The sequence below is a fragment of the Ruegeria sp. AJ12 genome (assembly GCF_056536245.1).
In genome coordinates, this window is record NZ_JBQFJJ010000001.1 from 56,525 (window position 1) to 109,559 (window position 53,035).

62 protein-coding genes (2 of these 62 cut by a window edge) are annotated in these 53,035 nt (G+C 59.5%); 23 read left to right on the forward strand and 39 right to left on the reverse strand.

The window, feature by feature from the left end; all coding sequences use genetic code 11:
- From ACR3E0_RS00305 to ACR3E0_RS00315, 3 genes are all read right to left on the reverse strand, one after another.
- Nucleotides 1-30: the start of an SDR family oxidoreductase gene (locus ACR3E0_RS00305; RefSeq protein WP_480475034.1), read on the reverse strand. 726 nt of this gene lie to the left of the window's left edge; only the first 30 of its 756 coding nucleotides appear in the window; it begins with the start codon at nucleotides 28-30; the stop codon falls past the left edge of the window.
- A gap of 168 nt (nucleotides 31-198) precedes the next feature.
- Complete coding sequence (locus ACR3E0_RS00310; RefSeq protein ID WP_480475036.1) at nucleotides 199-633, reverse strand: glyoxalase superfamily protein; 435 nt, start codon at nucleotides 631-633, stop codon at nucleotides 199-201.
- Between the two features lie 178 nt (nucleotides 634-811).
- A complete protein-coding gene (locus ACR3E0_RS00315; RefSeq protein WP_480475038.1) occupies nucleotides 812-1,663 on the reverse strand; it encodes a methylated-DNA--[protein]-cysteine S-methyltransferase in 852 nt (283 codons plus the stop codon).
- Between the two features lie 118 nt (nucleotides 1,664-1,781).
- Between ACR3E0_RS00315 and nth the strand changes: the two genes are divergently transcribed.
- Complete coding sequence (gene nth / locus ACR3E0_RS00320; protein WP_480475040.1) at nucleotides 1,782-2,426, forward strand: endonuclease III; 645 nt, start codon at nucleotides 1,782-1,784, stop codon at nucleotides 2,424-2,426.
- Nucleotides 2,423-3,412 carry an adenosine kinase gene (locus tag ACR3E0_RS00325; protein WP_480475042.1) on the forward strand — a complete coding sequence of 330 codons (990 nt, stop codon included), beginning with the start codon at nucleotides 2,423-2,425 and terminating at the stop codon, nucleotides 3,410-3,412. Before nth ends, ACR3E0_RS00325 begins: the two co-directional genes overlap by 4 nt.
- 14 nt (nucleotides 3,413-3,426) lie before the next feature.
- On the opposite strand, the gene ACR3E0_RS00330 is transcribed toward ACR3E0_RS00325, so the two are convergent.
- From ACR3E0_RS00330 to ACR3E0_RS00350, 5 genes are all read right to left on the reverse strand, one after another.
- Entirely contained in the window at nucleotides 3,427-3,888 is a 462-nt protein-coding gene (locus tag ACR3E0_RS00330) for a hypothetical protein (RefSeq protein ID WP_480475044.1), read from the reverse strand.
- Between the two features lie 9 nt (nucleotides 3,889-3,897).
- The gene (locus ACR3E0_RS00335) at nucleotides 3,898-4,197 is read right to left on the reverse strand and encodes a hypothetical protein (RefSeq protein ID WP_480475046.1); all 300 of its coding nucleotides are present in this window, start codon (nucleotides 4,195-4,197) and stop codon (nucleotides 3,898-3,900) included.
- Nucleotides 4,198-4,352: 155 nt separating this feature from the next.
- A complete protein-coding gene (locus ACR3E0_RS00340) occupies nucleotides 4,353-5,063 on the reverse strand; it encodes a glutathione S-transferase family protein (RefSeq protein ID WP_480475048.1) in 711 nt (236 codons plus the stop codon).
- Between the two features lie 65 nt (nucleotides 5,064-5,128).
- Nucleotides 5,129-5,668, reverse strand: a complete 540-nt coding sequence (gene sigZ / locus ACR3E0_RS00345; RefSeq protein ID WP_480475050.1) for an RNA polymerase sigma factor SigZ — start codon at nucleotides 5,666-5,668, stop codon at nucleotides 5,129-5,131.
- Nucleotides 5,669-5,674: 6 nt separating this feature from the next.
- On the reverse strand, nucleotides 5,675-6,160 hold the full coding sequence (locus tag ACR3E0_RS00350) for an RNA pyrophosphohydrolase (protein ID WP_480475052.1): 486 nt from the start codon (nucleotides 6,158-6,160) through the stop codon (nucleotides 5,675-5,677).
- A gap of 135 nt (nucleotides 6,161-6,295) precedes the next feature.
- On the opposite strand from ACR3E0_RS00350, the gene ACR3E0_RS00355 reads away from it, so the two are divergent.
- Nucleotides 6,296-8,323, forward strand: a complete 2,028-nt coding sequence (locus tag ACR3E0_RS00355; protein ID WP_480475054.1) for an FAD-dependent oxidoreductase — start codon at nucleotides 6,296-6,298, stop codon at nucleotides 8,321-8,323.
- A gap of 17 nt (nucleotides 8,324-8,340) precedes the next feature.
- Here ACR3E0_RS00355 and ACR3E0_RS00360 read toward each other — a convergent pair whose 3' ends face one another.
- A complete protein-coding gene (locus tag ACR3E0_RS00360) occupies nucleotides 8,341-8,949 on the reverse strand; it encodes a LysE family translocator (RefSeq protein ID WP_480475056.1) in 609 nt (202 codons plus the stop codon).
- A gap of 100 nt (nucleotides 8,950-9,049) precedes the next feature.
- A complete protein-coding gene (locus tag ACR3E0_RS00365) occupies nucleotides 9,050-9,490 on the reverse strand; it encodes a DUF4399 domain-containing protein (RefSeq protein ID WP_480475058.1) in 441 nt (146 codons plus the stop codon).
- Nucleotides 9,491-9,717: 227 nt separating this feature from the next.
- Between ACR3E0_RS00365 and ACR3E0_RS00370 the strand changes: the two genes are divergently transcribed.
- Complete coding sequence (locus ACR3E0_RS00370; protein WP_170428302.1) at nucleotides 9,718-10,623, forward strand: LysR family transcriptional regulator; 906 nt, start codon at nucleotides 9,718-9,720, stop codon at nucleotides 10,621-10,623.
- Nucleotides 10,624-10,693: 70 nt separating this feature from the next.
- Here ACR3E0_RS00370 and ACR3E0_RS00375 read toward each other — a convergent pair whose 3' ends face one another.
- The 6 genes from ACR3E0_RS00375 to ACR3E0_RS00400 all read right to left on the reverse strand — a co-directional run bounded on the left by ACR3E0_RS00375 (nucleotide 10,694) and on the right by ACR3E0_RS00400 (nucleotide 15,016).
- Nucleotides 10,694-11,413, reverse strand: coding sequence for an SDR family NAD(P)-dependent oxidoreductase (locus ACR3E0_RS00375; protein WP_480475060.1), 720 nt, complete (start codon nucleotides 11,411-11,413; stop codon nucleotides 10,694-10,696).
- Nucleotides 11,414-11,467: 54 nt separating this feature from the next.
- Nucleotides 11,468-12,370 (reverse strand): OmpA family protein, encoded by a 903-nt coding sequence (locus ACR3E0_RS00380; RefSeq protein ID WP_480475062.1) that lies wholly within the window; start codon nucleotides 12,368-12,370, stop codon nucleotides 11,468-11,470.
- Complete coding sequence (locus ACR3E0_RS00385; protein ID WP_480475064.1) at nucleotides 12,367-12,939, reverse strand: peroxidase-related enzyme; 573 nt, start codon at nucleotides 12,937-12,939, stop codon at nucleotides 12,367-12,369. Before ACR3E0_RS00385 ends, ACR3E0_RS00380 begins: the two co-directional genes overlap by 4 nt.
- A complete protein-coding gene (locus tag ACR3E0_RS00390) occupies nucleotides 12,936-13,664 on the reverse strand; it encodes a GNAT family N-acetyltransferase (RefSeq protein ID WP_480475067.1) in 729 nt (242 codons plus the stop codon). Before ACR3E0_RS00390 ends, ACR3E0_RS00385 begins: the two co-directional genes overlap by 4 nt.
- A complete protein-coding gene (locus ACR3E0_RS00395) occupies nucleotides 13,661-14,383 on the reverse strand; it encodes a competence/damage-inducible protein A (protein ID WP_480475069.1) in 723 nt (240 codons plus the stop codon). Before ACR3E0_RS00395 ends, ACR3E0_RS00390 begins: the two co-directional genes overlap by 4 nt.
- A gap of 69 nt (nucleotides 14,384-14,452) precedes the next feature.
- Nucleotides 14,453-15,016, reverse strand: coding sequence for a TetR/AcrR family transcriptional regulator (locus ACR3E0_RS00400; protein WP_480475071.1), 564 nt, complete (start codon nucleotides 15,014-15,016; stop codon nucleotides 14,453-14,455).
- A 100-nt stretch (nucleotides 15,017-15,116) separates the two neighbouring features.
- Here ACR3E0_RS00400 and ACR3E0_RS00405 point away from each other — a divergent pair, with 100 nt between their 5' ends.
- Both ACR3E0_RS00405 and sfsA read left to right on the forward strand, forming a co-directional pair.
- Entirely contained in the window at nucleotides 15,117-15,872 is a 756-nt protein-coding gene (locus tag ACR3E0_RS00405) for an SDR family NAD(P)-dependent oxidoreductase (RefSeq protein WP_480475073.1), read from the forward strand.
- 39 nt (nucleotides 15,873-15,911) lie between these two features.
- Nucleotides 15,912-16,616, forward strand: a complete 705-nt coding sequence (gene sfsA / locus ACR3E0_RS00410) for a DNA/RNA nuclease SfsA (RefSeq protein WP_480475075.1) — start codon at nucleotides 15,912-15,914, stop codon at nucleotides 16,614-16,616.
- Nucleotides 16,617-16,679: 63 nt separating this feature from the next.
- Here the strand turns inward: sfsA and ACR3E0_RS00415 are convergent, their stop codons facing one another.
- Nucleotides 16,680-18,200 carry a tetratricopeptide repeat-containing sulfotransferase family protein gene (locus ACR3E0_RS00415; protein WP_480475077.1) on the reverse strand — a complete coding sequence of 507 codons (1,521 nt, stop codon included), beginning with the start codon at nucleotides 18,198-18,200 and terminating at the stop codon, nucleotides 16,680-16,682.
- Nucleotides 18,201-18,536: 336 nt separating this feature from the next.
- On the opposite strand from ACR3E0_RS00415, the gene map reads away from it, so the two are divergent.
- On the forward strand, nucleotides 18,537-19,349 hold the full coding sequence (gene map / locus ACR3E0_RS00420) for a type I methionyl aminopeptidase (protein ID WP_480475079.1): 813 nt from the start codon (nucleotides 18,537-18,539) through the stop codon (nucleotides 19,347-19,349).
- Here map and ACR3E0_RS00425 read toward each other — a convergent pair.
- The 3 genes from ACR3E0_RS00425 to ACR3E0_RS00435 are packed head-to-tail and all read right to left on the reverse strand — an operon-like array spanning nucleotide 19,337 to nucleotide 21,386.
- Nucleotides 19,337-19,597 carry a hypothetical protein gene (locus ACR3E0_RS00425; protein WP_480475081.1) on the reverse strand — a complete coding sequence of 87 codons (261 nt, stop codon included), beginning with the start codon at nucleotides 19,595-19,597 and terminating at the stop codon, nucleotides 19,337-19,339. The two genes, map and ACR3E0_RS00425, sit on opposite strands and share 13 nt — an antisense overlap.
- A 20-nt stretch (nucleotides 19,598-19,617) precedes the next feature.
- Nucleotides 19,618-20,178: a 16S rRNA (guanine(966)-N(2))-methyltransferase RsmD gene (rsmD, locus tag ACR3E0_RS00430; protein ID WP_480475083.1), complete on the reverse strand. Its 561-nt coding sequence runs from the start codon at nucleotides 20,176-20,178 to the stop codon at nucleotides 19,618-19,620.
- Nucleotides 20,175-21,386, reverse strand: a complete 1,212-nt coding sequence (locus tag ACR3E0_RS00435) for an NAD(P)/FAD-dependent oxidoreductase (protein ID WP_480475085.1) — start codon at nucleotides 21,384-21,386, stop codon at nucleotides 20,175-20,177. The genes rsmD and ACR3E0_RS00435 overlap by 4 nt, the downstream gene beginning before the upstream one ends.
- Nucleotides 21,387-21,485: 99 nt before the next feature.
- Between ACR3E0_RS00435 and ACR3E0_RS00440 the strand changes: the two genes are divergently transcribed.
- The 4 genes from ACR3E0_RS00440 to ACR3E0_RS00455 all read left to right on the forward strand — a co-directional run bounded on the left by ACR3E0_RS00440 (nucleotide 21,486) and on the right by ACR3E0_RS00455 (nucleotide 23,015).
- Nucleotides 21,486-21,971, forward strand: a complete 486-nt coding sequence (locus tag ACR3E0_RS00440) for a redoxin family protein (protein WP_480475087.1) — start codon at nucleotides 21,486-21,488, stop codon at nucleotides 21,969-21,971.
- 104 nt (nucleotides 21,972-22,075) lie between these two features.
- Nucleotides 22,076-22,321, forward strand: coding sequence for a glycine zipper 2TM domain-containing protein (locus ACR3E0_RS00445; RefSeq protein WP_480475089.1), 246 nt, complete (start codon nucleotides 22,076-22,078; stop codon nucleotides 22,319-22,321).
- Nucleotides 22,322-22,332: 11 nt separating this feature from the next.
- Nucleotides 22,333-22,680, forward strand: coding sequence for an EF-hand domain-containing protein (locus ACR3E0_RS00450; RefSeq protein ID WP_480475091.1), 348 nt, complete (start codon nucleotides 22,333-22,335; stop codon nucleotides 22,678-22,680).
- Between the two features lie 23 nt (nucleotides 22,681-22,703).
- Nucleotides 22,704-23,015, forward strand: coding sequence for a hypothetical protein (locus ACR3E0_RS00455; protein ID WP_480475093.1), 312 nt, complete (start codon nucleotides 22,704-22,706; stop codon nucleotides 23,013-23,015).
- On the opposite strand, the gene ACR3E0_RS00460 is transcribed toward ACR3E0_RS00455, so the two are convergent.
- Genes ACR3E0_RS00460 through ACR3E0_RS00475 form a run of 4 tightly spaced genes read right to left on the reverse strand, consistent with a single transcriptional unit; the run spans nucleotide 23,012 to nucleotide 25,757 of the window.
- Entirely contained in the window at nucleotides 23,012-23,308 is a 297-nt protein-coding gene (locus ACR3E0_RS00460; RefSeq protein ID WP_480475095.1) for a 4a-hydroxytetrahydrobiopterin dehydratase, read from the reverse strand. The genes ACR3E0_RS00455 and ACR3E0_RS00460 overlap by 4 nt on opposite strands.
- Nucleotides 23,305-24,492 (reverse strand): GNAT family N-acetyltransferase, encoded by a 1,188-nt coding sequence (locus ACR3E0_RS00465; RefSeq protein ID WP_480475097.1) that lies wholly within the window; start codon nucleotides 24,490-24,492, stop codon nucleotides 23,305-23,307. The genes ACR3E0_RS00460 and ACR3E0_RS00465 overlap by 4 nt, the downstream gene beginning before the upstream one ends.
- 45 nt (nucleotides 24,493-24,537) lie before the next feature.
- Nucleotides 24,538-25,305: a glycerophosphodiester phosphodiesterase family protein gene (locus tag ACR3E0_RS00470; protein ID WP_480475099.1), complete on the reverse strand. Its 768-nt coding sequence runs from the start codon at nucleotides 25,303-25,305 to the stop codon at nucleotides 24,538-24,540.
- A complete protein-coding gene (locus ACR3E0_RS00475; RefSeq protein WP_480475101.1) occupies nucleotides 25,302-25,757 on the reverse strand; it encodes a RidA family protein in 456 nt (151 codons plus the stop codon). Before ACR3E0_RS00475 ends, ACR3E0_RS00470 begins: the two co-directional genes overlap by 4 nt.
- A 341-nt stretch (nucleotides 25,758-26,098) precedes the next feature.
- Here ACR3E0_RS00475 and ACR3E0_RS00480 point away from each other — a divergent pair, with 341 nt between their 5' ends.
- Both ACR3E0_RS00480 and ACR3E0_RS00485 read left to right on the forward strand, forming a co-directional pair.
- Nucleotides 26,099-26,869 carry an MlaA family lipoprotein gene (locus ACR3E0_RS00480; RefSeq protein WP_480475103.1) on the forward strand — a complete coding sequence of 257 codons (771 nt, stop codon included), beginning with the start codon at nucleotides 26,099-26,101 and terminating at the stop codon, nucleotides 26,867-26,869.
- Nucleotides 26,859-27,467: an MlaC/ttg2D family ABC transporter substrate-binding protein gene (locus ACR3E0_RS00485; RefSeq protein WP_480475105.1), complete on the forward strand. Its 609-nt coding sequence runs from the start codon at nucleotides 26,859-26,861 to the stop codon at nucleotides 27,465-27,467. Before ACR3E0_RS00480 ends, ACR3E0_RS00485 begins: the two co-directional genes overlap by 11 nt.
- 29 nt (nucleotides 27,468-27,496) lie before the next feature.
- On the opposite strand, the gene fliP is transcribed toward ACR3E0_RS00485, so the two are convergent.
- Genes fliP through fliF form a run of 4 tightly spaced genes read right to left on the reverse strand, consistent with a single transcriptional unit; the run spans nucleotide 27,497 to nucleotide 30,699 of the window.
- On the reverse strand, nucleotides 27,497-28,228 hold the full coding sequence (fliP, locus tag ACR3E0_RS00490; protein ID WP_480475107.1) for a flagellar type III secretion system pore protein FliP: 732 nt from the start codon (nucleotides 28,226-28,228) through the stop codon (nucleotides 27,497-27,499).
- A complete protein-coding gene (locus tag ACR3E0_RS00495) occupies nucleotides 28,228-28,515 on the reverse strand; it encodes a FliM/FliN family flagellar motor switch protein (RefSeq protein WP_480475109.1) in 288 nt (95 codons plus the stop codon). Before ACR3E0_RS00495 ends, fliP begins: the two co-directional genes overlap by 1 nt.
- Nucleotides 28,508-29,104: a FliH/SctL family protein gene (locus ACR3E0_RS00500; protein ID WP_480475111.1), complete on the reverse strand. Its 597-nt coding sequence runs from the start codon at nucleotides 29,102-29,104 to the stop codon at nucleotides 28,508-28,510. Before ACR3E0_RS00500 ends, ACR3E0_RS00495 begins: the two co-directional genes overlap by 8 nt.
- A complete protein-coding gene (gene fliF / locus ACR3E0_RS00505) occupies nucleotides 29,104-30,699 on the reverse strand; it encodes a flagellar basal-body MS-ring/collar protein FliF (protein ID WP_480475113.1) in 1,596 nt (531 codons plus the stop codon). The genes ACR3E0_RS00500 and fliF overlap by 1 nt, the downstream gene beginning before the upstream one ends.
- Nucleotides 30,700-30,785: 86 nt before the next feature.
- Here fliF and ACR3E0_RS00510 point away from each other — a divergent pair, with 86 nt between their 5' ends.
- From ACR3E0_RS00510 to ACR3E0_RS00530, 5 genes are read left to right on the forward strand one after another with little or no spacing between them, the layout of a single operon-like run.
- Nucleotides 30,786-31,316 (forward strand): flagellar basal body-associated FliL family protein, encoded by a 531-nt coding sequence (locus ACR3E0_RS00510; RefSeq protein WP_480475115.1) that lies wholly within the window; start codon nucleotides 30,786-30,788, stop codon nucleotides 31,314-31,316.
- Between the two features lie 9 nt (nucleotides 31,317-31,325).
- Nucleotides 31,326-31,820: a hypothetical protein gene (locus tag ACR3E0_RS00515; protein WP_480475117.1), complete on the forward strand. Its 495-nt coding sequence runs from the start codon at nucleotides 31,326-31,328 to the stop codon at nucleotides 31,818-31,820.
- Nucleotides 31,817-32,392 carry a MotE family protein gene (locus ACR3E0_RS00520; RefSeq protein WP_480475119.1) on the forward strand — a complete coding sequence of 192 codons (576 nt, stop codon included), beginning with the start codon at nucleotides 31,817-31,819 and terminating at the stop codon, nucleotides 32,390-32,392. Before ACR3E0_RS00515 ends, ACR3E0_RS00520 begins: the two co-directional genes overlap by 4 nt.
- Nucleotides 32,393-32,438: 46 nt before the next feature.
- Entirely contained in the window at nucleotides 32,439-33,308 is an 870-nt protein-coding gene (motA, locus tag ACR3E0_RS00525) for a flagellar motor stator protein MotA (RefSeq protein WP_480475121.1), read from the forward strand.
- A complete protein-coding gene (locus ACR3E0_RS00530; RefSeq protein WP_480475123.1) occupies nucleotides 33,305-35,446 on the forward strand; it encodes a hypothetical protein in 2,142 nt (713 codons plus the stop codon). The genes motA and ACR3E0_RS00530 overlap by 4 nt, the downstream gene beginning before the upstream one ends.
- A 93-nt stretch (nucleotides 35,447-35,539) precedes the next feature.
- On the opposite strand, the gene ACR3E0_RS00535 is transcribed toward ACR3E0_RS00530, so the two are convergent.
- The 3 genes from ACR3E0_RS00535 to betB all read right to left on the reverse strand — a co-directional run bounded on the left by ACR3E0_RS00535 (nucleotide 35,540) and on the right by betB (nucleotide 40,935).
- A complete protein-coding gene (locus ACR3E0_RS00535; protein WP_480475125.1) occupies nucleotides 35,540-36,892 on the reverse strand; it encodes an MmgE/PrpD family protein in 1,353 nt (450 codons plus the stop codon).
- Nucleotides 36,889-39,333 (reverse strand): GcvT family protein, encoded by a 2,445-nt coding sequence (locus tag ACR3E0_RS00540; RefSeq protein WP_480475127.1) that lies wholly within the window; start codon nucleotides 39,331-39,333, stop codon nucleotides 36,889-36,891. The genes ACR3E0_RS00535 and ACR3E0_RS00540 overlap by 4 nt, the downstream gene beginning before the upstream one ends.
- Nucleotides 39,334-39,480: 147 nt before the next feature.
- Nucleotides 39,481-40,935 (reverse strand): betaine-aldehyde dehydrogenase, encoded by a 1,455-nt coding sequence (betB, locus tag ACR3E0_RS00545; protein ID WP_480475129.1) that lies wholly within the window; start codon nucleotides 40,933-40,935, stop codon nucleotides 39,481-39,483.
- A 177-nt stretch (nucleotides 40,936-41,112) separates the two neighbouring features.
- Between betB and ACR3E0_RS00550 the strand changes: the two genes are divergently transcribed.
- Entirely contained in the window at nucleotides 41,113-41,442 is a 330-nt protein-coding gene (locus ACR3E0_RS00550; RefSeq protein ID WP_480475131.1) for a hypothetical protein, read from the forward strand.
- Here ACR3E0_RS00550 and ACR3E0_RS00555 read toward each other — a convergent pair whose 3' ends face one another.
- Together ACR3E0_RS00555 and trhO are read right to left on the reverse strand one after the other, a co-directional pair.
- On the reverse strand, nucleotides 41,443-41,946 hold the full coding sequence (locus tag ACR3E0_RS00555) for an ion channel (RefSeq protein ID WP_480475133.1): 504 nt from the start codon (nucleotides 41,944-41,946) through the stop codon (nucleotides 41,443-41,445).
- Between the two features lie 75 nt (nucleotides 41,947-42,021).
- On the reverse strand, nucleotides 42,022-42,927 hold the full coding sequence (trhO, locus tag ACR3E0_RS00560; RefSeq protein ID WP_480475135.1) for an oxygen-dependent tRNA uridine(34) hydroxylase TrhO: 906 nt from the start codon (nucleotides 42,925-42,927) through the stop codon (nucleotides 42,022-42,024).
- Nucleotides 42,928-43,022: 95 nt separating this feature from the next.
- Between trhO and pncA the strand changes: the two genes are divergently transcribed.
- Nucleotides 43,023-43,616 carry a bifunctional nicotinamidase/pyrazinamidase gene (gene pncA / locus ACR3E0_RS00565; protein WP_480475137.1) on the forward strand — a complete coding sequence of 198 codons (594 nt, stop codon included), beginning with the start codon at nucleotides 43,023-43,025 and terminating at the stop codon, nucleotides 43,614-43,616.
- Here pncA and ACR3E0_RS00570 read toward each other — a convergent pair.
- A complete protein-coding gene (locus tag ACR3E0_RS00570; RefSeq protein WP_480475139.1) occupies nucleotides 43,613-44,143 on the reverse strand; it encodes a hypothetical protein in 531 nt (176 codons plus the stop codon). The two genes, pncA and ACR3E0_RS00570, sit on opposite strands and share 4 nt — an antisense overlap.
- Before the next feature lie 165 nt (nucleotides 44,144-44,308).
- On the opposite strand from ACR3E0_RS00570, the gene pncB reads away from it, so the two are divergent.
- A complete protein-coding gene (gene pncB, locus ACR3E0_RS00575) occupies nucleotides 44,309-45,601 on the forward strand; it encodes a nicotinate phosphoribosyltransferase (protein WP_480475141.1) in 1,293 nt (430 codons plus the stop codon).
- 11 nt (nucleotides 45,602-45,612) lie between these two features.
- On the opposite strand, the gene ACR3E0_RS00580 is transcribed toward pncB, so the two are convergent.
- From ACR3E0_RS00580 to ACR3E0_RS00595, 4 genes are read right to left on the reverse strand one after another with little or no spacing between them, the layout of a single operon-like run.
- On the reverse strand, nucleotides 45,613-47,064 hold the full coding sequence (locus tag ACR3E0_RS00580; RefSeq protein ID WP_480475143.1) for an aldehyde dehydrogenase family protein: 1,452 nt from the start codon (nucleotides 47,062-47,064) through the stop codon (nucleotides 45,613-45,615).
- Nucleotides 47,065-47,110: 46 nt separating this feature from the next.
- A complete protein-coding gene (locus ACR3E0_RS00585) occupies nucleotides 47,111-48,709 on the reverse strand; it encodes an ABC transporter ATP-binding protein (RefSeq protein WP_480475145.1) in 1,599 nt (532 codons plus the stop codon).
- A complete protein-coding gene (locus ACR3E0_RS00590; RefSeq protein ID WP_480475147.1) occupies nucleotides 48,706-49,521 on the reverse strand; it encodes an ABC transporter permease in 816 nt (271 codons plus the stop codon). Before ACR3E0_RS00590 ends, ACR3E0_RS00585 begins: the two co-directional genes overlap by 4 nt.
- Entirely contained in the window at nucleotides 49,518-50,465 is a 948-nt protein-coding gene (locus ACR3E0_RS00595; RefSeq protein WP_480475149.1) for an ABC transporter permease, read from the reverse strand. The genes ACR3E0_RS00590 and ACR3E0_RS00595 overlap by 4 nt, the downstream gene beginning before the upstream one ends.
- Nucleotides 50,466-50,575: 110 nt before the next feature.
- Here ACR3E0_RS00595 and ACR3E0_RS00600 point away from each other — a divergent pair, with 110 nt between their 5' ends.
- Nucleotides 50,576-50,896 carry an SH3 domain-containing protein gene (locus ACR3E0_RS00600; protein WP_480475151.1) on the forward strand — a complete coding sequence of 107 codons (321 nt, stop codon included), beginning with the start codon at nucleotides 50,576-50,578 and terminating at the stop codon, nucleotides 50,894-50,896.
- 9 nt (nucleotides 50,897-50,905) lie between these two features.
- Here the strand turns inward: ACR3E0_RS00600 and ACR3E0_RS00605 are convergent, their stop codons facing one another.
- Complete coding sequence (locus ACR3E0_RS00605; RefSeq protein ID WP_480475153.1) at nucleotides 50,906-52,393, reverse strand: ABC transporter substrate-binding protein; 1,488 nt, start codon at nucleotides 52,391-52,393, stop codon at nucleotides 50,906-50,908.
- A gap of 169 nt (nucleotides 52,394-52,562) precedes the next feature.
- Here ACR3E0_RS00605 and panB point away from each other — a divergent pair, with 169 nt between their 5' ends.
- A protein-coding gene (gene panB / locus ACR3E0_RS00610) for a 3-methyl-2-oxobutanoate hydroxymethyltransferase (RefSeq protein ID WP_480475155.1) crosses the window boundary here: on the forward strand, nucleotides 52,563-53,035 show its 5' portion. The gene runs 367 nt beyond the window's last position; the window shows 473 of its 840 coding nt (coding positions 1-473); its start codon is at nucleotides 52,563-52,565; its stop codon lies off the right edge, out of view.

Genomic DNA, 53,035 nt, shown 5'->3' on the forward strand with positions numbered 1-53,035 from the left:
TACGATAATAGTTCGCCGTGCAAAATCCATTTCAAGTCTCCTGTTTAATGGCAGGAGAACCGATAGCGATCCGTGGCGCGGCGCGACGACCCGGATACGGCGAGAAGGAAAAGACACCACCGGATTGCGCAGGAAGCGGGTCAGGGCAGCGCAGGTCTGATTGGCGAAGGGGCGCATACGGCCCCTCACCCTGTTCGATCAAACCGGACGCACCACAAGCTGGGGTGTGCCGTCTGACGTGCGCCGGGTTGATCGCCCGTCCCACCCGATTTCACCTGTGACACGTTGCCGAAACGCCGAAAAGCTGTCGAACCGGACAACATCCACGGGGTCATCAAAATGCAGGGTGATCCTGCGGCGCGATCCGTCACCCAGCGTTGTCATGCCACGAACGATCGCTGTAAAGGGCTGACCAAGATAGCGCCCCGCGACCCGATCGCCGACTTGCAAAAGCATCCGGTTTCCAGCCATGGCGCGCAGAGTGTTCCAATCCCGTACGCCATGCTGATGAGCGATCATTTCCAGTGCTTCGCTGTGCGAGAGCACGGCACCGGTGCCGCGCAACTCTCCACGCAGACGTTTCGCCTGCGCCTTCAGCTCCTCAACCGGAGCAATGTGTCTGGAAGGGTTCATGTCTTGCCTCGTTTCCTTGAACGGGCGCGAAGTCAGGACGGGGTTCGCATTGCCATCCGCGCGCCGGGAAAGGGCAACAGATGTGGTATCAACCGGGTTTCACCAATGCCAGAAGGCCGCGAACGGCAGGAGACCCGAACCTGCCGCGCCTTTTGGCAGCCTCGGGTCACTCTGTCAATCAGGCTTCGGCCTGAGCGGCCTCAAAGGCCAGCATGGCACGTTTGACCGGCAGGCCCCAGTGATACCCGCCAAGGCCGCCCGATTTGCGCAGGGCACGGTGACAGGGGATCAGCCAGCTGACCGGGTTGCGCCCGACCGCTGTGCCAACGGCCCGCACCGCCTGAGGGGAGCCGACGCGCTGTGCAATCTCGGAATAGGTGGTAACCTGACCCGAGGGGATATGCATCAGCGCTTCCCAGACTTTGATCTGCAGCGGTGAGCCGATCAGGTAAAGCGGTGTAGGCTCAAGCCTGTCACTGGCAGCGCCAAAGGCGTTCAGAACCCAGGGACGCAGACGCATAGGATCCTCGATAAATTCGGCTTTGGGCCAACGCGAGATCATGTCTTCCATCGCGTGTTCCTCGCCGGTTTCGGCCCCAAAGGCGATACCGCAGATCCCCTTGTCGGTGCCCATGACCAGCGCAGGGCCAAAGGGGCATTCGAACCAGCCCCAATGGATCGTCAGCCCTTCGCCCTTGCGGGCGTACTCACCGGGGCTCATCGATTCCCATTTCAGGAACAGGTCGTGCAGACGACCGCTGCCCGACAGGCCGACGTTATGCGCGGTTTCCAGCGTCGTGAACCGCTCGCGCAGCAGCGCCTTGGCGTGGCCTAACGTCAGGTATTGCTGATACCGTTTGGGCGACACGCCGGTCCAGCGCGAAAACAGGCGTTGAAAATGCGCCGGGCTCATATCCATCTGGCGGGCCAGTTCATCGAGGCTGAGGGTTTCCCCGCCCTGATCGATCAGCTCAATCGCACGCCGCATGACGTTGTAGTGATAGCCGCTTTCCGGGGTCTGGATGTTCATGGGTCTCACCTCATTTTCTGGTCTAAACCATAGCGCGCGGGACACGTCCAAGCGACCCGGAACTTGCGCATAGGCTTTGGGCTTGTGTCACGGCCTCACGGGCGGCATTAAGGCGCGGATGGCAAAGCAACTCGATTACCACACGATCCGCGAGATCTTTACGCGTTTTCACGACGCCGACCCCGAACCCAAGGGTGAGTTGGAACATGTGAACGTCTATACTCTGGTCGTCGCGGTCGCGCTGTCGGCACAGGCGACCGATGCGGGCGTCAACAAAGCCACGCGTGACCTGTTCAAGATCGCCGATACACCGCAAAAGATGTTGGATCTGGGCGAAGAGGGTCTGATCGAGCATATCAAGACCATCGGTCTGTTCCGTCAGAAGGCCAAAAACGTCATCAAGTTGAGCCGTATTCTGGTCGAGGACTACGACGGCGAGGTGCCCAATTCCCGCGCGGCGCTGCAATCGCTGCCCGGTGTCGGGCGCAAGACGGCCAATGTCGTACTGAACATGTGGTGGCGCTATCCGGCGCAGGCGGTCGACACCCATATCTTTCGTGTCGGCAATCGCACCGGTATCTGCCCCGGCAAACATGTGGATGCGGTCGAACGCGCCATCGAAGACAACATTCCCACCGATTTTCAGTTGCATGCGCATCACTGGCTGATCCTGCATGGGCGTTATCATTGCAAGGCGCGCAAGCCGCTCTGCGGCACCTGCATCATTCGAGATCTCTGTCAATTCGAGGACAAGAACCTATGAAGACCTACCAGCTTGTCGGCATCGGAAATGCCGTTGTAGACGTGATTTCCCAGGCCGACGACAATTTCCTGGAACTGATGGGGATCGAGAAAGGCATCATGCAGCTGATCGAGCGGGATCGGGGCGAGGTGCTGTATGCCGCGATGGAAGGTCGGGTTCAGACACCCGGAGGTTCGGTCGCCAATACGATCGCCGGGGCTGGCGCGCTGGGGCTGGAAGCCGCGTTCATCGGGCGCGTGCATGACGACGCGCTGGGGCGGTTTTATGCGGATGCGATGAACGAAGACGGCGTTGACTTCGTGAACCCGCCTGTCCCCGGCGGAGAGTTGCCGACCTCACGCTCGATGATCTTCGTCTCGCCCGATGGCGAGCGGTCGATGAACACGTATCTCGGGATTTCCTCCGAGCTGTCCTCGGCAGATGTGTCTGCCGACGTGGCGGGCAACAGCCAGATCATGTTCCTTGAGGGCTATCTGTTCGACAAGGAAAAAGGCAAGGCCGCGTTCCTCGAAGCTGCGCGCGACTGCCACAGGGGCGGCGGCAAGACCGGCATCGCCATTTCCGACCCGTTCTGCGTGGAACGGCATCGGGTCGATTTTCTGCTGCTGATCGAGAACGAACTGGATTTCGTGATCGGGAACGAGGCGGAGATCAAATCGCTATTTGAGACAGACGATTTGGAAGAGGCGCTGGCCAAGACAGCCAAGATTTGCCCGCTGGTCGTCTGCACCCGCTCGGGCGATGGTGTGACGGTGCTGGACAACGGCACGCGCATCGACATTCCGGTCGACAAGGTTGTTCCCGTGGATGCCACCGGAGCAGGCGATCAGTTCGCCGCCGGTTTCCTGTTCGGTATGGCCACGGGGCGGGATTATGAGACCTGCGCCCGCATCGGCAATATCTGCGCCCGTGAGGTTATCAGCCACATCGGTCCACGGCCCGAGACAAACATGTTGGAACTGCTGCGGGCCGAAGGCTTGCTGTAGGCGCAAAGCGGCGGCTACTTCTCCTGCCGGCTTTTCAGTATCGCCGTCAGAAGCGGGATCAGCAGCGCGGGCAATGAGCCCAAGGGGTTGGAGCCGATGCTCTTGATCGCCTGAACGATCTGGCGCGCCTCGGTCGCCATGTCTTCCAGCTCGTCTTCGATGTCGGCGATGGCCATATCCCGGACTTCAACGGCAGGAGCGATCTCGCTTTCGACGTTTGTACGTCTTGCGATCAGGACAAGCAGTCCGGCCAGGAACAGGTTGGCAAATGCCAGAACAGCAGCAGAGGCCGCTTGGGACATCCACGCGTTCAGAACAAAATAAAGGGAAACATTTAGCAGCACCAAAGCGGCCAGCACCGCAATGCCAGCGAGCGCCATCATGATGGTTTGCTGCTGCACAACCGCCAGCCGGCGGCGTGTGATCAGGCGTTCGGTCCGATAGATCGTTGTCAGATTTCTGCTCAGTCTGTTCATTGTCAATTCCTATCCCTGCGCCCGTCCAACTGCGTATCCCAACGTGAAAGCCACCAGCAGGGCAGTGATCGGGTAGTCTTTCTGCAGCCTGCCAAACTCTGCAATCGCTTCCTCTCCCAACGCCTCGGCTTTGGACAGATCAACACCGTGCTCTGCCAGAAGGTTTCGAATCTCGTCGGTTGTCTTGACCGGCGGGGAGTTGTCCGGTTCATCATCGGTCTTTGTGCCCCGATCAGCCTTTGCCTCCAGTTGGGCGTTGCGCGTTCGGAGTTTTTCCAACTCGGCCTCAAGTTCAGCTTTGGTCGTCATGAGAGCGTGCCCTTGTTGTGCGTGGTCATAGTCTGCCTTCAGCATGGACCGTTGCACAAAAACCGAAGCAATTGAACTGATGATGAGAACGCTTTCTGCGGCCTGATTTGAGCGTCTCGTGCCAATCCTCTGACCGGCACGAGGCATCCAATGTCCTAACCGCAACACCCGCCCGAGCGCTTTGCGGCCAGCGGTGCGGGCTCTTCGTTTCTGTTGGCTCCGCGACCCAGCCACGTTCGGTCAGCCAAGTAGAAATCGGAGAACGCAGGAACAAAGTCCTCTGAGACGGATTTCTGCGCGATTCCGGTGGCCAAAAGAGCCTGCTGCCACGCCTTCACTTTGGGATAGTCAGCCAGCATGTCATGCCCGCTGTGATCGGCGACAATTGCGGCGCGGTGCAGCAACGGCAACCAAGCCATATCCACGTTGCCAACCGTCCGGCCCGAGAAATAAGGACCGTCGCCCAATTGCCGTTCGGCTTTCTCAAACGACTTGTCCAGCTTGGCACTCCGTTCGTCATAAGTCCCCTGATCGGCGCTTTGCATCGTGCTGCACTGGACCAGATAGTGCTTGCTGGCCTGATAGCTCCAGGCGCGATTAAGCGCCCGTTGTTCCGGCGCCAGGTTGTCCTGCAATGGCGCTGTGACCTCGTCGATGTATTCGATGATGGCATCGGATTCGAACAAAGCCGCGCCGCCTTCGGTCACCAGCACAGGCACCTGACCGGTGGGCGATAGTTCCAGAAACCAGTCCGGTTTGTCACTGAGGCTGATGTAGTCAATCTGATAGGACACCTGCTTGGCCTCGAGCGTCGCGGTCACGCGCTGGACAAAGGGGCAGATCTTGAAGCTGATGATACGGATCACTGGTCTTTCCTTTTTGGTGGTGTCCTCTGTCAGACGAAGCCCAAGCCAAAAAGACGACGCTCAGATCAACATTTTTTGCAGGAGCCCGATTTTTCCTGCACATCCGAGATATTGCCGCGCACGTCCATCGAGATGTTGCAGCAGTCCTCGAAGGCCTTGCGGAGCTCGGCCCGGCCCTTTTGCACGCGCGATTTCAAAGTGGAATAGGATAGGCCATGGGTCTGCGCATAGTCGCGTTGAGACATGCCGTTAATGTCGATGGCCATCAGCATGTCAGACATTTCTCCGGGCAGCCCTTGAATGAAGGGTTCCACACAGCCTTCGAGATCCTGCCGGGTTTCTGGATCGTCCTGGTGGTACCAAAGATCGTCAGAATGCGCCTGTGCCCGCCCAGTTTTGCGGTAGTGGTCGATAATCGTGCGCTCAGCCGTCTGAAACAGCCACGATTGCAGTTTGGCCGGGTCCTTGAGGCCCGGCAGGCCGGTGAATACCTTGATCGATATCTCTTGCAGCAGATCGTCCACATCCGCCGTGTTCGACACGCGGGAATGCAGGAACGCCTTTAACCGGGTGCGGTACTTGGGCCAGATGACTTCGATACGCATACCGGTTTATGGCAGATGATCGGCAAAGGCGGCAACGACTTGCCCATACACCCCGCGTTTGAAGGGCACGATTTCCGCGACCAGACGCGCGGGCTCCTGCCATTTCCAGTTGGTAAACTCCGGGTGGTCGGTCTCGATATTGATCTGATCATCGCGCCCGACAAACCGCATCAGGTACCATTTCTGCTCCTGCCCGCGATAGCGGCCCTTCCAGATTTTCGGCACGATGTCATGCGGCAGGTCATAGGGTAACCAGCCGTCGGTCTCGGCGACGATCTCAATCAAATCCGCCGGTACCCCGGTCTCTTCCCACAGCTCGCGCAAGGCCGCGTCGCGCGGGTCTTCGCCCTTGTCGACACCGCCCTGGGGCATTTGCCAGGCGTCTTTGTGGCGATCATTGCGTTGACCCACAAATATCTTGCCTTCTGCATTCATCAGCATCAGGCCAACGCAGGGACGGTAGGGCAGTTTGGCGATTTCTTCCGGGGTCATGCGCGGCCTCGCTGGTTGTTCGGCCAACCTGTAACAAGCGCCGCAGCGTCAGCAAAGGAGAATGACGTTGGGTTTTGCGTGACACCCGCCCACGGCAAGGCAATGGTCTGCCGCAAATTGAGGGAGAGTTTCGTAATGACTGCGTACCCGAACATGCTGGCGCCGCTGGATCTTGGTTTTACCACGCTGAAAAACCGTGTGCTGATGGGCTCGATGCATACCGGGCTGGAAGAAACCGGCGACTGGAACCGGGTCGCGGAGTTCTACGCCGACCGGGCGCGCGGTGGTGTGGCGCTGATGGTCACCGGAGGAATCGGACCGAACCTGGAAGGATCGGTTTTGCCGGGTGCCTCGATGATGACAAATGACGATGAGGTCGCAAAACACGCCATCGTCACCGAACGCGTGCATGAGGCCGGCGGTAAGATCGCGATGCAGATCCTGCATGCAGGGCGCTATGCTTATGGCCCAAAATGTGTAGCCCCCAGCCCGGTGAAATCCCCGATCTCTCCGTTTCCACCGCATGAACTGGACGAAGAGGGCATCGAGAAACAGATCGGCGATATCGTGACCGCTGCGGTTCTGGCGCAAAAGGCCGGCTATGACGGCGTCGAGATCATGGGGTCCGAAGGGTATTTCCTCAACCAGTTCCTTGTGACTCACACGAACAAGCGCACGGATCGCTGGGGCGGGTCTTACGAAAACCGGATGCGCCTGCCGATCGAGGTTGTGCGACGCACACGTGAGGCCGTGGGCACCGATTTCATCATCATCTACCGCCTGTCGATGATCGACCTAGTGCCCAATGGCTCGACCCATGACGAGGTCGTAGAGTTGGCGCAGAGAATTGAGCAGGCCGGGGCCACGATCATCAATACCGGTATCGGCTGGCACGAGGCCCGCATACCGACGATTGCCACCAGCGTGCCGCGCGCGGCTTTTGCATGGGTGACCAAAAAGCTGATGGGCAAGGTCTCGATCCCGGTGATCACGTCAAACCGGATCAACACGCCAGAAGTGGCCGAAGAGGTGCTGTCCACCGGGTGCGCCGATATGGTGTCGCTGGCGCGTCCGATGCTGGCGGATGCGGAATTCGTGAACAAGGCCATTGCCGGTGAGGCCGCCAAGATCGCGCCCTGTATCGCCTGCAATCAGGCCTGCTTGGATCACACATTCAGTGGCAAGCTGACCTCTTGCCTTGTCAACCCGCGCGCCTGCAGCGAAACCGAACTGATCATTGGCCAAGCCGAAACACCCAAGACCGTTGCCATTGTCGGGGCGGGGCCCGCGGGCCTGTCTACGGCCATGACCGCCGCCCAGCGCGGCCATGACGTCACCCTGTTTGACCGCGCCTCAGAGATTGGCGGCCAGTTGAACATGGCAAAACAGGTGCCGGGGAAAGAGGAGTTCTGGGGGCTGGTCGACTGGTATCGCACCATGATGGATGATCTGGGCGTGAAAGTGGAACTGAACCGGGATGTCAGCGCCGGCGACCTGACCGGGTTCGACGAGGTGGTCATCGCCACCGGCGTCATGCCACGGGACCCGCAAATTCCGGGGCAGGACCGCGACAATGTCCTCAGTTACATCGACGTGCTGCGCGAGAAAGCCGAGGTGGGCAAATCCGTCGCCGTGATCGGCGCGGGTGGTATTGGCTTTGACGTGTCCGAGTTCCTGCTGGAGGATGGCCACAGCATCACCACCGATTTACCGGCATGGATGAAGGAATGGGGCGTGACCGATCCGGCCGAGCATCGGGCGGGCTTGGCACCCGAAGGCCCTCAACCGGCAGCCCCGGCGCGCAAGGTGACTTTGCTGCAACGCAAGAAACAGGCGCATGGCAAGGGGCTGGGAAAAACAACCGGCTGGATCCACCGCGCCACACTGAAGATGAAAGACGTCAGCTTTGTTGGCGGCGTGAACTATGAACGCATCGACGACGAAGGTCTGCATGTCAGCTTTGGCGAAGAGCGCGCCGACCCAACGGTCATTCCGGCCAACACGATCGTCCTGTGCGCAGGTCAGGTTTCGGATCGCAGCCTTGCGGATGCCTTGATCGAATACGGGATCACTCCGCATGTGATTGGAGGGGCCGACGTGGCAGCGGAACTGGACGCCAAGCGGGCAATTGATCAGGGCACACGGCTTGCCGCAGCCCTATGAGTTGAAAACGATACGGGTCAATCGGTCAAAGCCAGCTTGACACCAAGTGCTCCGAACGCAGCGGAGAAACTCCGCCTGATCCAAGCCATGACAGACGGGCGGTGAATAACGTAGTCCCGCGCCAGAGCTGCACATGCGCCGTATCCGACGAAGACCATAAAGGTCATCGCCATGAAAGCCAGGGCGAGTTTGATCAATTCGGCGCCCGCATGCGCCGTGTCAGCGGGCAGGAATTGGGGCAGAAAAGCAAGGAAAAACAACGATAGCTTGGGATTCAGGACATTGATCAAAGTCCCGGTGGCGGCAATCCTAAGGTATCCCCTGGCGGTTTTCTCGGCATTGACCTCCAATGCGCCACCTTGCCTCAGCATCCCCCAAGCCATGTAAAACAGATAGAGCACGCCCAGAAACTTGAGAACCTGGAACGCCAGTGCGCTGGTATGCAACAGTGCGGAGAGGCCGATGATACTGGCAACGGCTGCGGGGACGATACCAACAGTGCATCCTGCGGCAGCGGCAAGACTGGCAGGAAAGCCGCGTCCAAGCCCGATGGCCAGCGTGTAGATCACACCGGTGCCGGGCAAAAGCACGACAATCAGAGATGTCAGAAAGAATTCCAGCGTCATGTGCGACCCCCTTCACGCAAGTACCGCAACTTCTCCAAACTGCCGAGAAATGTAAACACTTTCACGGCAGAGGGTTTCAGTAGGACGGCAGGTGGCGCACCTACTCCACGGTGATCGTGATGACTTCGGACACAATTGGCGTGGCATGCGGAACGTGACCGGCATCCCCCAACACCAGTTGCAGCGTGTGCTGACCCGCGGGCAAATCCAGTGTCACCTGGGTCTGGCCACCCCCGAAATGCAGATGGTTCTCGTCCGTCGGCAGGCCATAAGCCAGCTCATCCGCTCCATCTTCGCCTTCACCCAGAGGCGGGCGGTTGATCAACAGGTGATGATGCCCGGTGTTCTCTGCTTCGGTCCCCGCGGGCGCAACGCCCATGCCGCTGAGGCCGAAGACAACGGTGACGGGCGACTGAACCGTGTCGCCGTCGGCAAGATTGACGAAGTAAACCTTTGCATCGGGGTTCGAAGGGGTTTCCCCACCCGCGAATAAAACTGTGGCCGACAGGCACAAGGCTATAGCAGCGAAAAAGGCTTTCATGATCTTCTCCCTGGTCACAAATTTGCCACGCTCACCTTAGCATGAAAGGGCAAAAATCTCGAAAACCGCCCGATGTGGGCCATGCGGAGGCTACGGAAACCATTGTTTCGGCGTTTCCTAAGCGCAAACGATCCGATTCAAAACCCCGATATTATCCCATGTCTGCCCCGTTTCCGCCCAGATTGGAGGCGATTGTCGGGTCAGGAACCAAGACCTGGGGTACGAGAATGGACCGACTGACCGAAATGGAAGCCTTTGCCAACGTGGTGGACCAGGGTGGCTTCACCGATGCGGCCAAAAAGATGGGCATCTCCAAATCGGCCGTGTCCAAACACGTCTCGAGCCTCGAGGCGCGTCTTGGGGCACGTTTGCTGAACCGCACAACGCGCCGGGTTTCGCCGACTGAAATCGGGCTGGCCTATTATGACCGCGCGCGCCGGGTCCTGAATGATGCAGGCGAAGCAGATGCATTGGTGACATCCATGCAGTCCGCGCCGTCGGGCCTGCTGCGGATCAGCGTTGCGACAGATTTTGGGGTCAATCACCTGTCGCCTGTGTTGTCCGAGTTCCTTTCGGCCTATCCCGACATCACCGTGAACATGGTTCTGAACAACCGGTACGTCGAACTGATTTCCGAAGGGTTTGATGTCGCCGTGCGCATTGGCGAACTGGAAGACAGCACCCTGCGCGCCCGCAAGCTGACGGAAACTGTAAAACGGATGGTGGCTGCGCCGAGCTATATCGAGAAGTTCGGCCGCCCGCAGAAGATCGACGACCTGAACGAGCACAAACTGCTGCATTACTCCAGCCAGTCATCAGGCAATGTCTGGAAACTGACCGCGCCCTCGGGCGAAAAGAGGCAGGTGCGCACAGCCGGCTGGCTGAGCGTCAATGACGGTCAGTCACTGTTGAATGCAGCGATTTCCGGGCTGGGGATCGCGTATCTGCCAAGCTATCTTTATGCCGAAGCCCTGAAATCCGGTCAGGTGCTGGACGCAATGCCGTCGCTGCCGGACGAGGTTCAGGGCGTATATGCCGTTTACCCGCCCGGTCGCTTTACGCAGCCCAAGGTGCGAGCTTTCATTGATTTTCTTGTCGAGTCCTTCAACGAAAAGGGCCCGATGGATTGGTAAATTCTCCCGGTGAACTTTGATGGCCCGCACATGGTGTGCGGGTCTTTTTTTGTTCAGCCACCTTTGCCCCTCAAAAGGACGCGACCCAGGGACGAAGCGTCAGTTCATTGCTCCATGTTGATCGGTCCTGATCAATAAGGTGCATGTATTCCCGGGCAATGGCGTCCGGGTCCAGCATACTGTCGGGATTGCCGGCCGGATCCACCCGCTCGGGGCGGGCCGGGTTCCGGATGCCGCCATCGATATTGATCCACGCAACGTGAATGCCTTTGGGGTGCAACTCCCGCGCCATGGATTGCGCCAGACCGCGTTGCGCAAACTTCCCCATTGCAAAAGGGGCCGACAGCGGGAAGCCCTTGACCCCGGCGGAGGCGCCGGTGAACAGAATTGTGCCGCGCCGATTGTCGCGCAGGTCTTGCGTCAGCATGCGGCGGGCGGCGGCCTGACCCAGCAGAAAGGCACCATAGGCCGTGACCTCAACGGCTTTGCGGACCGTTTCGGGATCCAGTTCGGTTATTGGTCCGCGCTGCCGGGCCGAAGGATTGTAGCAGGCCACGCGCAACTCACCGGGCAGTTCGTCGATCAAAGCCGCCATACCTGCGGCATCGGTGCCGTCCACCTGATGCAACGCAGCACCGGTTTCAGCCGCAAGAGGTTCAAGGTCCGAAACATCCCGCGCCGTCAAATGCAGGCTATACCCATCTTGCGCCAATGCCCGGGCGAATGAGGCAGACAGACCAACGCCTGCACCAATGATCAAAGCCTGTGGCGTGTTTGTCTGATCTGGCATGATACCTCCTTGCGTTCGGGAACAGGGTCTGAGGCTGGACTTATTCCGCCGCGCTCAATTGACCAGCAATACCGCTTCGACCCGGCGATTCAAGTCGCGGCCCTCGGCGGTTGCGTTTGATGTGATCGGAGCCAGATATCCCACACCCTGCGCTTCGACACGGCCGGCGGCAACGCCATGCGCCTCGATCAGCCGAGCCCGGACCGCCTCGGCCCGCCGTTTGCTGACCGAAATATTGGCGTCAAGAGCGCCCGTGTCATCGGTGTGTCCGACCAGCGCCAGCCGGGTGTCCGGGTTTTCGGCCAGAAACCCAGCCAGCAGCGCCAGAGACGCAAACGGGCCATCCCCCAAGGCCACTTCGCCGGTGCGAAAATGCAGATCGTCCAGAATGACGTGCCCGGTTTGCTCAAACTCGGTCAAAAGACCTCCGGCCCCGTCGACCGTTTCTTCGATCACCACTGGCGATGGGTCCGGCGCATCCTGCGGTGTGACGCGGATCATCTGAATGTACCCGTCAGGCGGATTGCGACTGACCAAAAGGCTCAGCACTTCCGGCCCCTTGGTGGCGGACAGAAACCGGTAGTCCTGAATCGCCACATACATGTCCGGCGTCGGAATCACTTCGGTGTCGAAGCGGAAGTCAAAGCCGCCGCAGGTGCGCGCCTCGCATTCGAACAGGATCTCAAAGCCCTGCGCCTCGATCTGGTCCCGCAACGGTGCCAAAAGCTGTAGCGTCGTGCTGGAACCGGCCTGCAAACGCCAGGAAAACCGCTCAACCCGCCCTTCGACTGTCCGCGCGGGCACCGCGCCATCCGCATATGGCCCGATTGGCAGGTCGTAGCTGTCGAGCGGGGACGTGCGGTCGCTGATTTGCCGGGCACTGGACGGCAGGGTCAGATCCTGCGCGGCAACCGGTGCGGCCTGTATCAGAATCAAAAGGGCCAGAAATCGGATCATCGATACTGCGCGTGATATTCGTCGTTCGGCACCATGGCCGTGGCGCTTGCCACGCGGTTGGACATGTTGAAGAACCCGGCCACGTTGGCGATGTCCCAGATGTCGCGGTCGCTGAATCCGACATCGCGCAGCTTCTGGCGATCGGGCTCTTCGATTTCGGCGCTGGCGATGGTCATTTTGGCGGCAAAATCCAGCATCGCACGCTGGCGATTGTCCAGCGGCGCAACCCGGTAGTTCATCACCAGCATTTCGCCCAGCTGCGGATCGCCTGACAGCTGTCGCACCGCCGCACCATGGGCGACAAGGCAATAGAAGCACTTGTTGATCGAAGACACGACCACGGCGATCATCTCGCGTTCCAATTTCGACAGGCCACTGTCGGCCAGCATCAGGTCATTGTACATCGCGGTGAAGGCATTCAGCTTGGCGATGTCAAATGCGTTGGCCTTGAGCACATTTGGCACCATGCCCAGTTTTTCGACGCAGATATCAAAGTATTTCTGCGTCTCGGGCGGCAGCGGGTCAGCCATGGGCAGGTCCAGCGCGGTGGGCATGTCTTGTTTTGTCACGATGGTCGTTCTCCTTGGACGTGCTGACGGTAATGGTATTCGCTGGCAATCTCCATCCCGAGCGAACGATAGAGGCCATTGGCCCCATGGTTGGCCTTGGTACAGATCACGCTAAGGGTCTGTGCACCGTTGTCCATTGCCCAGAAGGCCGCGGCCCGCATCGCCCAGCGGCCCAAACCCTGACGGCGGTGATCCGGCAGGATCTCGAGCGCGTGCACCATTGCGACATCCTTATGCATCGCGACAAAGGCCGTTCCGCAGGGTTGGTCGCTGTGGCGCAGCAACAACCCGATTTTAGGTCCCGGGGCACGCTCCATGACCGCAATCCGTTCCGGCCCAATCCCACCGGTTGCCCAGATTTCGCGCATGATCACCAACGGCTCCCAGATGGTGAAAACCATCACCGGCGGGATGGCGTCGTCTGTCAGATGAACCGCCGGGCAGGCATAGATATTGACCGGGTCGAGGATCTCGTACCCGCGCGCAGCCAGTTGTGCATCCAGCGCCTCATCCCCCGGTCGCAGGCTGAAGATGCTTTTCTGGCCCATCGCCCGCATTGCAGTCTCTGCCGCGTCGATATCCGCCTCGGTCGCGGCATCCAGCGCGCTGGCCGCCGACACGCGCGATCCGGCCCCCTGACCTTCGCGTAACTGAAACGGGCCCAGTTTCTCGTATCGGGCTGCGGGCCATGTACCGTCGACAACTTCGGGCCAGTTGGGACTCACAGCTGCAGCTCTTTCGCCAATCGCGTCATGGCCGCATCAATCCGTGCGCCGTTGGTTCCACGTACGACCACATTTGCGCCGAAGACCCCGTTGATCTGGAACGGGTAGCAGCCAATGGACAGGTCTTCAAACGCCTCGGACAGGGACGACAGAGTTGCGGCGATATCGCCCTCGCCCCGATTGACGCGCAGGGTTTGCGACAAAAGCGGACTGCCGCCGGTCAGGGTTGGCAAAATACTGGCGACCATGGCCTGAAATACCAACGGCACCCCGGCCATCACATGCACGTTTTTCAGAGTAAACCCTGGTGCGGTCGAAACCGGGTTGTCGATCAACACGGCGCCGTCCGGAATACGAGCCATGCGCAGCCGCGCAGCGTTCAACTCCAGCCCGGAATTGTCGTAATGGGCCTGCAGCAATGCGCGCGCGTCGTCGCGTATATCGATTTGCGCGCCAAAGGCACGAGCGATGGAGTCCGCCGTGATATCGTCATGTGTCGGTCCGATGCCCCCGCTTGTAAACACGTGATCATAAGTGTCGGACAGAGCTCTGGCTGCGGTCTCTATGGCGTGGGCGTCATCGCTGACCATGCGGACCTCTTTCAGGTCAATGCCGTGTTTGGTCAGCTCCCCGGCCAGATAATGCATATTCGAATCGCGGGTACGGCCAGACAGGATTTCGTCCCCGATCACAAGCATGGCTGCGGTTGGGTTTGACATGGCCTGTCCTTTCTTGCTGCGGCATGCGGGCAAGATATCCGTCCTGCCCGGCCTCGCAAGGCCCCATTGTCAGCGACGCAGGGCCTCAGCCGGCAGATTGGCGGTGATCCGGTTGAACAGATCCATATCATTGAGCGACCGCGCCAGGATCATCGCGCCCTCCAAACGGGCAATTGTCTCGCCGGCCCGCGCCCTGGGATCATCGGACTTTGTCGCTTGGAACACCGTTTCCAACCAATCCAGATTACGCTCGAAAAAGTCCCGGGTCCGATTGGCGACCGGGTCGGGAAGTTTCGCAATTTCGGCACCGAACATACCGCACAGACACATCAGGTCCTGTTCGATCAAAGCTGATCGGTACACCTGCACATAGCGTGTCAGAAGCTCCACCGGTTCGACCGCGTCGGGTTGCCCCAGCGCATCCATGAACCGGTCCGTGTACCGCGTCACCAATGCCTCACCCAGATCTTCCTTGGTTGGAAAGTGGTAGTGAATACTGGCGGACTTGATGCCGATTTCAGTCGCGATATCCCGAAAACTGAACGCGTTGTAACCGCCTTGCCGCGCCATACGTTCAGCAACATCAAGGATTCGGTTCGCCGTTTCCGTCAGGGGTTTGCCTCGATTTTTCATTGATCGCACATCCAGAAATCTACCTATCATTAGATAGGGGGTTGAAATTGGATTTTCCATCCTCAATATGTCTACCTATCAGTAGATAGGAAACATGATCATGACACTGCAAACAACTCTCATCATTGGCGGGTCCAGCGGTATGGGGCTGGCCACGGCGCGACAACTCGTGGCCCAAGGTCAGCATGTCACGCTGGTCGGCTCGTCCTCGACCAAACTCAAGGACGCCCAATCAGAACTGGGTGATGCTGCGGAAACGCTGCAGGTCGATTTGCGCAACACGACAGAGGTCGAAGGACTGATTCACCGGATCCAGTCCGGCGACAGGCATATCAAGGGCCTGGTCAATGCGGCCGGAACTTTCGCGCCCAAGCCGTTCCTTGAACACGGGCCCGAGGACTATGACGCCTACATGGACCTGAACCGCGCGACCTTTTTCATCACTCAGGCCGTAGCCGAGAACATGAAGGCCCACGGCAGCGGAAGCGTCGTCAACATTGGGTCCATGTGGGCCAAGCAGGCGGTTCGGGCGACCCCGTCGTCGGCTTATTCCATGGCCAAGGCCGGCCTGCATTCGCTGACCCAGCACCTCGCCATGGAATTGGCGGAGCATGGAATACGCGTGAACGCCGTTTCGCCCGCCGTGGTGGTGACGCCCATCTACGGGGCATTTATCGAACCGGACCAGATCGAGGAAACGCTGACCGGCGGTTTCGACGCATTCCACCCGATAGGCCGGGTGGGCCGTCCCGAGGACGTAGCCAATACCGTCGTGCATCTGCTGTCCGAGGACGCGTCCTGGGTCACAGGCGCGGTCTGGGACGTTGACGGCGGTGTGATGGCGGGTCTGGTCTGACCCTTTCCTTGTGGGCGGGTGCGGGGTAAGGCGGATGACATGAAATTCGCCACGCCCCTGATCCCCGCCCGCCTGATCCGCCGTTACAAACGTTTTCTGGCTGATTGCCTGCTGGAGGATGGCCGCGAGATCACGGCCCATTGCGCCAACCCCGGCTCGATGCTCGGGCTGGCCGAGCCGGGGATGAAAATCTGGCTCGAGCCGAACGATGATCCCAAGAAAAAGCTCAAATACGGCTGGCGGCTGGTCGATCACGAGAACGGGCATTTTACCGGCGTCGACACATCCGTGCCCAACAGAGCCCTACGCGCAGCCCTGGAAGCCCGCAAGATTCGCGAACTGGCCATGTACGAAACCGTACGCCCCGAGGTAAAGTACGGCCAGAACAGCCGCATCGACTTTCTGATGTCCCAGCCCGGACTGTCCGATGCCTATGTCGAGGTCAAATGCGTGACGCTTTCGCGCCAGCCCGGTTTGGGTGAGTTTCCCGACAGCGTCACCGCGCGGGGCACCAAGCATCTGGGTGAGTTGACGACAATGGTGGAACAGGGGCACCGGGCCGTTCTGCTGTATCTGATCCAGCGCACAGATTGCGACCGTTTCGCATTGGCGGCGGATATCGACCCGACCTATGCGGCGGCGTTTGAAAACGCACAAAAGCGCGGCGTGGAACGACTGGTCTATGACACGCAGATCTCACCTGAAGGCGTTTGGGTCGGAGAAAGCCTGACCTCTTCAGGTTAAGACAACGCCGCAAAACAGCGCCGCGCGGAAAACGCTACCCGACGCCGGAGCCCCGCACACTCGTCACACTGCGTCTCGAACCTCCGGCCACAGTTCCGGATCAAGTTCACGGACAAATGGGGTCAGGTGTTCAGACACTGCCCGCCAGCCTCCGACAGACGATGCAGTCACCGGTTTGCGGATTTGCAGGTTGCTCGCGGTTTTGACGGCGTCCGCAGAGGCATGCGGCGACAGCATGCCATCTTCGAAGTGCAGGTCGCATATCTGCGCGAGTCGTTCGGAGGTTTCCTTCAGGTTGTTCACAAGATGCTCATACCGAATGTCATGAATCCTCCCGGGCAGCATGTCCTGCCAATGCCGTATGTAGTGGCGATACCGGTTGGCCTCTGCCGCCATCCATTTCAGGTCATGAGTGAAATAGAGTCCCGCAGCACCAAAATGCGCGCGCCACATCGAAAGGGCGACATCACGGGGATCGCGTTCCACGTTCAGGATCACCGCCTTGGGAAACGCCTGTGCCATCGCCCCGAGATAGGCATAGTTGCCCGGTGCTTTGTCCACGAATGCCACGGCGTCTCCGGTCAGCTTGGGCAGTCTCTGAAAGTAATAGTCAGCCAGACCGTGCACGTCCTGCCACCCGTCCGGCTCGGCCAAAGCTGTTCTGGCCCAATGGTGAACGCTTGCCAGTTCCCCGAGCCCCTGAACGCCAGAGTGGGCCGACAAAACACGCTCGACCAATGTGGTGCCGGATCTGGGCAGACCAACGACAAAGATCGGCCGGGGAAGATCCGAACGCGCTCCAGAAGCGGCAACGGGCAAAGGTGCCGCCAGTATCTTGTTGAATTGCTCTTCGTTTCGTTCCTCCCAGCCCTTGAGACCCGCGCGCAGAAACCCGTGTGCCTCTTGCAGATTGGCCATCTCTTTGTCGGTGTCATCATCCTGACGCGCCAAAGCTGCAGCAGCAAAGTGAACCATGGCGGCACTTTCCCGTCCGGATGGGCGCTGACCGTTGAAGGCCTGCGATATCCGACTGTTCAGCTTGGATCGGTCGTCCCGCAGCAAATTCGGGAGCGACGCCATCAACTCCAGTGTTTCGGGATGGTCTGGCGCCAAGTGAAACGCGGCGCGGGCATGCGTCAGGGCGTCATCCAGCCGGCCCAGCCCAACATGCGCCTTGGCCAGACGCAATTGGCCATAATGAAACTTCGGGTTCTGTTTGACGAGGCCGGTTAGCAAATCCAGCGCATCATCCCACTGACGCAACTCATCCAGAATATCAGCCTTGAGGCAAAGGGCCTGAAGGTTCTTGGGTTGGACCTTTAGTACCTGCTCGACGGCCGTAAGGGCCTTTTCTTTTTGGTGTTCACGCAAGAGCGCCATGGCCCGTATGAACCGCTGTGCAGGCGTCAATGGCGCCCGGGTTCCGATCTCGTCAATGAATCGCAGCGCTTCGCCGGAGTCACCGCCCTGCACCAAGCTCAGCCCATAGTTTTGGATCAGTTCCGGATTGTTGGGATCAAGGCTCCACGCACGTTCGAAATTCGTCTGCGCCAGTTTGAATTTCTGTTGCTGAACGGCACTCAACCCCGCAAGTCTGGGCAGTGCTGAGGTCTTTGGCCACTTTTTTGCGGCCTTTGTTGCCCGTTTATATGCTCTGTCCGATCGGCCTTTTTTCAACAAGTCACTGATAGCGGAAAGCTCCGCCCCCAGCGGATCAAATTTATTAACCATTTTCAATGCCCTACAAGTTCCCAGAAATCGAATAGATCAAACCTGAACTCGTTAAATCACACCCACGGATCTATCATTTTGATATTTAGGGCGATTGGTGAACTTGCAATGCGACCCAACGTCCTCTGGTACTTTCTGCGCAAGCAGCGTAAAAGGAATGCTGCGCGAAACATTTGGAGCCCCGCACCGATGAAAGACCATCGTGGCCGTCTGACCAAGGACGGTATCCGCATCTATGAAAAGGGTGACTTTGCCGGCATGCAGGCGGCAGGGACCCTGGCCGCGCGGATTCTCGACGATATCGCGGACCATGTCTTTCCCGGCCAGACCACGGGCGAGATTGACCGGGCCATCACCCGGATGGTGGAGGATGCGGGCGCAGAGTCGGCGACCATCGGCTACAAGGGTTATCAGCACGCAAGCTGCATCAGCGTCAATCACGTCGTCTGTCACGGTATTCCCGGAGACAAGAAGCTCAAGGACGGCGATATCCTGAATATCGATGTCACCGTCATCGTCGACGGCTGGTTCGGCGACACGTCACGCATGTATGTGGCGGGCAAGCTGCCGCGCAAAGCCGAGCGGCTAATCCAGGTGACCCACGACGCCCTGTTCAAAGGCATCGATATGGTCAAACCGGGCAATACGTTCGGTGACATCGGCCATGCGATCCAGGCCTATGTCGAGGCCCATCGGATGAGTGTTGTCCGCGATTTCTGCGGTCATGGGCTGGGCCGGGTGTTTCATGCACCGCCAAACGTCCTGCATTACGGTCGTCCGGGCACTGGTGCGGTTCTGGAAGAGGGCATGTTCTTTACCATCGAACCGATGGTGAACCTTGGCCGTCCCGAGACCAAAACGCTGGCCGATGACTGGACCGCGGTGACACGCGACAAGTCGTTGTCGGCGCAGTTTGAGCATTCAGTGGGTGTCACGGCGGACGGGGTCGAGATTTTCACCCTGTCACCGGGCGGCAAGTTCCATCCGACCTATTCGTCCTGATCTGCACTCTGGTCGCGCCAGAGTTTCAGAAGCAGTGTGTCCTGCCCCAAAGGCGTCACCGCGTCGTGGATGAACACCGGCGCACGCATTGGTTTTCTTTCCGGACCGGTGGCCGCTTCGGCATCCAGGGGCATCGCCCAGAAGGGTGGGGAAAAAGCACGATCCATTGGTAGAGCGTAGCACGGGCCGATCGAAATCCCAAAAACGGAGCAGCCGGACACGCCCTTGGGCACTGTTTCGGCCCGCATGTGTGTCCGCCGGCCGTATTTCAGCCTGAACCGGCGCGCCACATCAGGGTGACATGGGTATCGCCGTATTTTCGAACATCCTGCAGCAGGAACCCTTTGGGTGCTGTCATCGGAGCGGCTTCCTCCCAGACGATCAGCGCGTTGTCAGCGATCCACCCACCCGCCGCAGCAGCAGCCAACGCCTTCTGCCCCAACCCTTTGCCATAGGGTGGGTCCAAAAAGATCAGATCGTAGTCTGCTTGCGGGTTTTCGCCCAACCGCGCCGCATCCCGACGGATCAGATCGGTGCGGTCAATACTGCGGGTCAGGTCGATATTCTTGCGGATCAGGCCCTGCGCAACGCGTCCATCATCCACAAAGGTGACATGGGACGCCCCGCGCGACAGCGCCTCAAGACCCAGCGCTCCCGTACCGGCAAAAAGGTCCAGTACCCGCAGGCCATCAAAGTCGATCTGATGCGTCAGAACGTTGAACAGGCTTTCCCGTACCCTGTCGGTGGTCGGGCGCAGATGGGCGGCAGCGTCGCCCTTGCCAACCGATGCAAGGGCCCTTCCCCGGAAATCCCCGGCAATGATCCTCACGCCTTGAGCAGCGGTTTCAAATCCGCATCCGGGTCGGAAACGACAGCCGGATCTGCTGTTTTTCCCATCTCGATCAACCGCTTGCCCACCATATAGGCGCGTGGATCGTTCATCGCATCGACGGCAATCAACCGATCACCTTTGTAATACCAGAACGAGACGGTCTGCCCCTCGCCCTGACGGGTCACGACCCGATCATAGCCGGTGTTCAGCCCGGCGATCTGTAACTTGATGTCATACTGGTCCGACCAGAACCACGGCGTCGCAACGTATTCCTTGGAGGCACCCAACATGTTCTGCGCCACCACTTCGGCCTGATCGATGGCGTTTGGCACGCTCTCCAGGCGAATGCGCTCACCTGCATGTGGGAATGAGGCACAATCGCCCGCTGCCCAGATCGACGGATCAGAGGTCCGCCCACAGGCATCGGTCTTGATGCCGTTATCCAGATCCAACCCGGCCATCTCGGCCAGATCTGTCGCGGGCACGATACCCACACCCACAATCACAATGTCGACGTCCAGCTTGGTGCCATCTGTCAGCACCGCCGACTTGACCGTGCCGTTGTCCCCCTCCAACCGGTCCAGGCCCACGCCTTCTCGGATATCGGCACCATAGCCACTGTGCAGAGCGCGAAAGTAATCGCTGGTTTCGGGCGCGGCGACCCTTTGCAGAATACGATCCGCCATCTCAACCAGTGTCACTTTCACACCGCGCTTGGCGCAGACTGCCGCGGCTTCCAGCCCGATATAGCCGCCACCCACGATCAGCGCGCGCGCACCTTCGGTTACATATGGCCCCATGTCATCCACATGAGCCAGATCGCGCACCACATGGACTCCGTCGAGATCACCGCCGATTGCGGCTGGCAATCGGCGTGGGTGTGAGCCGGTCGTAAGCGCGAGTTGATCGTAAGAGATTACCTCATCACCCACCGTGACCGTCTTGGCCTGCGGGTCAATCGCGGTCACCCGCTGGCCCAGACGGAGGGAGATGTTGTTTTCGACATAAAAGCTCTCGGGCCGCAGAAACAGACGCTCCAGTTCCATCTCGCCCAGCAGGTAGGCCTTGGACAAGGGCGGGCGCTGATAGGGCAAATGCGGCTCGGCCCCGATCAAGGTGATGTCCCCGTCGAACCCATCCTTGCGCAGTCTGCCGACCAGCGAGGCGCCTGCTTGACCGGCACCGATCACGACAATATGGCTCATGTTTCTCTCACCCTGTCGAATTCCCGTGGTTACTTTTGTCTGCACACCTATATTGCGGCTAAGCCCAACTCTGCAAATCCAATCGACAGGAGCACAAAAATGATTTCAACAGGTGACACGCTGCCCGAAGCCACGCTGATCCAGATGGGTGCGGACGGCCCAGAAGAGGTGCGGATTTCAGACAAGACAAAGGGGCGTAAAGTGGTGGTGTTTGCCGTGCCGGGCGCGTTCACACCAACCTGTCATTCGGCGCATGTGCCCAGCTTCATGCGCACCAAAGATCAGTTCGATGCCAAGGGTGTGGATGAAATCATCTGCGTTTCGGTCAATGATCCCTTTGTGATGAAGGCCTGGGGCGAGGCCACAGGGGCCACAGGGGCCGGGCTGACCCTGCTGGCCGACGCCGCGTCGGAATTCACCAAGGCCATCGGAATGGAGTTCGATGCGCCGCCCGCCGGGCTGATCGCACGGTCCAAGCGGTACGCGATGCTGGTCGAGGACGGCAAGGTTGTTGCGCTGAATCTCGAAGACAACCCGGGCGCCTGCGAAATCTCAGCCGGCGAAGGATTGCTCGACGTTATCTGACTCTGTTTCGGCCCCGGCACGTCCGGGGCCAGATGAACTCTATTTAACTTGATACACTGCCCGGTTGCGCAAATACTGACCGCATACAATTGGGGAGTTCTTTTATGAAACTAAAAGCATTTTCGACCGCCCTTGTGGGCGCTGGCCTTCTGGCAGCGTGCGGCCCCGCGCCGACGCCGCAACAGCAGGCGGCACGACAGCATGAGATCGCTTGTCTCAGCGGCACTTTGGGTGGCGCACTGATCGGCGGTGCCATCGGCAATCAGTTCGGCGGCGGGTCGGGCAAAACGATCCTGACCGCAGCGGGTGCGGCCGCTGGCGGTTTCGAAGGTCAGAGATACGCATGCTGAGGAGAACCGGAATGAAACGTGGAATGATCCTGATCACCGCCATGGTTCTGGCAAGTGCCGCCAGCGCGGAAACCGTGGCCGAACTGCATGAAAAAGAGCTGAACGCCATCGACGCCAACAATGACGGTTTCCTGTCCAAGGATGAGTTCAACGCCTTCTCGGACTATGCCTTTCAGGCCATGGACGAGGACAAGAACGGCACGCTGGGTCTGGACGAGGCCAAGCCGTTTCTGGACATCAAGCAGTTCCAGGATGTTGACCGCGACAACGACAGCCTTATCTCCAGAGCAGAGTACAATGCGCAGATGGACGACGATTTCAACTCTGCGGATCAGGATGGCAACGGCCAATTGGACTAGGCCGACTCTGACAGGAGCGTCATATGAACAAATGGATCGGCGCGGGTGCGCTGGCGCTTGTTGCGGCGTGTGATGTGCCGCAGGCGCCTGTTGTGACGGGTCCTGACGGACAACAACAGATACAGATAAATACCAGTGGTCTGACCTGCTACAACACACGCTGCCTGGATATTAACCCGGCCGCTCGCAGTGTCCGATCAATCGGCAACCGGACAACAGGCATTCCACGAAACATCAATGTCAGCGACGGCACCGTGACCCCTGCCGAATTCGAGCAGATGGGCGTAGCAGCATCTTTGGCGGGTGGCATGGGATCGCGCGGCGACCGGGGCTAGTCCAAAAGGTTGTCCATCTTGCGCGCCAGCTTGGCGTCCAATGACGACAGGCCGCCGACATCATGGGTGGATAACACCACCTCGACCGTTCGGTAGACATTCGACCACTCGGGATGGTGGTTCCATTTCTCGGCCCAGATCGCCACCTGAGTCATCCAGCCAAAGGCCGCGACGAAGTTTTCGAAGACGAAGGTCTTGGTGATCGCATCCCGGCCTTCGACCATGGTCCAGCCGTTCTTGAACAGCGGGTCCAGCAGTGGGCCACGGGTCTCGGTTGACAAGAGTTCGGTCATTGCTGTTCCTCCGGGTCAGATTTTCTGAACGGACCGTAATCCGTCAGGATTTCAATCTCTTCTCCCACTGCGCGGCCTTCGGCGTCCAGAAATTTCTGAACCGCATCGGCAAATCCCGGATCGCCGATCCAGTGCAGACTGTGGGTGCGCGTGGGCAGGTAGCCGCGCGCCAGCTTGTGCTCACCTTGTGCGCCAGCTTCGACGCGAGCCAGACCATGCGCAATGGCAAAATCGATCGCCCGATAATAGCACAGCTCAAAATGCAGACAGGCGTGATGTTCGACGCAGCCCCAGTAACGGCCAAAGAGCGTTTCGCGTCCGATGAAATTCAGTGCGCCGGCGATTGGATATCCGTTCCGTTCCGCCAGAACCAACGCCATGTCATCCGCCATGGTGTCCTGTGCAATATCAAAGAAGTGTCGCGTCAGATACGGCGCGCCCCACTTGCGCGACCCGGTATCCTGATAAAACCGCCAGAAGGCATCCCAGTGTTCGGGCCGCAATTCTGAGCCTGTCAGCGTTCTGATCTCGCCCCCGAATTCGCAGGCCTGAGCGCGTTCCTTGCGTATGTTCTTGCGTTTGCGGGACGACAGCGCGCTCAGAAAACCATCAAAATCGGCATAGCTGTCGTTGAGCCAATGAAACTGCTGCGAGGTGCGATGCATCAGCCCCATCTGCTCGCCCGCGTGCGCCTCATCTTCGGTGCAGAATGTGGCGTGCAGGGACGAGACACGATTGTCAGCGGCCAGTTGCACCGCGCCCTGCACCAGGGCCGACATGCCAATCCCGTCATATCCGGGCCGCACCAGAAACCGTCGTCCCGTTGCAGGGGTAAAAGGCACAGCGACCTGAAGCTTGGGGTAATAGCGTCCGCCGGCGCTTTCATAGGCATGGGCCCAGTTGTGATCAAAGATATACTCGCCCTGGCTGTGTGACTTGGCGTACATCGGCGCGGCAGCAATCAGCATCCCGTCCAGATAGGCCGTCAGATATTGCGGCTGCCAGCCGGTGCCACTCCCGACCGAGCCGCTTTGCTCAAGCGCCAGAAGGAACCGATGGGTGGTGAAAGGATCAAGTGGTCGACCGCCATCGCTGGCTTCGGGACAGGCACAACTGTCCCATTCCGCAGGAGATATCTGCGAGAGCGTTGCCAGAACCTGAACTTCGATCTGTGCCTGATCCATCTGCCCTCCGCGCCTGTCCAATATGTGTGGCGGGGTGTGCCGGGATCAACCCGGCTGCACGGTCAAATAGCCTTCGAAGGTCACATTGTCGGCAACCTTGCGCGCCTCTGCCTCTTGTTCAGGCGACCGGACGGTCCAGCACAGGATCGGCACGCCACGGGCCTTGAGCTCGGCGACACGGGGGCGGTTCAGATCATGCACCTCGTGGCTGATGAAACTCGCGCCGACGCGGTCGAAATCAGGTATCTCGCGCAGGCGGTTACAGGTTTCAACCGGCAGAGGCCAGTTCAGCGGGTTGTACCCGCTGGTCACCAATCCGCGCGGCAGATCAGGGGCCAGCTTTGCCAGTTCGGCGACACTGTTCGGGTTGAATGACATCACCGCCACAGGACCGTCATACCCACGCAATGCCCGCACGGCATCCCGCTCTAACGGTCCGATATCCGTGCCCATCGCCCCGTCCTGATCCTTGAATTCGATCAGCAACGGGACCTTTCCGGCGACAAGGTCCAGTACCTCGTCCAGGGTCGGAATGCCGTCTTCTGCGTGCAGTAATGGGGTGGCAGAGGCCTGCGCCGCGGTGACCTGCCGGATCGGACCCGGTTGCCCGGTCAGGCGGGACATGTCGTAGTCGTGGAACACCATCGCACGGTTGTCGGAGGTGAGCTGCAGGTCAATCTCAATCCCGTACCCGGCATCGACGGCGGCACGAATGGCCGCCCGGCTGTTTTCCGGGCGGCGATCCGAAACGTCATGCAAGGCCCGGTGCGTGATCGGGGTTTGCAGAAATTCTGCGGGCAAGGGCGGTGTCATTGCACTTCGAAGATGCCTTCGATTTCGACCGCAACGCCCAGGGGCAGCGATGCCGCGCTGACAGCGGACCGGGAATGGCGACCGGCGTCTCCCAGAGCTTCGACAAGAAAATCCGAGGCGCCATTGATGACTTGCGGTTGCGCGGTGAAGTCCGGTGTCGAGTTCACAAAACCTGTCAGCTTGATCACGCGCACCAGTTTCTCGATATCGCCCCCACAGGCGGCCTTGACCTGTGCCAACAGATTGATCGCGCAAACCTTGGCAGCGGCTGCGCCGGCATCGACATTCATGTCGTCTCCCAGCTTGCCGGTGATCAGATCGTCAGCCTTGGAAATCTGACCCGAGACATAGACAATGTTGCCCATGCGCACGAAAGGCACATAGTTTGCCGCCGGCGCGGGGGCGTCCGGCAGTGTGACACCCAGGCTGTCCAGTTTTGCTGCGATGCTCATATGAAGGTCCTCACCTAAATTGACTCGGGCGGACGCTAACCGGGTAGCGGGTGTTGGAAAAGACGGAAACGCATTTTTTCTGGATTGCCTGGAGTGTGGGCATAAGTCCTCTTATTCCAGGCTATGGATGCCGTGTCACTTTACCTCGACCCGGCGACGGGGTTAAACGCAAGCTGTTTCAATGTGGTTACGAAACGTCTATGTGACGGAAACTTGTGTCGCCACACATAGTCGAAGGCAGTATTGATTGAATGTTCGGACAGATCGTAGCCGGACGACTTGGAGTAACGAAGACCGTGTTAAGCAGAGCCAGCTTCAGATACATGTTGCTTCTGCCCCTGATGGCAGTGCTCAGCGCATGTGCGACACAGCCCCAAGATCAGGCGGCCCGGGGTGGGATCTTTGACCCGTATGAAGGCGCCAACCGCTCAGTCCACAAATTCAACCTTGGTGTCGACCGGTTTCTGTTTCGCCCGGCGTCCAAAGGATACGTCAAGATTGTTCCCGATCCGATGGTGACCAGCTTCAATCATTTTGCCGAGAATATCTCTCTGCCGGGCCAGGCAATTGATTATCTGCTGCAGGGCAACCCCAAGCAAATGGGCAACGCGTTGTTGCGATTTGTCGTCAATATGACCGTGGGCGGTTTTGGACTGTCGGCACCTGCCGATGAACTGAACCTGCCACCTGTGGATACGGATTTCGGTGAGACCTTGCATGTCTGGGGGTTTGGCGAAGGCGCCTATGTCGAACTGCCCTTTTATGGCCCCTCCACAACGCGGGATGCGGTGGGTGTCGTGGTCAATCTGTTCTCGAACCCGATCAACTTCAGCCCGACGCGACCGGCGGACAATCTCGGGGTGTATGCCGAGGTTGTGCGGCGCATGGGGGATCGGGGGCGGTTCTCGGACACCGTCGATTCAATTCTCTACGAAAGCGCCGACAGCTACGCGCAGGCGCGTCTGATCTATCTGCAAAACCGACGCTTTGAACTGGCAAGGGACGATGAAGATGCCTATCTGGGCCTGTATACCGACCCCTATGCCGATATCGGGACCGACCCGGTCAGGGACCCCTATCTCGACCCCTACGAGGACCCCTATGCCGAATAACATGTTGAACAGACGTCATTTCATTGCTTCAGGTCTGGCTGGCCTGGCAGTGACACTTCTGCCAGCGCCTGCGTTGGCCCTCAGCAAAGCCAGCGCCACGGCCCTGGTCAACAATGTGGTTGCAGATATTAATCGCGTGATTGCCTCGGGCAAATCGGAAAACGCCATGCTGCGCGATTTCGAAAAAATTTTCGTCCAATATGCCGATGTGCCGATCATGGCGCGGTATGCCCTGGGCGCCGATGCCCGAACGGCCAGCCCGTCGCAACTGAAACAATTCACCTCGGCCTTTCAGGGCTACATCTCGCGCAAATATGGGCGCCGCTTCCGCGAGTTCATCGGCGGCGAGGTGAATGTCAAAAACGCACGCAAGATCAAAGCGGGATACGAGGTCAGAACCTCGGTCAAACTGCAAGGATCATCACCCTTTGATGTCACCTTTCTGGTGTCGGACAAATCCGGGCGCGACAAGTTTTACAACATGTTCATCGAAGGGGTGAACCTGCTGCTGACGGAGCGAACCGAGATCGGCGCCATGCTGGATGCACGCAAGGGCAATCTGAATCAGCTGATCAACGACCTGAGTCGCACCGGGTAGACCGCGCTCGAACAAGCGGCAGGCCGCATCTAAGGCATGTAGCTGCGGACCAAGGCGCCTGCAATCAGCGCCCACCCGTCTGCAATGACAAAGAATGCCAGCTTGAATGGCAAAGACACGATGGCGGGCGGCACCATCATCATGCCCATCGACATCAGAACGGCAGCCACGACGAGATCGATGATCAGAAACGGCAGAAAGATCAGGAATCCGATCTGAAACGCCCGTGCAATTTCCGACAACATGAAGGACGGCATCAGAATGGACAGAGGCGCTGCGGGTGACAGTTCCATGTCTGCACCACCGGGCCGCAGCGCCGCCATCGAATAAAATGTGTCCTGATCCAATCGGGACGCCATAAACACGCGAAACGGTTCCAGGGCACGCTCCAGCGCCGGTTCGACCGCCAGTGTTTCGTCAATCATCGGACGGATTCCGGTAGACCATGCTTCGGTGAAAACAGGCTCCATAATGAAATAGGTCAGAAACAGGGCCAGGCTGACGATCAACATGTTGGGTGGCGATTGTTGCAACCCGATCCCCTGCCGCAGGATGGCCAGAACGGTGATCAGAAACGGAAAACAGGTGATCATGATCGCGAGTCCCGGCGCAAGGCTCAGGACCGTGATCAGTAGAATCAACTGGATGGTCCGCGCCGAGAGCGACTCGCCATCGCCCAGTGACAACGTCACATCCTGTGCGGCGGCCAACGATGGCGCCATCAAAGTGGCCAGCAGAACCAGCCAGATCAGGGGGCGCATCAGCCGATCCCGTTTTGCAGGTCCGAAATCTCGGTCAGACGCACGGCCAGTTGCCCCGCCTGATCGCCTTCCATTTCTTCCAGCAACCCCCGGGCAACCAGTTGGTCCCCGACATACAGGTCCACCGGATCCTCGATGCGCTTATCCAGGGTCAGAACGGCGTTTTCGCCCATGTTAAGCAGGTCCCGGATCAAGGGCCGCGCGCGGCCCACCGACACCGTCACTTCGATGGGGACCGCATCAAACGGGTTTGATTTCTCGCTTTTCGGGGTTTGGGGATCACTCATTGGTCAGAACCTCTCTTGCCTCAAACAGATACGACTCGAATGCCTGCGCGATTGATGCCAGCACCGCATCGCAATCCACTTCCCGGGAGGCCATGCCAACCTGCAGGCGCGCCTGACCCGGTTCCAGAGCAGGATCCTCAATCACACGCGGATTCGATGGCAGATCCTGCGGAAGCAACGCCTCGACATCCTCTGACCGACCGTCCGGCACCATGATCTGCATGGGTTGGTTCATCTGCTCACGCGCCATGTCACACAGCTGTTCCGTTAATCGCGCGGCAAAGCTGCGTTGCATCATGTCGGGCAGAACAACCTGGATCAGGCTTTGGAACATCGGTTCCAGAGACAGGGTCATACGAGCGATTGCCTCGTGATATGTAAAAGACATGTCTTCCAGCGATTTACCGAGTTCCTGCGAGACCTGCCCCCGGCCTTGTTCCTGTGCCTGAACCGCGTCTTCCCAGCCCGCGCCATAGCCATTTTCGAACGCGGCAAGGCGCTGCTCTTCCAGGGCCTCATCGTCCAGCAGATGAAGCGCGCCGCCGCCGGACTGAGCCGTGAAGTCTTCGAGAAGATGGGCAATCGACATCAGACCCTCTCCTCGCCCTCTTCGAGCCAGCTGCGCAGGATTTCAACCGTCTCCTCCTGCTTGTCGCCAATCATCGCCCGCAGCCGATCAACCGGGTCCGCAGATGGGACAGCCCCAAGCGCCGGCACAACCGCCTGTGCCGACTGACCGGGCAAGGCCTCGAAACCCGACGCGTCCTCTGCAGCGATTTCGCCGACCAGAACCGGTGTGTCCTCCGGCCCGGAACTGGAGGCACCCGGCAGCAGCGCCGGGGTCGTGGCCGGTTTCATAAGAATCGGCCGGATCACGAAGAGCGCCAGCACCAGCGATACAACCGCCAGAACAGCCATCTGGATCAGCGACATCGCATCGAGGTGGATATTCTGCCACATCGAGGCCGAGGCCAGCGTCCCCTGAGGCTCAATCAGCGGCAAATCCAGAGATTTCAGGGTGATCACATCCCCCCGTTCCGCGTCGAACCCTACGGCGGACGCCACCAGTTCCTGCAATGCATCCAGTTCCGCTTGTGGCAAAGGGGTGAATACTTCGGCACCCGTGGCATCCGGCGCGCGGGTTCCGTTGACCAGAACCGCCACGGTCAGCCGTTTGATCGCCCCGGGTGCACTGTGCACTTCAAGTTCCGTTTCCGACACTTCGTAATTCACCCGCTCACGGGTCTGCGTCGCGGTTGAATTCGATTCGTCCCCGCCCGCCCCGTCCCCGTCCGGCAGGTTCGAGGCCACTGTGACATCCGAAGACTGGTTGCGCGCGCTGTCCGACCGTTCCTCGACATCGGTGCTGATGGCGACGCGGCCTTTCGGGTCAAAACGGCGCTCCCGGATCGATTCGGTCTTGGTGACCGTATCGACACTCACCTCGACCACAGCGTTTCCAGTGCCGACACGGGCTTCAACCAGACGCAGCACGCGCTCGCGAAGCAGGCGGGATTTGTCATCGGCGGTGTCCGCAGCGACCGCCGTGTCCTGCCCTCCGATCACGGACCCGTTCGAATCAATCACGGTGACATTTTCCGGCGCCATTCCACTGACTGCCGAGGCGACGAGGAATCGGATCGCCTTGGCTTGATCGCCGGTGATCTGCGCACCTGACGGCACCAGATAAACCGATGCCGTCGGTGCGATACTGCGCTGAAACGGGTTGGCTGACCCGTTGGCAATATGAACACGCGCCTGGCTGACATGGCGACTGCCTACAATCGTGCGCGCAAGCTCCCCTTCCTTAGCTCGCCAATAGGCCGCATCGAACATCTGCGATGTGGTACCAAAGCCGCTGAGCGAATCCAGCAGTTCGTAGCCCCGGCTGCCGTTGGCAGGCAGGCCCTCGCTGGCAAGCGTCATCCTCAGTTCATCGCGCTGGGCGCCCGGCACATAGATGGATCCGCCGCGAATCTCATAGGGAACCCCGCGCTGATCCAGAGAGCGAACGATGTCCCCAGCGGCGCCGTTTTCCAGACCTGCATACAGCAGCGTCATCGACGGCGAGGTGACCAGCCGTGACATCGCAAGGACCCCGACAAACACCAGCACAACCGCACCGGCAACGATGATTTGTTTACGCCTGTCCAAACTTGCCCAGACAGTTCCGATCTGCTGCACGCTCACCTCCGACTCGCCGACATTCTGCCCGGCTCACCCCCTGTTTGGACGATTGCCCTTAACAATCGGTTAGTCCCTGCAGGGTTATGACAGGCACAGAAGGAACGGATGAGGACATCATGACCGACGCTACTGCGGAACAGGCAGAAGCCCCGGAAAAAAAGGGGAAAACAGGACTGATCGTCGGGGTGATTCTGGCAATTTCCGGCGCCGTCGGAGGATATGTGTTGACCACCTCCGGCCTGCTGCCTTTCGGAGGTTCCGCAAAGAACGCTGAAATTGTCGAGGACGGGTCGGACAAGCCTGCAAAGGCGCTGGCGGATGTGCGTTTCGTCGATCTCCCGCCGGTGATCGTGTCCGTCGACGCCGGCGAAGCCCGGCATCTGAAGTTTCACGCACAGCTCGAAGTTAACGCGCCATACACCTCTGACGTGGAAAAAATGCAACCACGAATCATGGATGTCCTGAATGGGTATCTGCGGGCGATCGAGGTTTCGGATCTGGAGGATTCGCTGGCCCTGATGCGTATCCGCGGGCATCTGCTGCGGCGCATCGAAATCGTAGTTGGTGAAGGCCGCGTGCGCGATGTCCTCGTGATGGAATTTGTGCTGAATTAGGAGGCAGAATTGGAGCTTATAGCGGATATTTTGCTGGTCGCAGGTGCGTTGGGCGCAGGTCTTTACTGTTTCGTTCTGTCCCGCCGTCTCAAACGCTTTACCGATCTTGAAAAAGGCGTGGGAGGCGCGGTTGCGGTTCTGTCCTCGCAGGCGGATGAACTGAAAAAATCGCTCGACAGCGCGCGGAGTGCATCCGATCACTCGGGCGATGTCCTGACAGATCTGACCCAAAGGGCCGAGTCGGTGGCGCAGCGTCTGGAACTGATGATGGCGTCCATGCATGACGTTATTCCAGCAGACGACACCCCACGCCCCAGCCCAAAATCTCCTGATCCCGAAGAGAGCCCGACCGACACCGATCCCAAAGAAACTGCGCCTGAAGAACCGGATTCAACTCCTGATGAGATTGAATCGGAACCGCCTGACAAAACCGATACCGAGGCGGCCCCAAAGGGAGTGATGTTTTTCCGGCATGATCGCAAGCAAAGTGAGACCCCCGCATGACAGTGGCAACGCTCCAAAGAGGCGCTACGCGCCCGGTCGGCGGCGTGCTGACGCTGATTTCCTTGCTGATGCTGGGATCGGCCGCAATCCGGCTGGGGCTGGAGGCGGGGCCCGCCTTTGCCACAACCTCTGGACCCGCCCAAACCGAGCCCGAGCCTGTTGCACCCGACATGCAGGTTCTTTTGACGGAACTTCTGCGCCGCGAAGAGGCTCTGAAGCAACGGGAGGCGGCCTTGCAGGACAAGGAAAAGGCGCTGGAGATTGCCGATCTGGCCATTGAGACCCGTTTGGAGGCGTTGCAAGAGGCCGAAGAAGAGTTGCGCGCCACGCTGGTCATTGCTGAAAAAGCCGCCGAAACCGACCTGACGCAGCTGACGGACGTGTACCAGAACATGAAACCAAAGGATGCAGCCGCACTGTTTGAGACGATGGATCCGAAATTTGCCGCGGGATTTCTGTCGCGCATGCCGCCGGATGCGGCGGCGGGCGTTCTGGCCGGTCTCAGCCCCGAAGCCGCCTATACGATCAGTGTCGTGATGGCGGGCCGCAACGCAAACGCACCACTGGAATGACGGCCATGGTCTTTAATCCCCTTTTCGATGTCGCCGGAGGTTTCAGATGATCGGGCTATTTGGAATTGTCGTCATTTTTGTCATGGTCTTCGGCGGCTATCTGGCTGCTGGCGGAAAGATGACCATTATTCTGAAGTCGCTGCCTTTTGAGATCATGATCATCTGTGGGGCCGCCGTCGGTGCCTTTCTGATCGCAAATGACAAAAGCGCGATCAAACACACCGTCAAGGATATGGGCAAGATCTTCAAAGGGCCGAAATGGAAGCCCGAAGACTACCGCGATCTGCTCTGTCTGTTGTTTTCCCTGATCAGAATTGCACGGACAAACCCGGTTGACCTGGAACAGCACATCGAGGAGCCGGAAAACTCCTCTCTCTTTTCGTCCTACCCCAGAATTCTGGCCGACAAAGAGGCGGTGGATCTGATTTGCGACACGATGCGGTCGGCCGCGATGAACTACGACGACCCGCATCAGGTCGAAGAGGTTCTGGAAAAACGGATGGAGGCAAACTTTCATCATGCCATGCATTCCAGCCACGCCTTGCAAGTTGTTGCGGACGGCCTACCTGCCCTGGGGATCGTGGCTGCGGTTCTCGGCGTGATCAAGACGATGGGCTCGATCGACCAACCCCCCGAGGTCTTGGGAAAGCTGATCGGTGGTGCGCTGGTCGGCACCTTTTTAGGCGTGTTTCTGGCCTATGGGCTGGTCGGGCCCTTCGCAGGCCGCCTGAAAGCTGTCGTGGAAGAGGACAATCACTTTTATCAGCTCATCAAAGAGGTGCTAGTGGCCAATCTGCACAATCACAACGCCGCCATGTGCATCGAAGTTGGCCGCCAGAATACACCGACCCACAATCGCCCCGGCTTTACCGAATTGGAAGCGGCGTTGAAGGAAATCAAGCAGGCCGCGGCATGAAGCGACTGTGTGCGCTTGTCATACTAGGGATTTCTGCGGCGTCGGGCGCAGCGTCTGAGGAAGTCACGGTGCGATCCGGTGAGCACGATGGGTACACGCGACTTGTCGTGCAGGTGCCGCCGGGCACAAGCTGGATTCTGGCGCAACGCAAAAACGGGGCGCGACTGTCGGTTGAAATTGATGACGTGACCTTTGGCACCGGTTCCGTTTTTCAAAGGTTGTCGTCAAATCGCCTGTCATCCCTGTCACAATCCGGGCCGGGCGAAGCGTTGGACCTGGAATTCGGCTGCGACTGTGTTGCGTCCGCGTTTCTGTATCAACAATCGATGATCGTCGTGGATATTGCGCCGGGCGCTGTGCTTCCGCCACTGGCTTTCGACATTCCTGCACCTGTCTTTCAGGACCCGCAACCGCACGAGGCACCGGAACCGGTGGATTTGACACAGGGACTGGCTCTGCCTTTGTTGACTCTGAAAGGTCAGCAATTTGAGGACGAGTTGTCAACGCGGCTTCTGCAAGGGGCAGATCGGGAGATTCTGGACCTGAACATCGCGATGATCGGCCCGCGCAGTTCCATTCCTGCGGAAAACCCCACCGGTCCGCAAGGATTGGGCGCCAACGTCAACCTGTCCTCGGTTCTGGATGGCTTGAGTGGTCCGTTGGGCATCGAACTGCCTCAGATTGAAAGGGAACCGGTGTGTATCTCAAGCGTCGAGCTGGGCTTTGACAGTTGGTCCGACGCTCGTCCTTTTCCGGAGCAGGTGGCAGATCTGAGGGCAGGGTTGTTTGGCGAGTTTGACCGCATCGACGAGCAACAGGTTCTGGCGCTCGCAAGGCTCTATGCATATTACGGCTTTGGGGCAGAGGCGGTCCAGACTCTCACGTTTTTGGAAACGGAGATGCCCGAAAAGGAACGGATTTCCGTAATTGCCGCGCTTGCGGATAGGCAAAGACCACCGACCCCGAACCCGTTCAGCGGGCTGCAGCATTGCGAGAGTGACGCGGCCCTGTGGGCTGTGTTGAGCGATCGGGCACTGTCGTCCAATGCCCGCCTGGACGTGATCGAGCAATCTTTTGTGCGGCTGCCGGATCATCTGAGGCGCACTCTGGGACCGGCCCTGTCGTCCGTTCTGGTGGAGGCACAAGAGCTGGAGGCCGCGCGCCGGGTTCTACGCGCCGTCGAACGGGTGGAGTTGAATACGGCGCCGGCGCTGGCGCAGGCCCAAGCCAAAGTCGCGGTGGCCGAGGGAGACAATGATCATGCGGAAGACTTACTGACCGAGGTGATAAGTGCGCCGGACGCTGCGACCGAGGCGCCGATCGCCCTAGCCCGCCTTGTCGAAAAGCGGTGGGCGGATCGGGGCGCTGTGTCGCGTCAGGAACTGGACCTGACCGCCTCTTACGCGAAAGAACTGCGTCGATCAGAAATCGGTCCGCTGATGGCCCGGACGCACGCAATCGCCTTGAGCCTGAATCAGGAGTTTGACGAGGCGTTTGTCCAGATTCAAAGCCTTTCGGACAAGGCGGACAGAGCGGGTGCATTGAACCGCCATCTGCAAGTGCTTGCCGAACGGTCGGATGACCTGACCTTCCTGCGCCAGACGGTTGGCATGTCGCAGGAAATGATGGAGGCACTCACGACAGAGACGGCTATTGCGCTGTCAGGCCGGTTGGCCACGCTGGGGTTCTCTGCACAGGCCGAAACCCTGGCCAGCAGACCGCAAGACAGTATCAGGCGCGCCGAACGGGCGCGTTTGCGGGCTCGGGCTGCGCTAACCGATGCCCGTCCACATCAGGCAATGTTGGAACTGTCCGGTGATGATACGGACACGGCACTTTCCCTGAGGGTTCAGGCCTTGCAAGCGACCGGGGACTTGGCCGCAGCTGGCACCATCCTGCGCGATCTTGGCGAGACGGAAGCTGCCAACCGGTTGTTCTGGCTGGCGGGTCTGGCAGAAGAAATTACCGCAAACCCGACCGACAGGTTTGCCGCTTTGAGCAACGCGACCAAAGCATTGTCGGCGCCGGTGGAGCGGCAACCCGACAAACCACTCGCGGATGCAACACGCCTGCTGCAAAACAGTGCCGAAATTCGGCAAGTGATTACCCGCATGATGGAAACCGTCCAACCGCCATAGCGTGTCATTACATCGCGTAATGCAAAACCAGCGCACCGGCAGCAAAGCCGGATGTCGGGCAGTTGAGTCCGAGGACAATCTGACCCGTCCCAGTCAGGCGTTCGCTGGCGCGTAGACAAGCCCCACCAGATCCGCATAGCGCGATCCGGGTTTCGTCCAGCCCAAAATGGCGGCGCTGATATCGCCCGCCCGTGTGTCGCCGATGACGGGAGATGCAAACTGATGGAACTTGTCCATGACATCTCTTTTGTCGAGCGGGGCCTCGGGCCCTCCACGGGCATTGAGATCCCCTGAGCTCAGGACGCGACCGTCCGATGTGACGATCTCGACATCCGCCCAGCGCCCTTGCGGGAACCGCGCGCTGTGCCGGTCGCGTTCAGCGACGTGAATACGGGGCATCAGCCGGGCGACAACCGGATCGGTCAAGCCCGCGCCCGAGATATGCTCGGCCCCAATGCGACCATGCACCGCCTGAACAGCAACGGCAAAAGCCAGCGAATACTGCGCCTGCGATGTCGTGTCCGGGAGCCCTGAAAAAAGGCAGACCGCTTCGTTGAAACTGTGGATATGCACCGCCTCAATCTGTTGATGGGCCAGATCGTGGTCCTGCATGATCGCCCGCACGCCGTCGATGGCCGCATGAGCCCATCGGCAGATCGGATAGGGTTTGATGTATTGCTGCTCGACCTGCCAGACCTGACCCAGATCTGCCCAGTGCGGCGCGGCCGCATCGGCCTCGATCGTGATTGCAGGAGCACCGGTAAACCCTTGCTCGGCCAGGATAGCCGCTGACATTCCGACCATGGCCCCCCAACCGGAGCCGTCATGCAGCATTGTCGGATTTGCAATCTCGCGCATCATCTGACTGCGAGGCCCGTGGTACTCGGCTATGCCCATTGCCTGACGCATGGTTTCCGGTGAATGCCCGCGCAATCGCGCGGCCATCGCAACGACACCCAGCGCATTCCAGGCGCCGGATGTGTGGTAATCGCTGACGCTTGCATGCAACGACAGACCGGCCCGCCCGGCAATCTCGTACCCGGTGACAACAGCGGCCAGAGCGTCCGGGCCGCTCAAATCGGGACAGTGTTCTGCTAGGGCCGCGAGTGCAGGCAGGATGACGACACCAATATGACCCTTGGTCGGATTGTAACCGTCGTGACCATCCAGATTGTCCGTCTGCGTGGCGGCGGCATAGGCTGCTCCGGCCATGCTGACCGTTCGCCCGTCGAACATCATGCGGGCACTGTGGGATGGATGGGTGCTAGCATACAGTAAGGCCGAGGTATCGCGGGCGATCAAACCGGCCTGCATCGGCCCCGAAGCGATCAGGACACCCATCGTGTCCAGCATCAGCACCGCCGCCGCCTCACGCGCGCTGGTCGGAATTTCCCCGGCCGGTCGGTTGAGGGCAAACTCGGCAACGCGGGTAAATGTGTCGGTCACTTGGCCGGCTCCATCACCGGTGTCCGAATGTCGCGCAGACGCAGCCCATCCGGATCGAAAGGTGGTTTGGCGAGGATCCGGGCGGTGTGCGGTTTACCGAGGATGAATATCTCGACCGTGTCACCGGGCTGAGCCACTTTGGGATCCACATATCCGATAGCCAGCGATTTGCCGACCGAATACCCATAAGCCCCCGACGTCACGCGACCAACGGATCGCCCGTCTGGCGTGAAGACCGGCTCGCCACCTGCTGCATCAGCATCTTTGGCGTCTACCTCAAAGACCGACAACACTTCCCGCGGGGCAGTGTCCCTGACGGACAAATAGGCGTCCTTGTGCAGAAACTCTTTGTCCAGCTTGATCAACCCGGCCAGACCAACCTCCTGTGGCCAGTATTCCTGCGAGTATTCGCGGCCCCAAGAGCCATAGCCTTTCTCGATACGCAACGATCCCAACGCGCGGCCCCCGACCGGGCCGCCGCCCAGCTCTTTGGCAGCATCCAACAACGCCGTATAGAGCCTGATCTGATCCTTTTCAGCGCAATGCAGTTCCCATCCCAGATCACCGGTAAAACTGACGCGGATCGCAAGACAAGTGACGCCCGCGACCTCGATGGTCTGCGACCGCATGAACCGAAAGGCGTCGTTGGCCAGATCCGTGTTGGTCAGACGCTGCAAGACCTCGCGGGATCTGGGCCCGGCAACGTTGAAACCGGCAATACGGTCGGTGGCAACCTCGAACGTTGTACCTTTTGGAAGGTCTACCATATTGAAGAACCGCTGATGATAGCGTTCGGCCATACCGGAACCGATCATCATGTAGTTGTCTTCACCAACCTTGGTGATGGTAAAGTCACCCGCCACGCCACCCCGGACCGAGATCAACGGCGTCAGACACGAGCGGCCCACCTCGGTCGGCACGCGGTTTGCGACCAGACGGTCCAACCAGTCATGGGCGCCCGGTCCCGTGATCACGTAATTGGCGAAGTTCGAGATATCGATAACACCTAGATTCTCGCGCAGCATCCGGACTTCGCGCCCCACCGGCTCCCACCAGTTCTGGCGGGTGAAGCCGTTGGTGTCCACCGTACCGGGCTGATCAGCGAACCATAGGGGGTGTTCCCAGCCGCAGTTGAGCCCAAAGACGCAGCCCATGTCCTTCTGCATCTCGTACGCGGGGCGCACACGGGCGGGGCGACCGGCACTGCGTTCTTCGTTGGGGAAATGGATGGCAAAACGGTGCGCATACTGATCCTCGACCCGCGCTTTGGTAAACTTTTTGTCGGCCCAATCGCCAAATCGCGCCAGATCCCAGGCAAACATGTCGTATTGCGGCTCGCCCTCGATCATCCATTGGGCAGAAAGCAAGCCAAGGCCACCCGACTGGGAAAAGCCGGGGATGATACCGGTGCAACAGAAATAGTTCTGCAGTTCCGGCACCGGCCCCCAGATCGCATTCGAGTCCGGAGACCAGATCATCGGCCCGTTGATCACCCGTTTGACCCCCGCTGTGGCAGCCACCGGCACGCGTTCCGTGGCGCGGATGACGTTTTCCATGATCCGGTCCAGATCGTCCGGAAACAGGTCATGGGCGAAATCCAGCGGTGTGCCGTTCTCGGCCCAGAACCGCATGTCCTTCTCATACGCCCCGATCAGCAGCCCGTTGCCCTCCTGCCGGAAGTAGTATTCGCCATCGCGGTCGGCGATGGATGGCAGTCGACGGCCCAAAGTCGCGACTTCATCAATTGCTTCGGTAACAAAATACTGGTGCTCGGTCGGTTGCAGAGGCAGCTCGATACCCGCCAGTGCCGCAACCTCACGCCCCCAGAGACCACCTGCATTGACCACCCATTGCGTGTGGATATCGCCCTTTTCGGTACGCACGATCCATGACCCGTCAGGCTGTTGATCAATGCCTATTACGGGGCAAAACCGCTCAATCGTGGCGCCCATCGCCCGCGCACCTGCGGCATAGGCATGGGTCACGCCCGAGGGATCCACGTTGCCGCCATCCGGTTCGAACATGATGCAGCGAATGTCGTCGAACTGGGCCAGCGGGTGCAGTTCCATCGCCTGCTCGCGGCTGATCTCATAAAAGTTCAGGCCGTAGAATTTCGCTTTGGCTTCCTGAAGGCGCAATTGGTGCTCGCGGTCTTCGGTCTGGGCCAGATAAAGAGACCCCGACTGGAACACCCCACAGCCCTGCCCGGTCTCCTTCTCCAGCTCCTTGTACAGGTTCATCGTATAGTGCTGGATACGGGTGATGTTGTTGTTGTCGTGCAGCCCGTGGATGTTCGCCGCCGCATGCCAGGTCGAGCCGCTGGTCAACTCGTCCCGTTCCAGCAGGACCACATCGGTCCATCCAAGCTTGGCCAGATGGTAGAGGATCGAACATCCGACCAGGCCTCCTCCGATCACAACGGCCTGTGCGTGGGTTTTCATAGGACGACTCTCCTGTAATGCGGGCCTCTCAGAGCGGCTCGGATACAGGAAAGTCAGCCATAGGTCGGATGGGGCTTGTGCTCTGTTCCCGACGCGAAATGTCGGGAACAGAGCTTCTCGGTCCAAAAATTCTAATGTGAAGTTGAGTCAGTAGGGCGCCTGGATGTCATTCATCGACACGTAGACCGTCTTCATTTCGCTGAAATGGTTGACCGCCAGTTTCGAGTTCTCGCGCCCGACACCCGACATCTTGGACCCGCCAAACGGAGCTTCGACAGGCGCGTTGTTGTAGGTGTTGATGTAGCAGGTGCCCGCCTCGAATGCGGCCACGATACGGTGGGCCCGGGTCAAGTCATTGGTGAAAACCCCAGCCGCCAGCCCAAATTCGATCCCGTTGGCGCGGGCCAACACGTCCTCCTCGGTGTCGAAATCCAGCACCGACATCACCGGGCCAAAGATTTCCTCGCGCGCGATGGTCATATTGTCGGTGACATCTGCAAAAACGGTGGGCTGAATGTAGAACCCGTCGCCATCGATCCGCGCGCCGCCATAGACCAGCCTGGCACCTTCGGCCTTGCCCTTTTCGATATAGCGCAAAGCAATGTTCATCTGGCTTTCGCTGACCAGCGGACCAAAATTGACCTCTTCGTCCAGCGGGTCACCGATCTTGACCGTGGCAAGGCGTTCGGACAGGCGGGTCAGAAAGGCCTCTTTGATACCCTTTTGCACGAAGACGCGTGTGCCATTCGAACAGACCTGTCCCGACGAATAGAAATTGCCAAGGATCGCGCCCGACACCGCATTTTCGATGTCCGCGTCGTCGAACACGATCATCGGTGACTTGCCGCCCAGTTCCATCGTCACATGCTTCATACCATCGGCTGCGGCCGCATAGACTTTGCGGCCCGTCGGAACCGATCCCGTCAGCGACACCTTGGCCACGCGGGGATCGGTGACCAGCGCGGCCCCCACATCTCCGTAACCCTGAACGACATTGTAGATGCCTTTTGGTGCACCGGCCTCGATCAGGATCTCCGCCACCTTCAATGCGGATAGTGGCGTGGTCTCGGAGGGTTTGAAGACCATCGCATTGCCACATGCGAGCGCTGGGGCGCCTTTCCAACACGCGATCTGGGTCGGATAGTTCCACGCCCCTATACCGACACACACGCCCAGCGCCTCGCGGATGGTGTAGACAAAATCACCGCCGCCCAACGGGATGTGCTCGCCGGTCAGCGACGCGGCCAGCCCACCGAAATACTCCAATGCGTCCGCACCGCTGGTCGCATCCGCCACCAGCGTCTCCTGCAAAGGTTTGCCGGTGTCATGCGTCTCGATGATGGACAGATCGCGGTTGCGTTCGCGCATGATATCAGCCGCGCGCCGCAACACCCGGCCGCGTTCCGTGCCAGACAGGGCCGCCCAAGCGGATTGCGCGTTTTTCGCGCTGTTTAGAGCCTGTTCCACGATGGCAGGTGTCGCGGAATGCAGCCGGGCGATCACCTCGCCAGTGGCCGGAAACACAACGTCGATTTCGGCACCATCGGTATCTTCGACATACGCGCCATCGATGAAGTGACTGGCGGTGGGTTGAAATCTCATGGATTCGTCCTTTGATCTGTGTTGGACGCGCAGGTAACGCGCGCCGAATATGGTCGCAAGACGACGGGACAGGCTGGTTTGAAAACGGCACGCAAAGTGTCGCGACCGGCGGAAATCTTGAAACAGTTCCAAAAATGTTCTATATTTGTTCTCATGTGGAACAGAGGTTAATGAGCCATGTCCAACGCTGCCCATCAAAGCTGGTTCGATGCCCCCAGCAACGATTATCACCTGCTGCCGGTCACCGATCGGCAAATACGCTATGCCCGCGCGATTGCTGAGAAATCCGCGCTCGAGATTCCGGTCGAGGCGCAGCGCGATCGCAAATCCATGTCTGACTGGATCTCGGCAAACAAACCGCAGGACACCTCACCCTTTGCCAACTACCCGACCGGCAAGCAGGTCGCGTTTGCCGAACGAATCTCGCGCAGCAAACGACGCCCGATCCCGTCCGAGTGCTTCCGTGACAAACAGATGATGTCGCGCTGGATCGATCAGAACCGGTAATCAGTGATGGGTGTGATTGCGTGCGTAGATGCTGACCGCCGCCGCGACAAACATGCCAAGCAGAATGTACCCCGTGACAGCCTCAGCCGCAGCAAGGCCGCGACACAGGCCGACAGGGCTCAGATCGCCGTATCCCACGGTGGTAAACGTGACATATGAGAAATACAGCACGTCGGCAGGCCCGTTTGCGCCGACAACGCACAGATCATTGTACCCGAACGCTCCGTAGACAGCGGCAAACAGAAACGGGACAACCTGAATAAAGGACACGCCCATCAGAAACAAAAGTCGGCGCGGTGATCTGACCTGTGTCATGTAGAACCACGATTGCGAGACGATCCAGATCACCAGACCAACTGCGGCAATCGTGCCGATGGTGTCCCCTGCCGTCGCATCACTGAGACGCGTCAGCCCGAACCATGCCAGAAAGCTGGCCAAAACCAGCCCCAGCGCGGCAAAAAGCGTCGATTTCCATTCTTCCAGAGTTCTGGGTTCGTCGGACATGCGCGCTCCAATTGGCTGATCTGCAGGCAATCTTCGGGGTTCGGGCCGGTCATCGCAACCGAAATTCCGTGCCGGTCAGTCCGAACCCAGATGCTCGACCCCGCGCGCACGGGCCAGCAGGATTTGTTTCTGCCGCTCGCGGAACCGTGCCTTGTCCGCCTCGGATGTCTCGTCGATGCACCGGTGACAACACACACCGTGCTCGTAGTCCGGGCGTTTCATATCCTCGGGCAGGATCGGGCGTCGGCACCCGTGGCACAGGTTGTGCGGCCCTTCGACCAACCCGTGCCCGACGGACACGCGGTTGTCGAAGACAAAACATTCGCCCTGCCACGTGCTGTCCTCGGCGGGCATTTCCTCGAGATAGCGCAGGATGCCACCCTTGAGGTGAAAGACATCCTCAACCCCCTGCCCAAGCAGGTAGTTGGTGGATTTTTCACACCGAATGCCGCCCGTGCAGAACATGGCAACGCGCTTATTGTGAAACCGATCCTTGTTCGCCTCCCACCAGGCCGGGAAATCCCGAAAGCTGGCGGTTTCAGGGTCTATTGCGCCCTCAAACGTGCCAATCGCCACCTCGTAGTCATTGCGCGTATCAATGACCACCACGTCATCCGAGCGGATCAGATCGTTCCACTCCTGCGGTTCGACATAGTTGCCGACGCGGGCGCGCGGATCGACATCCGGCTGGCCCATGGTCACGATCTCTTTCTTCAGACGCACTTTCATTTTGCCAAACGGCGGGTGATCGGCGGTGGCCTCTTTCCATTCCAGATCCGCGCAGCCGGGTAAGGCGCGGATATGAGCCAACACCGCGTCGATGCCCGCGCGGGGGCCAGCGATAGTGCCGTTGATCCCCTCTTGCGCCAGCAGCAGGGTGCCTTTGACAGACTGTGCGCGGCAAAGCTTTGCCAAAGGCGCACGCAAGGCAACGTGGTCCGGAAACCGCGTAAAGTGATAAAGGGCTGCGATCGTGTACATGCGCGCGGTCTAAACCCGCAGACACAGAGTCGCAAGAGACTGCATTGACGCCCCGAGCCCGGCCCCCTACCGATAGGGCATCCAAGGAGGCTGCCATGACCCACGCCCTGATCGTGATCGATGTCCAGAACGACTTTTGCCCCGGTGGTGCGCTGGCCGTGGCCGGCGGCGACGACGTGGTTGCCCCGATCAACGCCATGATGGACGAATTTGATGCGGTGATCCTGACCCAGGACTGGCATCCCGCCGGTCATTCCTCGTTCGCCAGTGCACATTCCGGCAAAGCCCCGTTCGAGATGACCGACATGCCCTATGGCCGACAAGTCCTATGGCCGGATCATTGTGTTCAGGGTTCGGATGGTGCAGCGTTCCACCCCGATCTGCGTGTCGATGGCGACCTGATCCTGCGCAAAGGCTTCCGCAGCGCCATCGACAGCTATTCCGCCTTTTTCGAGAATGATCAGACAACACCGACCGGTCTGAAAGGCTATCTGGAAACACGCGGGATCAGGCAACTCACCATGGTTGGGTTGGCAACCGACTTCTGCGTCCACTTTTCGGCTGTCGACGCGGCCAGGCTGGGCTTCGATGTCACCGTGCGGCTGAACGCTTGCCGGGCGATCGATATGGATGGATCACTTGCCGCCGCGCAACAGGCCATGCGGGACGCCGGCGTTGCGCTGACTTAGGGCGACGCACCGGCCGCCGCCAAATACTTGAACAGCGCAAACAACATGACGGCCAGTCCCAGGGCAAAACCAAGCCGCCCGGGCAATGCGCGCCGTTTCGGTTTGCTCTCAGATCGCTGCGGGATTTCATGCCGAACAGGGGAAACCCGCACAACGCCGGCCTTGGGTCGCGCACGTCGAACACACTCCAGGAACTGCCACAAGTCGAACTCGCCGCAATACTCGCCTTGAACCCCCCGGCTTTTGATGTTGGCGAACAAGGCGCGCAGAATCCTGTCCCGATCAGGCATGTCTTCGGGCGGATACACGCCGGCTGCGATGCCACTGCTATGATCCTCCAGACCAAACCCGGCATCCAGAAACATCTTGCGGATCTTAGGCGACGCACCGCGCAGGGCATCCGCAGTTTTAACGCTCCGAAACAACGCGCGTACGACGACGCCGTCCCGGCCATCGAGAGCAGTGCCTTCAGGATCTATGTCGTCAAATGTGTTTCTTACAATGTCAAAATCGTACTCGAGACCCATTCACAAACTTCAACCTTCTCGTTCCATCCCCACATTTCACTAACCCGCGAAAAGAACTGACAATATGCCTGCAATGTGACTTGAACTGGGCATTGTCATCAGATTAGCGACTCTTGCCAATCACCGTGCCGATTGATCTAACAACGGAAATCGCAGGAGTTCCCCATGGTCGACATTGCGACCCGTGTGTACAATCACAAATGGAAGATCGACCCGATTGTGCGGTCTTTGATCGACACAGATTTCTACAAACTGCTGATGTGCCAGTCAGTGTTTCGAAACAAGCCCCAAACGGATGTCGTGTTTTCACTGATCAACAGGTCGAATCATGTGCCTCTGGCCCGCCTGATCGACGAGGGAGAGCTGCGCGAACAGCTTGATCACATCCGGTCGCTCAGCCTCAGCCGGGGCGAAAGCACCTGGCTGCGCGGCAACATGTTCTACGGCAAACGCCAGATGTTCCGCTCGGATTTCATGGAATGGTTCGAAGCTCTGCGCCTGCCGCCCTACCATCTGGAACGCAAGGGCGATCAGTATGAGCTGACGTTCGAAGGCAAATGGCACGAGGTCATGCTGTGGGAAATCCCGGCCCTTGCGGTGTTGATGGAACTGCGTTCCCGTGCGGTCATAAACCAGATGCGCCGGTTCGAGCTGCAGGTGTTGTACGCCCGCGCCATGACCCGCGTCTGGCAGAAAATCGAACAGCTGGGCGCAATTGACGGTCTGGGCATCGCTGATTTTGGCACCCGGCGCCGACATTCCTTTCTCTGGCAGGACTGGTGCGTTCAGGCGATGATCGAAGGGTTGGGAGACTCGTTCACCGGCACTTCGAATTGCCTGATTGCCATGCGTCGTGAGGTCGAGGCCATCGGCACCAATGCGCATGAACTGCCGATGGTGTATTCGGCACTGGCCAACAGCGACGCGGAACTGGCGCAGGCGCCCTATGATGTTCTGAGCGATTGGCATGACGAGCATGACGGCAATCTGCGGATCATTCTGCCTGATACCTATGGCACCAAGGGATTTCTGGATCGGGCGCCCGACTGGCTGGCAGGCTGGACCGGTATCCGCATCGACAGCGGCGATCCGGCGGCTGGTGCCGAAATAGCCATCGACTGGTGGAAGTCGCGCAGCGAAGACCCAAAGGAAAAGCGGATCATCTTTTCGGACGGTCTGGACGTGGACAAGATTCAGGAATTGCACGCCCAGTTTGCGGGGCGCGTTAACATCTCGTTCGGTTGGGGCACCCTGCTGACGAATGATTTCCGGGGCCTTGTGCCCAACGACGCGCTGGCGCCGTTCTCGCTGGTCTGCAAGGCCGTGTCCGCCAACGGCCGCCCGACCGTGAAACTCTCGGACAACCCGGAAAAGGCTATGGGTCCGGCGGACCAGATCGAGCGCTACAAGCGGGTGTTTGGTGTGGGCGCACAGGAGGCGATTGAGGTGATCGTTTAGAGGCGCGTTGCCTAGCCGTGAAACGCCGCAACCGTCTTGAGTTGCGAAAACCCATACAAAGCCTCGAACCCCTTTTCGCGGCCATGGCCGGATTTGCCGACGCCGCCAAAGGGCAGTTCCACGCCGCCGCCCGCCCCGTAATTGTTGATGAACACCTGACCCGAACGCAAGCGCTTCGCCAGTCTCATCTGGCGCGCGCCATCGCGTGTCCAGATGCTGGCAACGAGACCATAGTCGGTGCTGTTTGCTATGGTGAGAGCCTGTTCTTCCGTGTCAAACGGGATCAGCACCTGGACCGGGCCAAAAATTTCGTCCCTCGCTAACGCGTGATCCGGTGGGACTTCTGAGAACAAAGTGGGTTTGACATAGGCGCCGCTTTTGGGCGTATCGCCGACGATTTCACCTTGCGCTGCGATGGTCAGGTCATTCCCTTTTGCAAGGAAACTTGTCACAATGTCTTTCTGCCGGTCCGAGATCAGTGGACCTACCTTTAAATCCGCTGTTGCGGGACCAGCCGTCAGATCCCGGTAGGCGTCTGCCATGCGCGACCTGACCTGATCATAGACCCCGCGTTGCACCAGAATGCGCGAGGATGCCGAGCAGGTTTGTCCCGCGTTCTGGATGCCCGCATTGACCAGAAACGGCAGTGCTGCATCGAGATCGGCGTCATCGAAGACCAGTTGCGGGGACTTGCCGCCCAATTCCAATGTCACAGGCACGACGTTCCGCCCTGCTGCCTGTTGCACCAGTGCGCCTGTCGCGACCGAACCTGTGAACGAGATGTGGTCAACGTCCGGGTGCTCCGCCAGCGCAGCCCCTGCTTCGGCGCCCAGCCCCGGGACTACGTTCAGCGCGCCCGGCGGCAAGCCTGCCTCGATCGCGAGATGGGCAAACCCAAGTGCGGTCAGGCACGCCTCTTCCGCCGGTTTCAGGACGCAGGCGTTGCCCATGGCCAGCGCGGCCCCGACAGATCGGCCGATGATCTGCATCGGGTAGTTCCAGGGCACGATATGACCCGTGACGCCGTGCGGTTCGCGCAGAGTGTAGACGGTATAGCCCTCAAGATACGGAATGGTCTCGCCCATTACCTTGTCGGCCGCCCCGCCGTAAAACTCGCAATACCGCGCAAGGGCCAGCGCATCCGCGCGGGCCTGTGTCAGAGGTTTGCCGACATCCATCGCCTCGAGCAGCGCAAGGTCATCGATCCGCTCCTGCACCAGCTGCCCCAAACGGCTGAGCAAACGTCCCCTGTCAACCGCAGTCATGCGGCCCCAATCACCCTCGCGGGCCGCGCGCGCCGCTGTAACGGCGGCGTCGACGTCCACGCCTTGGCCCCGAGCAATATGACAGATCTCGGACCCGTCGGACGGATTGATCATTGGCAGGGTCTGTCCCGATACGGGCGGTGTCCACGTGCCTCCAATCAGACACAGACCGGGATCAAACCAGAGAGGGTTGGTCATGGGTCACTCCTAAAAATCAGGCTCTCACAAGGCGGTTTTGGTGTTTTCATGCGACGCTCTTTCTAAACTCCGGCAATCGGGGCGCCGCTGCAATCAGCGATTGTGTATAGGGGTGCTGGGGCTCCGCAAACACCTGTTCTGTCTCACCCTGTTCGACGATCTGACCGGCGCGCATCACCAGAACGCGGTCTGTGATGGTGCGGACAACACTCAGGTCGTGGCTGATGAACAGGTAAGTGAGATCATAGGCGTCGCACAGCTCTGCAAGCAGGTCCAGTATCTGCGCGCGGACCGAGACATCCAGCGCCGAGACAGCCTCGTCAAACAGGATAAGCTCGGGCCGGATGATCAATGCCCGCGCAATGGCAATTCGTTGACGCTGCCCGCCGGAAAACTCGTGGATGTACTTGGTTGCGTCATCCGGGCTGAGGCCGACCGCTGTCAGCATTTCGGCAATACGGTCCTGTCGCTCTGATCCGGAGGGCGCCGTGTCCAGCAGATGAAACGGTTCGGTGACCAGACGCGCAACGCGGTGCCGGGGATTGAAACTGCCAAATGGGTCCTGAAACACCACCTGCATCTTGCGACGCACCGCCAGGTTTGGCGAGTGGCCTGAGAAAACCGGCTGCCCATCCAGAAGAATTTCGCCGCTCTGCACCTCTTCCAGGCCCAGAATAGCCCGTGTTAGTGTCGATTTTCCGCATCCGGACTCACCGACCAGCCCCAATCTTTCGCCCTTGCTCAGGGTAAAGCTCACGTGATCGACGGCACGGGTATGTCCGGGCGTTTCAAACAGGTTTTTCCGGGGCAAGCGGTAGTCGCGAACCACGTTTGACACGTGCAACAGGGGCTGAGGATGCTTGGGTATCGGCAAGATAACCTGATGACCGGACGCTTCGAACAACATGCGGGTGTAAGGGTGCTGCATATGGGCCAGCAAGTGGTTGGTCTTACCTGCCTCGACCACCTCCCCCTTTCGCATCACCACGATCTCGTTCGCCATATCGGCGACAACGGCCAGATCATGCGTGATCATCAGCAGGCCCATACCAAATTCAGCCACCAGCCCCTTGAGCAGATCCAATATCCTGGCCTGCGTGGTGACATCCAATGCCGTGGTCGGCTCATCCGCGATCAGCAGTTTGGGGCGCAGCGCAATCGCCATCGCAATGACAACCCTTTGGCGTTGGCCCCCGGACAACTCGTGCGGGTAGCGGGACAAAGGGAAGCGGTCAGGCGGCAAACCAACGCGGGTCAGCACCTCTTGCGCCCGATCCAGCGCCTTGTCGCGGCGCATGGCTTTGTGGATCAGGATCGTTTCCATCACCTGATCACCAATTGTGCGGACCGGGTTCAGCGCTGTCATCGGCTCCTGAAACACCATCCCGATCGCCGCGCCGCGCATGCGACACATGTCAGCTTCGGAAAGTTTCAGCAGGTCCTGTCCGTCCAGAAGGATCGATCCTTCACGGACCGCCCCGTTGGGCAACAGCTGCATGACAGACAGGGCGGTCATTGATTTGCCCGACCCGCTTTCGCCGGTCACGGCCACGATTTGACCCGGAGCCACTGACAGGTTTACCCGATCCAGTATCGGCAAGCCGTGGATGTTCAGCGAGAGGTTCTTGATCTCCAGCAGGCTCATGCGCGGGCCACCCGAATGCGTGGGTCCAGCCAGTCGCGCAGCCCGTCACCCAACAGGTTCAGACCCAGCACCGTCACGATGATGGCCATGCCCGGAATCAGAGCCAAATGCGGGGCAAAACTGACCATTGTCTGCGCGTCCGCCAGCATGCGACCCCAGCTGGGCGTGGGCGGCTGCGCCCCAAGCCCGACATATGACAGGCCCGCCTCGGCCAGGATACCCAGCGAGAACTGGATGGTCCCTTGTACGATCAACAGGTTCGCCACGTTGGGCAATATGTGCTCGGCTGAAATCCGGGCGGCGCCTTTGCCCGAGACCCGAGCGGCAAGGATGAATTCGCGCTCCCACAAGGACAGCGCGGCGCCGCGTGTGATACGAGCAAAGACGGGAATATTGAAGATGCCGATAGCGATGATCGCATTGATCGCCCCAGCCCCGAACACGGCAGTGATCAGGATCGCAATCACCAGCGAGGGGAAAGCAAACACCAGATCGTTGCCGCGCATGATCACCTCGTCCAGCCACGATCCCTTGCGCGCCGCCGCTGCAAGCCCAAGCGGCACGCCCAGGACCATGCCAATCCCCACGGCCACCAGCGCGACCGCAATTGACGTGCGCGCTCCGACCATGATCAGCGAGAACATATCCCGCCCGAAATGATCCGTACCGAACCAGTGCTGCGCGTCAGGCGGTTGCAGTTTGTTTGGGATATCCAGTGCCGCATAATCATACGGCGTCCAGATAAACGAGACCAATGCCGCCAGCAGAACCAGCGAGGACAGAGCCGCACCAAGGATCATGTTTCGGTTCATGTCCTGCTCCTGAGTCTCGGATCGACGGCGGCGTAGGCCAGATCAACCAGGAAATTCACGGTGATCACGGCAAAGACCAGCAACATGACCACGGATTCCACCACAATCAGATCGCGCGCCGAGATCGCCTGAAACACCAGCCGTCCAAGCCCCGGCAGGTAAAACACCTGTTCGATGATGATGGCTCCGGCCAGCAGGAACGAAAACTGTAGACCGATGATGGTTAGCACCGGGATCAAGGCGTTGCGCACCCCGTGGCGCCACAGCGCTTGCCGTCGGCTCAGGCCCTTGGCCCGGGCGGTGCGCATGAAATCCTCCCCCAGAATATCCAGCAGGGCAGATCGCATGACGCGGGCCAGAATGGCGGCCTGCGGCAGGGCAAGCGCAATAGCGGGCAAGGTCAGGGAATGCAGGCCGGTCCAGATCCCTTTGTCCCAGCCGGCAAATCCGCCCGCGTTGAACCAGCGCAGGTTGATGGCAAAGATCAGCACCAGCATCATGGCGAACCAGAAATTGGGAACGGCGATGCCCAGTTGCGTGGCACCCATCACCGTCAGATCACCAGGCTGTCCCCGCCGCGCAGCCGCGTAGATCCCCGCCGGGAATGCGATCAGGGTCGATAGGGTCAAGGCGTAAAGTGCCAGAGGCAAAGACACCCACAGGCGATCCGCAATCATTTGCGACACCGGTGTCCGATACGTGTAGGACGTGCCGAAATCGCCGACCAGCATGCCACCAACCCAGTCGAAATACCGTTCGACCTTGGACACATCCAACCCAAGCTCTGCGCGCAAGGCGGCCAGCGTGTCGGGCTGAGCGTTCACACCCAACATGAACGACGCGGGATCCCCGGGTGCGATCTCGATCACCGCAAAGATCACAACCGAGGCGACTGCGAGGCTGATCATCAGCGAAATCAGGCGTTTGAGGGCATAGCGAAGCATCAGCGTAACGTTAGGCCGCGCCGCGCTGTGGGTCCAGCATCAGATCCGTTGTTGTGAATCGGTCCCCGCTCTATCCTGCAACCATTGTTTGAAAGGAATTGACTATGAAAATGACCGTACTTGCGACCCTGTTTTTGTGCGGAGCGGGTGTTGCGACCGCTCAGCACCTGGATGTGGACTTCGTTATCTCTGAAGACGGGCAAGCCGCGGGATGCGCGGCCAGTATCGTGTCCGGGTTGGATCCAAATGGCGATGGCTTTCTGTCAGTGCGCACAGGCCCGGGCTCGAATTTCACCAAGATCGACGAGCTCAAAAATGGCGATACGGTCCGCACCTGCGCGCAGCAAGGGAAATGGATTGGCGTCTACTATGGCCAGCCCCGTCGCAAGGGCTGGGTCCATGGCAACTGGCTGATTGCCGGGGCCGGATAGCTCCGTCGGCTATTCACTCCAACTGATGGCGGTCAGATCAATGGCCGCCGTGGGGGCATTTTCCCAAAGCCCCTGAACGCCCGCTTTGGCCACACCCAGCTTGGCAAGCTGAAACAGGTAGCCGTTGACGTAGTCGCCGGAGATCAGGCGCTGAGCCTCACCCATCAGCCGTGCCCGTTCTTCCGGATCGGTGGTTGAATTCAACGTGTCCATCAGCGCCTGAAAATCGGTGCTTTCATATTGAAAGTAATAGTCTGGCCGCGCGTAGATGCCGATATCCATCGGTTCGGTGTGGCTGACTATCGTCAGGCCAAAATCCTTGCCCTTGAAGACAGACTCCAACCACTGGGCCCATTCGACATTGATGATCTCTGCCATGATCCCAACGTCGGCCAGTTGCGCCGCGATGATCTCTCCGCCCCGGCGGGCATATGACGGCGGTGGCAGGTGCAGCGTGGTTTCGAACCCATCGGCAAAACCGGCTTCGGCCAGCAATGCCCTGGCCTTTTCCGGATCATAGGCGGAGTTGCCTGTCAGGTTGACATAGGCCGGATTGTGCGGCGCGAAATGCGTGCCGATGGGCGTTCCATAGCCAAACATCGCGCCGTCAATGATGGCCTGACGGTCAATGGCATGGGCCAGCGCCTGACGCACACGGATATCATCAAAGGGTGCCTGCTTGTTGTTGGTGGACAGGATCGTTTCCCCTTCGGTTGACCCCACCAGCACCTGAAATCTGGGATCTGCTGCAAACTGCGGCAGGTTTTCCGGCGCAGGGAAGTTGTCGAACGCGTCCACGTCCTCGGCCATCATCGCGGAAAACGCGGCGGTCGGATCAGAGATGAATTTGAACGTCGCGGTCTCTAGCGCGGGCGCATCGCCCCAGTAGTCGGGATTGCGGTTCAACGTGACGCTGTCACCCTGAATCCATTCCGCAAAAGTAAACGCACCGGTGCCAATCGGGTTGGTTTTGATGTTTTCGATACTTTCGGGCGCGACAATCACAGCATCGCCCCAGGCGAGGTTGAACAGAAAGTTTCCATTCGGTTCGGACAATGTGACCGCGACGGTCAAAGGGTCGACAACATCAACGCTCTGGATCCCGGCAAACAGGGCCTTCTGCGCATTGGCACTGTCTTCGGCCATGGCGCGGTCGAGGCTGAACTTGACGTCCTCGGCATCCATGGCCGTGCCATCGTGAAAGGTGACACCGTCCCGCAGCGTAAACGTATAGACGGTTCCATCGTCCGAGATTTCCCAGCTTTCCGCCAAGCCGGGCACCACTGATCCGTCGCCCATAAACCGGGTCAGCCCTTCGAAAATATTGGTGTACACCACCGAATCGATGGCCTGCGCTGCGGCGCTGGTCGGGTCCAGATGCGGCGGTTCCAGCTGCATCGCGATGGTGATGTCTGACTTGGCAAGAGCCTGGCCGGCCAGAAGGCTGGCGCCCAGCGCCAACACCGAGGCAAAGCTGCGAAACGTCTGCTGTGTCATGAAATTCTCTCCCCGCTGAGGTTGTATGGCCTCGTGTTTGACGGACCTGTCTGCAGGTAATGTCCCTATAAACCTTGGGTCATTCAAGGAAATGTTCGCGCAACCGGGGTTTCTTCGCCCCTGTCCGATCTGCTATGCCGCACTGCAACATGAACCCGCAGGAGCGAGCATGAGCGCCACCGCCCGCAAAAAAGCCCCGAATGCCGAAGATATCCGCGCCCGAAAAGGTGGCGATCCACTGGTGTCCCTAACCGCCTACACCACGCCAATGGCCCGCCTGATGGACGACCATTGCGACTTTGTGCTCGTCGGCGACAGCGTCGGCATGGTCCTGCACGGTTTGCAGTCCACACTTGGCGTCACAATGGACATGATGATCCTGCACGGGCAGGCGGTCGCGCGGGGGCTGGAGAAGGCGATGATGGTCGTCGACATGCCCTTTGCCAGTTATGAACACGACCCGTCGCAGGCGTTCCGCAATGCCGCCCGGTTGATGTCGGAAACGGGTGCGGGCGCGGTCAAGTTGGAAGGCGGGGTCGAAATGGCCGACACCATCCGCTTTCTGGTCAAACGCGGCATTCCGGTTATGGCGCATATCGGTCTCACGCCGCAATCGATCAACACGCTGGGCGGTTACAAGGT

What these genes read in the sequence shown, in the direction of transcription:
- ACR3E0_RS00310 (WP_480475036.1), bottom strand. Translation starts at nt 633, where the DNA reads ATGAACCCTTCCAGACACATTGCTCCGGTTGAGGAGCTGAAGGCGCAG.
- ACR3E0_RS00315 (WP_480475038.1), bottom strand. Translation starts at nt 1,663, where the DNA reads ATGAACATCCAGACCCCGGAAAGCGGCTATCACTACAACGTCATGCGG.
- nth (WP_480475040.1), top strand. Translation starts at nt 1,782, where the DNA reads ATGGCAAAGCAACTCGATTACCACACGATCCGCGAGATCTTTACGCGT.
- ACR3E0_RS00325 (WP_480475042.1), top strand. Translation starts at nt 2,423, where the DNA reads ATGAAGACCTACCAGCTTGTCGGCATCGGAAATGCCGTTGTAGACGTG.
- ACR3E0_RS00330 (WP_480475044.1), bottom strand. Translation starts at nt 3,888, where the DNA reads ATGAACAGACTGAGCAGAAATCTGACAACGATCTATCGGACCGAACGC.
- ACR3E0_RS00335 (WP_480475046.1), bottom strand. Translation starts at nt 4,197, where the DNA reads ATGACGACCAAAGCTGAACTTGAGGCCGAGTTGGAAAAACTCCGAACG.
- sigZ (WP_480475050.1), bottom strand. Translation starts at nt 5,668, where the DNA reads ATGCGTATCGAAGTCATCTGGCCCAAGTACCGCACCCGGTTAAAGGCG.
- ACR3E0_RS00350 (WP_480475052.1), bottom strand. Translation starts at nt 6,160, where the DNA reads ATGACCCCGGAAGAAATCGCCAAACTGCCCTACCGTCCCTGCGTTGGC.
- ACR3E0_RS00355 (WP_480475054.1), top strand. Translation starts at nt 6,296, where the DNA reads ATGACTGCGTACCCGAACATGCTGGCGCCGCTGGATCTTGGTTTTACC.
- ACR3E0_RS00360 (WP_480475056.1), bottom strand. Translation starts at nt 8,949, where the DNA reads ATGACGCTGGAATTCTTTCTGACATCTCTGATTGTCGTGCTTTTGCCC.
- ACR3E0_RS00365 (WP_480475058.1), bottom strand. Translation starts at nt 9,490, where the DNA reads ATGAAAGCCTTTTTCGCTGCTATAGCCTTGTGCCTGTCGGCCACAGTT.
- ACR3E0_RS00370 (WP_170428302.1), top strand. Translation starts at nt 9,718, where the DNA reads ATGGACCGACTGACCGAAATGGAAGCCTTTGCCAACGTGGTGGACCAG.
- ACR3E0_RS00375 (WP_480475060.1), bottom strand. Translation starts at nt 11,413, where the DNA reads ATGCCAGATCAGACAAACACGCCACAGGCTTTGATCATTGGTGCAGGC.
- ACR3E0_RS00380 (WP_480475062.1), bottom strand. Translation starts at nt 12,370, where the DNA reads ATGATCCGATTTCTGGCCCTTTTGATTCTGATACAGGCCGCACCGGTT.
- ACR3E0_RS00395 (WP_480475069.1), bottom strand. Translation starts at nt 14,383, where the DNA reads ATGTCAAACCCAACCGCAGCCATGCTTGTGATCGGGGACGAAATCCTG.
- ACR3E0_RS00400 (WP_480475071.1), bottom strand. Translation starts at nt 15,016, where the DNA reads ATGAAAAATCGAGGCAAACCCCTGACGGAAACGGCGAACCGAATCCTT.
- ACR3E0_RS00405 (WP_480475073.1), top strand. Translation starts at nt 15,117, where the DNA reads ATGACACTGCAAACAACTCTCATCATTGGCGGGTCCAGCGGTATGGGG.
- sfsA (WP_480475075.1), top strand. Translation starts at nt 15,912, where the DNA reads ATGAAATTCGCCACGCCCCTGATCCCCGCCCGCCTGATCCGCCGTTAC.
- map (WP_480475079.1), top strand. Translation starts at nt 18,537, where the DNA reads ATGAAAGACCATCGTGGCCGTCTGACCAAGGACGGTATCCGCATCTAT.
- ACR3E0_RS00425 (WP_480475081.1), bottom strand. Translation starts at nt 19,597, where the DNA reads ATGCGGGCCGAAACAGTGCCCAAGGGCGTGTCCGGCTGCTCCGTTTTT.
- ACR3E0_RS00435 (WP_480475085.1), bottom strand. Translation starts at nt 21,386, where the DNA reads ATGAGCCATATTGTCGTGATCGGTGCCGGTCAAGCAGGCGCCTCGCTG.
- ACR3E0_RS00440 (WP_480475087.1), top strand. Translation starts at nt 21,486, where the DNA reads ATGATTTCAACAGGTGACACGCTGCCCGAAGCCACGCTGATCCAGATG.
- ACR3E0_RS00445 (WP_480475089.1), top strand. Translation starts at nt 22,076, where the DNA reads ATGAAACTAAAAGCATTTTCGACCGCCCTTGTGGGCGCTGGCCTTCTG.
- ACR3E0_RS00450 (WP_480475091.1), top strand. Translation starts at nt 22,333, where the DNA reads ATGAAACGTGGAATGATCCTGATCACCGCCATGGTTCTGGCAAGTGCC.
- ACR3E0_RS00455 (WP_480475093.1), top strand. Translation starts at nt 22,704, where the DNA reads ATGAACAAATGGATCGGCGCGGGTGCGCTGGCGCTTGTTGCGGCGTGT.
- ACR3E0_RS00460 (WP_480475095.1), bottom strand. Translation starts at nt 23,308, where the DNA reads ATGACCGAACTCTTGTCAACCGAGACCCGTGGCCCACTGCTGGACCCG.
- ACR3E0_RS00465 (WP_480475097.1), bottom strand. Translation starts at nt 24,492, where the DNA reads ATGGATCAGGCACAGATCGAAGTTCAGGTTCTGGCAACGCTCTCGCAG.
- ACR3E0_RS00470 (WP_480475099.1), bottom strand. Translation starts at nt 25,305, where the DNA reads ATGACACCGCCCTTGCCCGCAGAATTTCTGCAAACCCCGATCACGCAC.
- ACR3E0_RS00475 (WP_480475101.1), bottom strand. Translation starts at nt 25,757, where the DNA reads ATGAGCATCGCAGCAAAACTGGACAGCCTGGGTGTCACACTGCCGGAC.
- ACR3E0_RS00480 (WP_480475103.1), top strand. Translation starts at nt 26,099, where the DNA reads ATGGCAGTGCTCAGCGCATGTGCGACACAGCCCCAAGATCAGGCGGCC.
- ACR3E0_RS00485 (WP_480475105.1), top strand. Translation starts at nt 26,859, where the DNA reads ATGCCGAATAACATGTTGAACAGACGTCATTTCATTGCTTCAGGTCTG.
- fliP (WP_480475107.1), bottom strand. Translation starts at nt 28,228, where the DNA reads ATGCGCCCCCTGATCTGGCTGGTTCTGCTGGCCACTTTGATGGCGCCA.
- ACR3E0_RS00495 (WP_480475109.1), bottom strand. Translation starts at nt 28,515, where the DNA reads ATGAGTGATCCCCAAACCCCGAAAAGCGAGAAATCAAACCCGTTTGAT.
- ACR3E0_RS00500 (WP_480475111.1), bottom strand. Translation starts at nt 29,104, where the DNA reads ATGTCGATTGCCCATCTTCTCGAAGACTTCACGGCTCAGTCCGGCGGC.
- ACR3E0_RS00510 (WP_480475115.1), top strand. Translation starts at nt 30,786, where the DNA reads ATGACAGGCACAGAAGGAACGGATGAGGACATCATGACCGACGCTACT.
- ACR3E0_RS00520 (WP_480475119.1), top strand. Translation starts at nt 31,817, where the DNA reads ATGACAGTGGCAACGCTCCAAAGAGGCGCTACGCGCCCGGTCGGCGGC.
- motA (WP_480475121.1), top strand. Translation starts at nt 32,439, where the DNA reads ATGATCGGGCTATTTGGAATTGTCGTCATTTTTGTCATGGTCTTCGGC.
- ACR3E0_RS00530 (WP_480475123.1), top strand. Translation starts at nt 33,305, where the DNA reads ATGAAGCGACTGTGTGCGCTTGTCATACTAGGGATTTCTGCGGCGTCG.
- ACR3E0_RS00540 (WP_480475127.1), bottom strand. Translation starts at nt 39,333, where the DNA reads ATGAAAACCCACGCACAGGCCGTTGTGATCGGAGGAGGCCTGGTCGGA.
- betB (WP_480475129.1), bottom strand. Translation starts at nt 40,935, where the DNA reads ATGAGATTTCAACCCACCGCCAGTCACTTCATCGATGGCGCGTATGTC.
- ACR3E0_RS00550 (WP_480475131.1), top strand. Translation starts at nt 41,113, where the DNA reads ATGTCCAACGCTGCCCATCAAAGCTGGTTCGATGCCCCCAGCAACGAT.
- ACR3E0_RS00555 (WP_480475133.1), bottom strand. Translation starts at nt 41,946, where the DNA reads ATGTCCGACGAACCCAGAACTCTGGAAGAATGGAAATCGACGCTTTTT.
- trhO (WP_480475135.1), bottom strand. Translation starts at nt 42,927, where the DNA reads ATGTACACGATCGCAGCCCTTTATCACTTTACGCGGTTTCCGGACCAC.
- pncA (WP_480475137.1), top strand. Translation starts at nt 43,023, where the DNA reads ATGACCCACGCCCTGATCGTGATCGATGTCCAGAACGACTTTTGCCCC.
- ACR3E0_RS00570 (WP_480475139.1), bottom strand. Translation starts at nt 44,143, where the DNA reads ATGGGTCTCGAGTACGATTTTGACATTGTAAGAAACACATTTGACGAC.
- pncB (WP_480475141.1), top strand. Translation starts at nt 44,309, where the DNA reads ATGGTCGACATTGCGACCCGTGTGTACAATCACAAATGGAAGATCGAC.
- ACR3E0_RS00580 (WP_480475143.1), bottom strand. Translation starts at nt 47,064, where the DNA reads ATGACCAACCCTCTCTGGTTTGATCCCGGTCTGTGTCTGATTGGAGGC.
- ACR3E0_RS00585 (WP_480475145.1), bottom strand. Translation starts at nt 48,709, where the DNA reads ATGAGCCTGCTGGAGATCAAGAACCTCTCGCTGAACATCCACGGCTTG.
- ACR3E0_RS00590 (WP_480475147.1), bottom strand. Translation starts at nt 49,521, where the DNA reads ATGAACCGAAACATGATCCTTGGTGCGGCTCTGTCCTCGCTGGTTCTG.
- ACR3E0_RS00595 (WP_480475149.1), bottom strand. Translation starts at nt 50,465, where the DNA reads ATGCTTCGCTATGCCCTCAAACGCCTGATTTCGCTGATGATCAGCCTC.
- ACR3E0_RS00600 (WP_480475151.1), top strand. Translation starts at nt 50,576, where the DNA reads ATGACCGTACTTGCGACCCTGTTTTTGTGCGGAGCGGGTGTTGCGACC.
- ACR3E0_RS00605 (WP_480475153.1), bottom strand. Translation starts at nt 52,393, where the DNA reads ATGACACAGCAGACGTTTCGCAGCTTTGCCTCGGTGTTGGCGCTGGGC.